This is a genomic window from Mycobacterium sp. (assembly GCF_052145595.1).
In the GTDB taxonomy this organism is placed as follows: Bacteria; Actinomycetota; Actinomycetes; order Mycobacteriales; family Mycobacteriaceae; genus Mycobacterium.
This window is the reverse complement of record NZ_JBKQOI010000170.1, coordinates 1-57,671: the sequence shown is the minus strand read 5'-3', so window position 1 is coordinate 57,671 and position 57,671 is coordinate 1. Positions and strand designations below refer to the sequence as shown.

The 57,671-nt window shown below is 65.5% G+C and carries 44 protein-coding genes, 1 tRNA gene and 1 pseudogene (1 of these 46 running past the window's edge); 23 read left to right on the top strand and 23 right to left on the bottom strand.

Features of this window, described 5'->3' with window-relative positions; translation table 11 throughout:
• Both ACLP4W_RS15880 and ACLP4W_RS15875 read right to left on the bottom strand, forming a co-directional pair.
• Positions 1-850, bottom strand: the 5' portion of a protein-coding gene (locus tag ACLP4W_RS15880) for an amidohydrolase family protein (RefSeq protein ID WP_442387461.1). It extends 182 nt beyond the left edge of the window; only the first 850 of its 1,032 coding nucleotides appear in the window; the start codon lies at positions 848-850; its stop codon lies off the left edge, out of view.
• A gap of 30 nt (positions 851-880) precedes the next feature.
• Positions 881-1,780, bottom strand: a complete 900-nt coding sequence (locus ACLP4W_RS15875; protein ID WP_442387495.1) for a VOC family protein — start codon at positions 1,778-1,780, stop codon at positions 881-883.
• Positions 1,781-1,848: 68 nt separating this feature from the next.
• On the opposite strand from ACLP4W_RS15875, the gene ACLP4W_RS15870 reads away from it, so the two are divergent.
• The 4 genes and pseudogenes from ACLP4W_RS15870 (at position 1,849) to ACLP4W_RS15855 (ending at position 4,962) form a co-directional block, all read left to right on the top strand.
• The gene (locus ACLP4W_RS15870; protein ID WP_442387459.1) at positions 1,849-1,995 is read left to right on the top strand and encodes a hypothetical protein; all 147 of its coding nucleotides are present in this window, start codon (positions 1,849-1,851) and stop codon (positions 1,993-1,995) included.
• 43 nt (positions 1,996-2,038) lie between these two features.
• Positions 2,039-2,337 (top strand): annotated as a pseudogene (locus tag ACLP4W_RS15865) (4-hydroxy-2-oxovalerate aldolase); the annotation flags it as partial.
• Between the two features lie 98 nt (positions 2,338-2,435).
• Complete coding sequence (locus ACLP4W_RS15860; RefSeq protein ID WP_442387457.1) at positions 2,436-2,891, top strand: hypothetical protein; 456 nt, start codon at positions 2,436-2,438, stop codon at positions 2,889-2,891.
• Positions 2,892-3,234: 343 nt separating this feature from the next.
• The gene (locus ACLP4W_RS15855) at positions 3,235-4,962 is read left to right on the top strand and encodes a CocE/NonD family hydrolase (RefSeq protein ID WP_442387455.1); all 1,728 of its coding nucleotides are present in this window, start codon (positions 3,235-3,237) and stop codon (positions 4,960-4,962) included.
• 80 nt (positions 4,963-5,042) lie between these two features.
• On the opposite strand, the gene ACLP4W_RS15850 is transcribed toward ACLP4W_RS15855, so the two are convergent.
• Entirely contained in the window at positions 5,043-5,783 is a 741-nt protein-coding gene (locus ACLP4W_RS15850; RefSeq protein WP_442387453.1) for a 3'(2'),5'-bisphosphate nucleotidase CysQ, read from the bottom strand.
• 144 nt (positions 5,784-5,927) lie between these two features.
• Between ACLP4W_RS15850 and ACLP4W_RS15845 the strand changes: the two genes are divergently transcribed.
• The gene (locus ACLP4W_RS15845) at positions 5,928-6,521 is read left to right on the top strand and encodes a hypothetical protein (RefSeq protein ID WP_442387493.1); all 594 of its coding nucleotides are present in this window, start codon (positions 5,928-5,930) and stop codon (positions 6,519-6,521) included.
• A gap of 9 nt (positions 6,522-6,530) precedes the next feature.
• Here ACLP4W_RS15845 and ACLP4W_RS15840 read toward each other — a convergent pair whose 3' ends face one another.
• Entirely contained in the window at positions 6,531-7,706 is a 1,176-nt protein-coding gene (locus ACLP4W_RS15840) for a thiolase family protein (RefSeq protein ID WP_442387451.1), read from the bottom strand.
• Positions 7,707-7,868: 162 nt separating this feature from the next.
• On the opposite strand from ACLP4W_RS15840, the gene ACLP4W_RS15835 reads away from it, so the two are divergent.
• From ACLP4W_RS15835 to ACLP4W_RS15825, 3 genes are all read left to right on the top strand, one after another.
• Positions 7,869-8,999 (top strand): NDMA-dependent alcohol dehydrogenase, encoded by a 1,131-nt coding sequence (locus ACLP4W_RS15835; RefSeq protein ID WP_442387449.1) that lies wholly within the window; start codon positions 7,869-7,871, stop codon positions 8,997-8,999.
• Between the two features lie 46 nt (positions 9,000-9,045).
• Entirely contained in the window at positions 9,046-9,438 is a 393-nt protein-coding gene (locus ACLP4W_RS15830; RefSeq protein ID WP_442387448.1) for a DoxX family protein, read from the top strand.
• A 79-nt stretch (positions 9,439-9,517) separates the two neighbouring features.
• A complete protein-coding gene (locus ACLP4W_RS15825) occupies positions 9,518-10,345 on the top strand; it encodes a class I SAM-dependent methyltransferase (RefSeq protein WP_442387446.1) in 828 nt (275 codons plus the stop codon).
• 147 nt (positions 10,346-10,492) lie between these two features.
• On the opposite strand, the gene ACLP4W_RS15820 is transcribed toward ACLP4W_RS15825, so the two are convergent.
• The gene (locus ACLP4W_RS15820; RefSeq protein WP_442387445.1) at positions 10,493-11,083 is read right to left on the bottom strand and encodes a hypothetical protein; all 591 of its coding nucleotides are present in this window, start codon (positions 11,081-11,083) and stop codon (positions 10,493-10,495) included.
• An 85-nt stretch (positions 11,084-11,168) separates the two neighbouring features.
• Here ACLP4W_RS15820 and ACLP4W_RS15815 point away from each other — a divergent pair, with 85 nt between their 5' ends.
• The gene (locus ACLP4W_RS15815) at positions 11,169-12,062 is read left to right on the top strand and encodes a DMT family transporter (RefSeq protein ID WP_442387443.1); all 894 of its coding nucleotides are present in this window, start codon (positions 11,169-11,171) and stop codon (positions 12,060-12,062) included.
• Between the two features lie 17 nt (positions 12,063-12,079).
• Here the strand turns inward: ACLP4W_RS15815 and ACLP4W_RS15810 are convergent, their stop codons facing one another.
• Genes ACLP4W_RS15810 through ACLP4W_RS15790 form a run of 5 tightly spaced genes read right to left on the bottom strand, consistent with a single transcriptional unit; the run spans position 12,080 to position 16,156 of the window.
• Entirely contained in the window at positions 12,080-12,706 is a 627-nt protein-coding gene (locus ACLP4W_RS15810; RefSeq protein ID WP_442387441.1) for a TetR/AcrR family transcriptional regulator, read from the bottom strand.
• A 19-nt stretch (positions 12,707-12,725) separates the two neighbouring features.
• Entirely contained in the window at positions 12,726-13,595 is an 870-nt protein-coding gene (locus ACLP4W_RS15805; RefSeq protein WP_442387439.1) for an SDR family oxidoreductase, read from the bottom strand.
• Between the two features lie 33 nt (positions 13,596-13,628).
• A complete protein-coding gene (locus ACLP4W_RS15800) occupies positions 13,629-14,492 on the bottom strand; it encodes a MaoC/PaaZ C-terminal domain-containing protein (protein WP_442387437.1) in 864 nt (287 codons plus the stop codon).
• Between the two features lie 13 nt (positions 14,493-14,505).
• Positions 14,506-14,943 (bottom strand): type II toxin-antitoxin system Rv0910 family toxin, encoded by a 438-nt coding sequence (locus tag ACLP4W_RS15795; protein ID WP_442387435.1) that lies wholly within the window; start codon positions 14,941-14,943, stop codon positions 14,506-14,508.
• Between the two features lie 22 nt (positions 14,944-14,965).
• Positions 14,966-16,156 carry a lipid-transfer protein gene (locus tag ACLP4W_RS15790; protein WP_442387491.1) on the bottom strand — a complete coding sequence of 397 codons (1,191 nt, stop codon included), beginning with the start codon at positions 16,154-16,156 and terminating at the stop codon, positions 14,966-14,968.
• Between the two features lie 459 nt (positions 16,157-16,615).
• Between ACLP4W_RS15790 and ACLP4W_RS15785 the strand changes: the two genes are divergently transcribed.
• Both ACLP4W_RS15785 and ACLP4W_RS15780 read left to right on the top strand, forming a co-directional pair.
• Complete coding sequence (locus ACLP4W_RS15785) at positions 16,616-17,950, top strand: magnesium transporter MgtE N-terminal domain-containing protein (RefSeq protein ID WP_442387433.1); 1,335 nt, start codon at positions 16,616-16,618, stop codon at positions 17,948-17,950.
• Positions 17,947-19,623, top strand: coding sequence for an NRAMP family divalent metal transporter (locus tag ACLP4W_RS15780; protein WP_442387431.1), 1,677 nt, complete (start codon positions 17,947-17,949; stop codon positions 19,621-19,623). Before ACLP4W_RS15785 ends, ACLP4W_RS15780 begins: the two co-directional genes overlap by 4 nt.
• 1 nt (position 19,624) lies before the next feature.
• On the opposite strand, the gene ACLP4W_RS15775 is transcribed toward ACLP4W_RS15780, so the two are convergent.
• On the bottom strand, positions 19,625-20,545 hold the full coding sequence (locus tag ACLP4W_RS15775; RefSeq protein ID WP_442387429.1) for an amidohydrolase family protein: 921 nt from the start codon (positions 20,543-20,545) through the stop codon (positions 19,625-19,627).
• On the bottom strand, positions 20,542-21,270 hold the full coding sequence (locus ACLP4W_RS15770) for an enoyl-CoA hydratase/isomerase family protein (RefSeq protein WP_442387427.1): 729 nt from the start codon (positions 21,268-21,270) through the stop codon (positions 20,542-20,544). The genes ACLP4W_RS15775 and ACLP4W_RS15770 overlap by 4 nt, the downstream gene beginning before the upstream one ends.
• Positions 21,271-21,359: 89 nt before the next feature.
• On the opposite strand from ACLP4W_RS15770, the gene ACLP4W_RS15765 reads away from it, so the two are divergent.
• Both ACLP4W_RS15765 and ACLP4W_RS15760 read left to right on the top strand, forming a co-directional pair.
• Positions 21,360-21,872 carry a winged helix-turn-helix transcriptional regulator gene (locus ACLP4W_RS15765; protein WP_442387425.1) on the top strand — a complete coding sequence of 171 codons (513 nt, stop codon included), beginning with the start codon at positions 21,360-21,362 and terminating at the stop codon, positions 21,870-21,872.
• Between the two features lie 32 nt (positions 21,873-21,904).
• The gene (locus ACLP4W_RS15760) at positions 21,905-22,762 is read left to right on the top strand and encodes an alpha/beta fold hydrolase (protein ID WP_442387423.1); all 858 of its coding nucleotides are present in this window, start codon (positions 21,905-21,907) and stop codon (positions 22,760-22,762) included.
• Here the strand turns inward: ACLP4W_RS15760 and ACLP4W_RS15755 are convergent.
• Both ACLP4W_RS15755 and htpG read right to left on the bottom strand, forming a co-directional pair.
• On the bottom strand, positions 22,728-22,952 hold the full coding sequence (locus ACLP4W_RS15755; RefSeq protein ID WP_442387421.1) for a hypothetical protein: 225 nt from the start codon (positions 22,950-22,952) through the stop codon (positions 22,728-22,730). The two genes, ACLP4W_RS15760 and ACLP4W_RS15755, sit on opposite strands and share 35 nt — an antisense overlap.
• 101 nt (positions 22,953-23,053) lie before the next feature.
• The gene (gene htpG, locus ACLP4W_RS15750) at positions 23,054-24,997 is read right to left on the bottom strand and encodes a molecular chaperone HtpG (protein ID WP_442387419.1); all 1,944 of its coding nucleotides are present in this window, start codon (positions 24,995-24,997) and stop codon (positions 23,054-23,056) included.
• A 164-nt stretch (positions 24,998-25,161) separates the two neighbouring features.
• Between htpG and ACLP4W_RS15745 the strand changes: the two genes are divergently transcribed.
• Entirely contained in the window at positions 25,162-25,782 is a 621-nt protein-coding gene (locus tag ACLP4W_RS15745; RefSeq protein ID WP_442387417.1) for a TIGR03085 family metal-binding protein, read from the top strand.
• A 33-nt stretch (positions 25,783-25,815) separates the two neighbouring features.
• On the opposite strand, the gene ACLP4W_RS15740 is transcribed toward ACLP4W_RS15745, so the two are convergent.
• The 3 genes from ACLP4W_RS15740 to ACLP4W_RS15730 all read right to left on the bottom strand — a co-directional run bounded on the left by ACLP4W_RS15740 (position 25,816) and on the right by ACLP4W_RS15730 (position 29,101).
• Complete coding sequence (locus ACLP4W_RS15740; RefSeq protein WP_442387415.1) at positions 25,816-27,369, bottom strand: class I adenylate-forming enzyme family protein; 1,554 nt, start codon at positions 27,367-27,369, stop codon at positions 25,816-25,818.
• The gene (locus ACLP4W_RS15735; protein WP_442387413.1) at positions 27,366-28,211 is read right to left on the bottom strand and encodes an acyl-CoA thioesterase domain-containing protein; all 846 of its coding nucleotides are present in this window, start codon (positions 28,209-28,211) and stop codon (positions 27,366-27,368) included. The genes ACLP4W_RS15740 and ACLP4W_RS15735 overlap by 4 nt, the downstream gene beginning before the upstream one ends.
• A 176-nt stretch (positions 28,212-28,387) precedes the next feature.
• Positions 28,388-29,101, bottom strand: a complete 714-nt coding sequence (locus ACLP4W_RS15730; RefSeq protein WP_442387411.1) for a VIT1/CCC1 transporter family protein — start codon at positions 29,099-29,101, stop codon at positions 28,388-28,390.
• A 272-nt stretch (positions 29,102-29,373) separates the two neighbouring features.
• On the opposite strand from ACLP4W_RS15730, the gene ACLP4W_RS15725 reads away from it, so the two are divergent.
• Positions 29,374-30,072 (top strand): chitin-binding protein, encoded by a 699-nt coding sequence (locus ACLP4W_RS15725; protein WP_442387410.1) that lies wholly within the window; start codon positions 29,374-29,376, stop codon positions 30,070-30,072.
• A 219-nt stretch (positions 30,073-30,291) separates the two neighbouring features.
• Positions 30,292-31,266 carry an alpha/beta hydrolase gene (locus ACLP4W_RS15720; RefSeq protein ID WP_442387408.1) on the top strand — a complete coding sequence of 325 codons (975 nt, stop codon included), beginning with the start codon at positions 30,292-30,294 and terminating at the stop codon, positions 31,264-31,266.
• 24 nt (positions 31,267-31,290) lie between these two features.
• Here ACLP4W_RS15720 and ACLP4W_RS15715 read toward each other — a convergent pair whose 3' ends face one another.
• Complete coding sequence (locus ACLP4W_RS15715) at positions 31,291-31,926, bottom strand: class I SAM-dependent methyltransferase (RefSeq protein ID WP_442387406.1); 636 nt, start codon at positions 31,924-31,926, stop codon at positions 31,291-31,293.
• 651 nt (positions 31,927-32,577) lie between these two features.
• Here ACLP4W_RS15715 and ACLP4W_RS15710 point away from each other — a divergent pair.
• The 4 genes from ACLP4W_RS15710 (at position 32,578) to ACLP4W_RS15695 (ending at position 49,443) form a co-directional block, all read left to right on the top strand.
• Complete coding sequence (locus ACLP4W_RS15710; protein WP_442387404.1) at positions 32,578-32,844, top strand: YdeI/OmpD-associated family protein; 267 nt, start codon at positions 32,578-32,580, stop codon at positions 32,842-32,844.
• Positions 32,845-32,967: 123 nt separating this feature from the next.
• Complete coding sequence (gene glgP, locus ACLP4W_RS15705) at positions 32,968-35,484, top strand: alpha-glucan family phosphorylase (RefSeq protein ID WP_442387402.1); 2,517 nt, start codon at positions 32,968-32,970, stop codon at positions 35,482-35,484.
• A 117-nt stretch (positions 35,485-35,601) separates the two neighbouring features.
• Positions 35,602-36,111: a DUF2505 domain-containing protein gene (locus ACLP4W_RS15700; RefSeq protein WP_442387400.1), complete on the top strand. Its 510-nt coding sequence runs from the start codon at positions 35,602-35,604 to the stop codon at positions 36,109-36,111.
• Between the two features lie 153 nt (positions 36,112-36,264).
• A complete protein-coding gene (locus ACLP4W_RS15695) occupies positions 36,265-49,443 on the top strand; it encodes a BTAD domain-containing putative transcriptional regulator (protein ID WP_442387489.1) in 13,179 nt (4,392 codons plus the stop codon).
• Here ACLP4W_RS15695 and ACLP4W_RS15690 read toward each other — a convergent pair.
• Both ACLP4W_RS15690 and ACLP4W_RS15685 read right to left on the bottom strand, forming a co-directional pair.
• Positions 49,427-52,453: a DUF4349 domain-containing protein gene (locus ACLP4W_RS15690; RefSeq protein WP_442387398.1), complete on the bottom strand. Its 3,027-nt coding sequence runs from the start codon at positions 52,451-52,453 to the stop codon at positions 49,427-49,429. The two genes, ACLP4W_RS15695 and ACLP4W_RS15690, sit on opposite strands and share 17 nt — an antisense overlap.
• Entirely contained in the window at positions 52,450-53,085 is a 636-nt protein-coding gene (locus ACLP4W_RS15685; protein ID WP_442387396.1) for a MerR family transcriptional regulator, read from the bottom strand. Before ACLP4W_RS15685 ends, ACLP4W_RS15690 begins: the two co-directional genes overlap by 4 nt.
• Before the next feature lie 61 nt (positions 53,086-53,146).
• Between ACLP4W_RS15685 and ACLP4W_RS15680 the strand changes: the two genes are divergently transcribed.
• From ACLP4W_RS15680 to ACLP4W_RS15670, 3 genes are all read left to right on the top strand, one after another.
• Positions 53,147-53,638 carry a hypothetical protein gene (locus ACLP4W_RS15680; protein ID WP_442387394.1) on the top strand — a complete coding sequence of 164 codons (492 nt, stop codon included), beginning with the start codon at positions 53,147-53,149 and terminating at the stop codon, positions 53,636-53,638.
• Between the two features lie 262 nt (positions 53,639-53,900).
• The gene (locus tag ACLP4W_RS15675) at positions 53,901-55,118 is read left to right on the top strand and encodes an N-acetylmuramoyl-L-alanine amidase (protein WP_442387392.1); all 1,218 of its coding nucleotides are present in this window, start codon (positions 53,901-53,903) and stop codon (positions 55,116-55,118) included.
• Positions 55,119-55,248: 130 nt separating this feature from the next.
• Positions 55,249-55,319, top strand: a tRNA-Cys gene (locus ACLP4W_RS15670).
• Positions 55,320-55,347: 28 nt separating this feature from the next.
• Here the strand turns inward: ACLP4W_RS15670 and ACLP4W_RS15665 are convergent.
• The 3 genes from ACLP4W_RS15665 to ACLP4W_RS15655 form a co-directional block, all read right to left on the bottom strand.
• Positions 55,348-56,493, bottom strand: a complete 1,146-nt coding sequence (locus tag ACLP4W_RS15665; RefSeq protein ID WP_442387390.1) for a zinc-binding dehydrogenase — start codon at positions 56,491-56,493, stop codon at positions 55,348-55,350.
• 58 nt (positions 56,494-56,551) lie between these two features.
• The gene (locus ACLP4W_RS15660; protein ID WP_442387388.1) at positions 56,552-56,950 is read right to left on the bottom strand and encodes a YchJ family protein; all 399 of its coding nucleotides are present in this window, start codon (positions 56,948-56,950) and stop codon (positions 56,552-56,554) included.
• Positions 56,951-56,953: 3 nt separating this feature from the next.
• Positions 56,954-57,671: glycoside hydrolase family 6 protein (locus ACLP4W_RS15655; protein WP_442387386.1), on the bottom strand; the 718-nt coding region annotated here is incomplete at its 5' end.

Genomic DNA, 57,671 nt, shown 5'->3' with positions numbered 1-57,671 from the left:
CGAGGCCGGCGGCAAACAGCTTGCCGGCCGCGACGGGTGCAAAGGGCCAGTCCGAGCCGAAGGTGACGTGTCCCGGCTTGGCGAAAGCGAGCAGGCTCGGCAGCGCCGCGGCGCTCGAGGACAACGCGGTGTCGAAGTAGAAGCCCGCGAAGTCATCCAGGATGTCCGTCGGGCTGCGTCCGATGTCGCCCATGATGGCGACCGCCATCCGGTGCGAGGCGTAGGGCACGAACCCGCCCGCGTGGCTGAGGATGAACTTGATGTTCGGGTACTTGCGGCAAATGCCGTTGCGGACGAGAAGATACGCCGCTCGCGTGGTATCGAGGAGGAAGTCGGCGGCGAACGGTGCAACGCCGTCTACCGCGGGGCCCGGCAGCTCGGCGGGGTGGATGAACACCACCGCCGCACGCGCGTCCAGCGCGGCGAACAGGTCGTCCTGTCCGTCCTGGCCGAGGTAGGTCCCCGCGCTGTTGGCAAGCAGCACAACCCCGTCAGCGCCCAGTTCGTCGAGTGATCTGGCGACCTCGTCGGTGGATTCGCGGAAGTGTGGCATGGGGATGGTCGCAAAGAAGCCGAACCGGTCGGGTTGAGCCGCAACGAGTCCGGCCAGGTAATCGTTGATGTCGCGGGCGAGCGAGGTGGCGTCGCTGGTGCTCGGCAGGAACGCGGTGCCCGGCGTGGATACCGACAGTATCGCGGTCGCGACATTCAGTTCGGCCATGGTCTGCAATGACCCCTCCGGGCTCCACTGCGGCCAGTCACGACCGCCGGCCTCGTCGATCTTGGCTTTTCGCAATAGGTCTCGGTAAAAGGACGGGATCGCGTGGTGGTGGGTGTCGATCCGCAACATCGTTACTGGCTCCTTTTGGGTTTTGCGCGATCAAGAATCTGGAATACCCGCGCCGGCCAGTGCCGGAACTACATCCTCGTGGTGTAACAGCGACGCGGCGCCGATCTTGAACCGGGTCAGCTTGTCGGTGATCGTCTGCCCCTCGGGTGTGTGGCCGCAGATGCTGATGCCCTGGTGGGTGACGGGTTCCCAGGTGGCCTCGTCGACCACGATCGGATTCCAGCCGAGCTCCCATTCGAATCCAGACGGCGTGACGGCGTAAAAGGACAGCTCCTTGTCGTTGGTGTGCTGCCCTACACCCAGCGCCATCCGGAAGTCGAGTCTCTTGACCCGTTGGTAGGCGCTGGTCATGTCGGCGAGCTCGGCGACTTGGATGTTGACGTGCTGCACCCGCGTGCGGATCGGGTTCGTCGGCAGGCGGTTGACCGCAGCGATCGCCAAGGTGTGGTGACGCTCGGTGACCCGCAGGAAGCGGATCTTCAACTTGACGCCGCTGATCGTCTCGTCGATGTAGTCGGACAGTCCGGCGTCGAACACGGTGTTGTAGTAGCCGCGCACCTGATGGGGCTTCGTGGTGGTGACGGACACGTGGCCCATACCCGCTGTGCCGGTGACGAATCCACCGCCCGTCACCATCTGCAACGACGCGGCGCCAGTCCGTGCGCGTGTGTAGACCTCCTGGGCCAGCCCGTTGGGTCCGGGGAATCGGACGAGCCGTTCCACGCCGCGCAGAGCCGCCTCGTCATCGGTGCCTTCGGTCACGGGCACACCATGATGCTTGACCCGCGCGACGACGGTGTCAAACGTCTCGTGGTCGTCCAGCTGCCAGCCGAGCGCGGTGCCGTCCTCTGCGGGGCCGCGTTGCAGCAGAAACCGACACTCGTTGTCGTCCCGCGCGCGCGAGCCATGTTCGTCGCCGTGCGCGCCCAGGCGTTCGACATGCTCGGCACCGCCATCCGCGAGCTCACGCCGGCCTGACCGATGCACAGATCCACCAGTTGGCCACCTACGCGCTCGCCGGCGCCGACGGCGCGTTCCTCGCCAAGGAGATCGGCGGTGACCCCGTCGACCTCCCGGCCCTGTTCGAGATGCACGTCGCCGCGGTGTACGACACCGCCGCGCGCACGGTCGCCGAGTCCAGATGACCTCCGCTCAGCGGTGGCCGGTGGCCATCATCGACTCTGGCAGGCCACTTGCGTCCACGTCGTTGACTCGGGCGGAGCCATGACGACGTGGCGCGCCAAACGCTCTCGCCCACAACGGAAATCGGCATCCACGCCCACCACAACCTGTCATTGGGCGTGGCCAGTTCGATCACCGCGGTCGAGCACGGCGCACACCGCGTCGACGCCTCGCTGGCAGGCATGGGCGTCGGTGCCGGCAACGTGCCGCTGGAGGTGTTCATCGCCGCAGCCACCCGGCTGGGCTGGGATCACGGCTGTGACCTGCACCGACTGCAGGACGCCGCGGACGATCTCGTCCGACCCCGAGGACATGCTCGTCGACATCGCGCTCGACCTCACCGGGTCGCACTGAAGACGTCGCTCATCTGTTGTCACGCGCCCCCAGGTGCAACGATCAGCAAATGGACATGGCAATGATGGGCCTCATGGGTACGGTCGTGGGTGCGTCGGCCGTGGGCATCGCGGGCGTGGCGAGGTCGGCCGCCGATACCTTGCTTCCCCGGATGGTGGACGGCAGCAACACCAAACACCAGATCAAGATCCAACTGCATTCACAGCGCTGTGACGCTATCCAACAGTGGCGGACCGGCCTGGCGGATGCGCGGGACGCCTACCGGCAGTGGGCGTGCGGAGCGCGCGATGCTGATCCGCCTAACGTCGTCGGCGACGAGTGGTTCGAGGGCTTGCGGCCGCACCTGCCGACCACCGGCGAAGCGGCAAAGTTCCGCACCGCTCATGAAGTCCAATGCGATAATCCGACTCTCATGCTGCTCTCGCTCGAGATCGGACGGGTCGAGAGGGAGTGGACAGAAGAGGCGAGGGGACGCCAGCGACGGCTACGAAACCGGCACAGGTGACTGTTTACCAATGACTGCGGCTCCCGGCGTCCGTCAACCGCGAGGCCGCTCTGGTAGTCAAGATCGCGGGGACAAAAGTTACGTATTTACTGGCACGGCAGGGGTTTTCGACAGAGAATGCGCCGGCTGAACCCGGTGGGGCAACGCCCGCATGCGCCATGGCCGAGGCCGCAAGATTCCGCTTAACAGTGCGTTCGTCACTCCGCAATCGGAGACGCGGTGACGTTGGACCCTAGGACCCCGTTCGTTCCCGCGCGATCATGTACGGTTGACAAACTTCCGGAGGGAGTGGTGACGATGTCCGCTACCGCGATCAGCGCGGCGACAGAGTCGGCCGGCCGGCATGGGTGAGGACGGAGCCGAAGGTCGCATCGTCATCGAACGGGACGTCGAGATCGCGATGGACGACGGCTTGGCTCTTCGCGCCGATGTGTTTCGGCCCGACGGTCCCCGGCGGGTGCCGGTCTTGATGACGCTGGGCCCGTACGGCAAGGGCGTTCGCTATCAGGACGGCTATAAAGCCCAATGGGAGTGGCTGGTCGACGCGCACCCGGACATTCTCGAGGGATCCTCGCGCAGCTACCTGACGTGGGAAACAGTCGACCCAGAGATCTGGGTGCCGTGGGGTTACGCAGTGGTGCGGGTCGATGCTCGCGGTGCGGGACGGTCCCCGGGCTACCTCGACCTGTTTTCGCCGCGCGAGGCCGCCGACTATGTGCGCGCGATCGAGTGGGCGGGAACCCAGTCGTGGAGCAACGGCAAGGTGGGACTGTGCGGCATCTCCTACTACGCCATCAACCAATGGCTCGTCGCCTCGCGGCAGCCGCCACACCTGGCGGCGATGATCCCGTGGGAGGGCGCCGCCGACGCCTACCGGGATATGGCCCGACACGGCGGCATCCGAAGCAACGTCTTCTTCCAGGCGTGGTATCCGCTGCAGGTGCTCACGGTTCAGCACGGAAACCCAAACACCCCAATCGATCCCTGGCTCGGGGTGCGGGCAAGTGGCCCCGAGGAGCTCAATGACCAGGAGTTGGCCACCAACCGATTGGACCTTTACACGCGATGGACTGAGAGCCTTGACGGTCCGACCTACCGAGAGCGCAGCGCCGACTGGCAGCGCGTCACGGTTCCGTTCCTAAGCGCCGCCAACTGGGGTGGGTTCGGGTTGCATTCCCGCGGCAACTTCGAGGCCTTCACCCAGGCAGCGTCGGAGCAGAAATGGCTTGAAGTCCACCCGGGCCGCCACGAGGAGTGGTTCTACCTGCCGTACGGCATGGCGCTGCAGCGACGCTTCTTCGACCACTTCCTCAAGGGGGCCGACAACGGATGGCAGCACGAACCGACCGTACAGCTAAACATCCGCCGCGCGTTCAGCAACGACTTCGAGCTGCGCCAGGAAAACGAGTGGCCGCTGGCCCGCACCCGCTGGACCGAGCTGTATCTCGACGCGGCTGCAGACGGCCTCAACTGGGCCGCACCGGTCACGCCCGCGACCACGTCGTTTCAGGCGATGGGGCAGCCGGCGACCGTGTACGCCCTGCCGCTGGTTGAGCAAACCGAAATCACCGGACCGCTTGCCGCGACCGTCTTTATCTCCTCCTCGACCAGCGACGCCGACCTCTTCCTGACGCTGCGCGCGTTCGGGCCCGACGGAAAAGAAGTCGACTTCCAAGGCGCACTCGACCCGCGTACACCCCTGGCGCAGGGATGGCTGCGAGCCTCCCACCGTAAACTCGACCCGGCCAGGTCCACGCCATATCGGCCCTACCACACCCACGACGAGATGCAGCCGCTGCAGCCCGGCGAGATCTACGCCCTGCAGATCGAGATGTGGCCCACTTGCATTGTCCTTCCCGCAGGATTTCGCCTCGCACTGACGATCGGCGGCTGTGACTTCGCCCGAGAAGCACCCACACCGGGGCCGCCCGTCTTTCAGGGATCCGGCCTGTTCCTACACACCGACCCCGAAGACCGCCCGCCCGACATCTTCAACGGCACGACCACCATCCACACCGGACCAGAAACACCCAGCCACCTACTGTTGCCGATCATTCCCACTGGTCCGTGACGAAGGCCGAGCGTCGAGTTGTTGCCGCAATCCCGGGGGCTTGATTAGCCCAACAACTCGACGTTCGCGCCTATTGGGCGTCAGCCGGTGACGGCCAGCACCGCTTGGGCAAGTTCAGGACGGCAGACCACCAGGTCCGGCAGTTTCGGGTCCGGCTGGTTATACGCCAACGCGGACCCGTCGATGCGGGAGGTGTGCAAACCGGCGGCCCGGGCCACCGCGACGGGGGCAGCCGAGTCCCACTCGAACTGGCCGCCGGCGTGTACGTAAACGTCGGACAAGCCCTGGACGATCGACGCCACCTTGGCCCCGGCAGAACCCATTTCCACCAGGACGCCGTCCAACGCGTCACGGACGGTCAGCGCGACGGCGGGCGGGCGGGTGCGTGACACCACGATGCGCGGCTTATCCGGCGCCGCGGGAGGCGCATCGACCCGGGGGGTCGCCAACGTAATGCCCTGCGCCGGCAGCGCCACCGCTCCGGCCACGAGCTCACCGGCACGCCAGAGCGCGACGTGCACCGCCCAGTCGTCGCGCCCGAGCTCGGAGAATTCACGCGTCCCGTCGAGCGGATCGACGATCCACACCCGCTCCGAGCGCAATCGCACCGGGTCGTCGGCGCCCTCCTCGGACAGCACCGCGTCGTCCGGCCGCTGTTTGGCGAGCGCTTCCATCAGAAAGTCGTGGGATCGTTTGTCCCCCGCCGCTTTCCGCTCGCTCGCATCGGCATCGGCGAATTCTTCGCGCACCGAAAGCAGCAGTCGCCCCGCCTCGGAAGCCAACCGCGCGGCCAGTTGGTGGTCGTTCGTCGGTGATTCCACGGGCCTCCACAATCCAAGATATGTTGGTAGTACTGACCGACTTTGACCAACTTACCCTGCCCTTGTGGCGGTGCCCACCCCGGCGTGACATTTCGCCCCGGGGCTGCGAACCTGTAGGAAGTGAGCGGCAACGTCAACGTTCCTTTGGCGGACCGGTTGCGGCGCATTCCGCGGGGGCGCCTGACTGTGACCGTCGTACTGGCTGTTCTGCTGGTCGGCGTGCTGATCGTCGCGGGCGTGAAGCTGACCTACGACCGCAAGAGCGCCGCGCCGCCCACGAAGCCATCCGCGCCGCCGAGCAGCTTCGCCATCCCGGGCTGCTACAACCCGTCGGTCCCTCCGGTCGCGCGTCCAAAGAAGCTCAACGTTTTGGGATGCGCCAGCGTAGCCGTTGCGCTGCAAGACATGTCGTGGAGCTCATGGGGACCACAGGGCGCCGATGGGACCGGCACGGCCGTTTTCAAGATGTGCGACCCGAACTGTGCGACCGGCTACCAGCTCACCGATCCGGTCGTCGTGCATGCGTGGAATGCGCAGCCGCCGCGCCCCGATGCCATCTGCCCGGCCGGCATCAAGATCTTTGCCGACATGGTCTTGGCCTTTCCCCGCGGGGTCCCACCGCCGACCGCGCAACAAATGGACACCCAGTTCAACGGAATGCCGGGCGTGCACTACGTCAACTACTCGGGCGCCAACGCCCGCGACACCGAATTCATCGGGTACACGTTCTGCAATTAGGCAGGCTTCTCAGACCTCGACTACGACGGCGCCGCCCTGGCCACCGCCCGCACACATTGCCGCGACGCCGATGCCGCCGCCGCGGCGGGCCAGCTCATAGGTCAACGTGGTGACCATCCGTGCACCCGAGGCCGCGATGGGATGGCCGAGGCTGCAGCCGCTACCGGAGAAATTCACCTTCTCCTCGTCGAGGCCGTACTCCCTGCAGGCAGCGATCGGTACGGAGGCGAAAGCCTCGTTGATCTCCCACAGCGCCACGTCGTTGGCCGACAGGCCGGCCCGCTGCAGCACCTTGTCGATCGACCTGAGGGCGCCCAGGCCGCAGTCCCGGGGCGGCACGCCGGCGGCGGCCCACGCCCGGACCGTTCCCATGATGTTCAGATTCTCGGCGTTGGCGTAATCCCGGTCCACGAGCGCGACCGCGGCGGCGGCGTCGTTGGTGCCGCTGCTGTTGCCCGCGGTGATCGAGAAGCCTTCGATCTCGGGGTGCAGCACCTTGAGCCCGGCCAGTTTCTCGACCGTGGTGTCGCGACGGGGATGCTCATCGACCGAGAACTCGATCACCGAACCGTCGAACTGCGTGATCTTGAGCGGGATGATCTCGTCGAGGAACTTGCCCGCGTCGATGGCCGCGATGGCGCGCTCATGTGACCGGGCCGCCCAGGCGTCCATCTCCTCGCGGGTGATACCGACCGCCTGCGCGGTGTTCCAGCCCACCGTGATCGACATGTCCTTGGCGGGCGCGTCCGGCGTCTCGACGTGGGTCGGCGGCATCCAGCGTTCCTCGAACTTCAGCTCGGGGCCGGGAATCCGCCAGTTGGTCAGCGGTGTCATCGACAACGACTGCACCCCGCCGGCGATGAGCACGCGCTCCATCCCGGAGCCGATCTGGGCGGCGGCGTTGCCGATGGCGGTCAGGCTACCCGCGCAGTGCCGGTTCACCGACTGGCCGGGAATGTCCTCCATGCCGGTCGCGGTGGCCGCATAACGCGCCAAATCCCCTCCGCCGTAGTGCGATTCGGCAAAGATGATGTCATCGATAGCGGACGGATCGACGCCGGACCTGCGCACCACCTCCGGGAGCACCGCGGTGATCAGTGTCTCGGGCGGCGTGTTGACGAGCGTCCCCTTGAAGGAGCGGCCGATCGCCGTCCGAACTGCTCCGACAATTACGGGTGTAGCCATGTTCTCAACCTCGAACGGTCTGGCTGCGGTCGGCAGCACGGGTGGGTCTGCGGTCAGACGCCGCGACGCGAATCGTATCAAATACCGTATGGGCAATAGTAATGGGCTAAGTTCACCGATGGCGGTCCGCAGGTGGATCAGGGACAGGACGGAGGCCATGCATTGAAAACCAAAGGTGCCTTGGTCTGGGAACTGAACCAACCGTGGACGATCGATGAGATCGAGATCGGCGACCCTCGCCGCGGCGAGGTCACCGTTCAGTTGGAGACGGCCGGTTTGTGCCACTCCGACCACCATTTGCTGACCGGCGACTTTCCCATCCCGAGCTTTCCCGTGCTGGGCGGCCATGAGGGCGCCGGGATCGTCACCGAGATCGGCGCGGGTGTCGAGAACTTGGCCGTGGGCGATCACGTGGTCATGTCGTTCATCCCGTCCTGCGGGACATGCACGCCGTGCCAGGTCGGATTGCGCAATCTGTGCGATCTCGGCATGGGCCTGCTGTCGGGCCAATCGGTGTCCGACGGGTCGTATCGGGTGACGTCCGGCGGCCACGATGTCGTGCCGATGTCGCTGCTGGGCACCTTCGCGCCGTACGTGGTCGTGCACCACACTTCGGTGGTCAAGGTCGACCCCGCGATCCCCTTCGACGTGGCATGCCTGGTGGGCTGCGGGGTGACCACCGGCTACGGCTCCGCGGTGCGCAGTGCGGCGGTAGAACCCGGTGACGACGTCGCCGTGGTCGGCATCGGTGGCGTCGGCGTCGCCGCGATACAGGGCGCCCGAATCGCCGGCGCCCGGCGCGTGTTCGCAATCGATCCTTTCGAATGGAAACGCGAGCAGGCGTTGAAGTTCGGTGCGACCAAAGCTTTCGCGGATGTCGCCAGTGCCGCCGCCGCCATCGCCGAAGCCACCTGGGGCGTGATGTGCCGCAAAGTGATTGTCACGGTCGGTCACTGCGATGGCAGCGACGTCGAGGCGTGGATGGGGCTGACCGCAAAGGGAGGCACGTGCGTCGTCACGGCCATGGGCAACGTAATGGCCACCGACGTCACGCTAAACCTGGCGGGGTTGACGCTGTTGCAAAAGAGCCTGCAGGGAAGTCTGTTCGGCGGCGGTAACCCGCAGCACGACATTCCCGCAATTCTCGAGCTGTACAAGCTGGGGCAGCTCAACCTGGATGACATGGTGACGCGGGAATACACGCTCGAGCAAATCAACGACGGCTACCGCGACATGCTCGAAGGACGCAACATCCGCGGCATCATCCGTTACACCGACGCCGACCGCGCATGACCCGCCCAAGGTGTGCTTCAACCGCCAGGCGCGACACAATGGACCGATGACAACCACACCAGTCGCTGAGAGTAACGCCGCCCGGCTAGCTGCACATCGAGTCGCGGCGATGCTGCTCAGCGTGGGCACCCTGCACTTCGTGGCGCCCAAACCGTTCGACGACATCGTCCCCGCCGAGCTGCCCGGAGGCGCGCGGCTCTACACGTACGGATCGGGCGTGGCCGAGCTGGCAATCGGGGCAATGCTGCTGCCGCGACGCACGCGGCGATCGGCTGCGCTGGCGGCGGCCGCGCTTTTCATCGGGGTGTTCCCGGCGAATGTCAACATGTGCCGGTTGTGGTGGAGCAAGCCCTGGCCGATGCGCATCGCTGCGCTGGCCCGGTTGCCGCTGCAGATTCCAATGATCACCACCGCCCTCAAGATCAGGCGCAACAGTTAAGGGGCCGACGTTTAATTCCCACGGTGGCAACGGCATTGGGCATCGGTGATCGCCGACAACGGCTGATAGCCTGACGCTTATGCCCGAGGCGGCGAAGATTCCCATCGATCTCACCGGGTCACCGGAAACCATGCTCGCGACGCTGTACGCACGGGCGTTGGACGCAGAAGCCAACAATCCGGCGGTCGGTGACACCTTTGCCAGGGACCTGGTGAACCGCATCGACTACGACTGGCACAAGACCGGCGTCACGGCGCGCAATGCCACCGCGGGCACCGTTCGCAGCGCCTGTTTCGACAACTGGGCGCGCCAATTCCTCGCTGTACACGACCGCGCGGTGGTGCTCCACCTCGGGTGCGGACTTGACGACCGCGTGTTCCGGCTCGACCCCGGCCCCGAGGTCGAGTGGTATGACGTCGACTACCCCGATGTCATCGCCCTGGTTGAGCAGCTGTATCCGGCCCGTGAGCACTACCACCCCGTCGCGGCGTCCGTCACCGATCCGGCATGGCTGGGCACCATCCCGGCCGACCGTCCGGTGCTGCTCATCGCCGAAGGCCTGACCTACTACCTGACCAAAGACGACGGCATCGCATTGCTGCGCCGGGTGGTCGAGCAGTTCCCCTCGGGCGAACTGCACTTCGACGTGTGCAACTGGCTCAGCATTCAAATCCAGAAGGTGAACCCCGTCGTGCGGCGCTCGGGATCTACGCTGCACTGGGCGATCAACGAGCCCAACGACATTCTCCAGGCCGTTCCCGGTGTTCGGCTGCTGGCCGCGATCTCCGTCTTCGACACGGACGAGTTCAAGCGACTGCGCGGCGGCGCCTACCGGACCTTCGGAACAATCATGCGGGCTGCCCCGACGCTGCGAAACCTCGCCCAATTTCACCGCTACGCCTTCTGAGCCGAGGTGGGGACATTGACGCGCTAGTTACCGGTGATTCCAACCCATACCTGCGACAGCCCCGCGAAGATGCAATACCCGGCAACGATTGTTATCCCGGTTCGTCGCGGTCTCGCGGAGGCCTTCGCGAAGGTCATTGCCTCGTCCTTAAGGCGCATGTTCGCCATCGGTGGATGATAACGCGGGCTTGTCGGTAACGGCCGAATCGCCTTGCGGCGGTTTGCCTTTCCGGGTCCCGCTGCGATGCAGCCAGACGAACTTGTTCTGTCCCGCGGCGCCGGCGAGAAAGGGCCTGACCAGTAGCGGGTAGGCCTCCATCGCCCGTGCCCGCGGAATCACTTCGGGCCTTTCGAGCGCATACTCTTTGCCGTTCCAGTCAAGCGTGCATTTTCCGGCGGCCAGCACGTTTTCACACCAGTCGACGTGGGGGTATGCCACCGCGAGCACGAAGCCATCACCGAGCGGGTAGGCGCTCAGCGGTGTCACGTAGGTTCGGCCACTGCGCCGACCGACGTGGTGCAACGCACTGAGGTTGAAGTAGAGCATGCCCAGACGGGTTCCGGCGACGTTACGCAGGAAGGGATTCAACCGCTTGGTGAGCCGGCGCGTGTGATCGCTGATCCGTCTGACTTGCATCAGCATCCCCCAGCCCAGCAAGAGCAGATACAGCGCCACGACAGCGGCGGCCACGATGGCGGGTAGCGTCACAAGCACCCGCCACAACATCCGTCTCGTCATGGCGCCTCCTGGTAACTCTGCGGGCGGCCTTTAACCCAACCTATAACGGTCCGAACACTCTCGATTGATTGCGCAGGAGGTCCCCGTGGGCACGACGGACATCGCGGCACTGCTCGCGTTAGGCGCCGCCCTGATGATCGGCTTCGGAGACGTCCTCCAACAGCGATCCGCCCAACAGGTCACGGACAAGCCGGTCGGCACCTTGGCCCTGTTCGGCCGGCTGCTCCGCGATCGCCAATGGTGGGCGGGCAGCCTCGTGGCCGGCGCCGGGTTCGGGCTGCAGGCCGCGGCGCTCGGCTTGGGTTCGGTGGTGCTCGTGCAGGCACTGTTGGTGACCTCGCTGCTGTTCGCGTTGGTCATCAGCGCGAAGGTGAACCACCGCAGAATCACCCGCGTGCAAGGGATCTGGGCCGTGCTGCTCGCTGCTGCCGTCACGGTCGTGGTGACGGTCGGCAACCCGCAGGCCGGAAACCCACGGGGGTCGTTTCAAACGTGGGCCATCGTGGCCGCCGTCATGGGTCCGGCATTGATCCTCTGCGTGATTGGCGCCCGCGTGTCCTCTGGCTCGGTCAGCGCGCTGTTGCTGGGGCTGATGTCCGGGTCGCTGTGGGGCCTGTTCTCGGTGTTGACCAAGGGCGTGGTCGATCAGCTCGACCACGGGTTCTTGGCGTTGCTGCGCATACCCGAGGTGTACGTGTGGGCGGTGCTGGCGATCGCCGCCACGGCCTGGGAGCAGTCAGCGTTTCGGGCCGGACCGCTGACCGCGTCGCTACCCGCGGTGACCGTCGCGGAGCCGATCGTCGGATCGGTGCTCGGCGTCACCGTGCTCGGCGAGACGCTGAACACCAACCGCGTCGGCATGATCACACTCGGTCTGTCGGTCGCGGTAATGATCGCCGCGACGGTGGCGCTGTCCCACAGCCAGGCCGCCGCGGCACCCGCCATCGAGAGGCCGAGGCCGACACCGAAAACCACCTGATGCGATCCGGGCGACGCTCAGCTTGTCGGGCTCTGCGCCCCGTCGGCGGCGCGCCGAAACGATTCGGCCAGTTCGGCGCGCGCACTGACCCACATGCGCCGCACACCATCCTCGCTGGCGGTGAAGCGCAGCATCGCCAGACCGCGCATGGCCGCCAATGCGGTGATGAAGATTCCGGAAAAGCCTTCCGACAGGCCCAAACTCGGGCTGTACCGTGCGGCGATCAGGCGAATGTTGGCATTCAGTTCGCGATCGAAGCGCCGCAGGTGTGTCCGGATGTCGGCGTCCGTGCGGCCCGCGACCAAAAGTTCGGTCGCCGCGGTGAACAACGGTCCGCAGTGGAACTCCCATAGTCGATCGAGCAGCAGCTCGATGTTGTCGCCGTCGTTGCTCAGCATCGGAGCCAGCGACTCCTCGATTTCATCGGTCAATTTCTGCGTCAGGTGGTCCAGCGCCTGGACCAACAGGTCGGCTTTGGACGTGAAGTGATGGGCCTGTGCCCCGCGCGTCACCCCCGCGGCCCGCACGATCTCGTTGGTGGTCAGCCGCGCGTAACCGTCCCTGATCAGGATCTGGATCGTCGCATCGAGTAACGCCGACCGGGTGCCCGCCCGTCGTTCGGCTTGGGTCCGCCGCCGTCTCACTGATGCGCTCGCCATGGCGTTAACGCGGCAAACGCGCGGCGATGTCGTCGATCTCCCAGACCCCGTCGGTTTCGATCGTCTCGACGTCGTGCCAGCCCTGTAGCAACGAGATCGCCCCGCCCTGCACGGCGAACACCCGACCGGTGACACGGCACTTTTCGCTCGCCAGATACGCCACCAGCGGTGAAATGTTGGCCGGGCTGAACAGATCCAGCTCCCCCGCTTCGGGTTCGGCCATCAGGTCGCCCATTCCGGGAGTGGCCAGCGTCAGCCGGGTGCGTGCGATCGGCGCGATCGCGTTGACACGCACGCCGTAGCGTTCGAGCTCGTTGGCGGCGACCAGGGTCAGAGCCGCGATGCCAGCCTTGGCCGCGCCGTAGTTGGCCTGACCGGCGTTGGGTAGCGTCACGCCTGAGCCCGACGCCGTGTTGACGACCGAGGCGTTGGGCTGGTCACCCGCTTTCGAGCGCGCCTTCCAGTAGCCGGCCGCATGATGCAGCACCGCGAAATGGCCTTTCAGGTGCACGGCCAGCACGGCGTCCCACTGCGACTCCTCCATGCTGGCGATGAACGAATCACGCAGGATGCCAGCGTTGTTCACCACGATGTCCAGGCCGCCGAATTCCTCGATCGCGTGCTCGACGAGGTTTCTGGCCCCATCCCAGGTGGACACGTTGTTCGTGTTCGCTACCGCGGCCCCGCCGCCGGCCCGAATGGCCTCAACGACCTCGCGGGCGGGCCCCTCGTCAGCCCCCTCGCCGCTGTTCGAGCCACCCAGGTCGTTGACCACCACCTTCGCGCCTTCCTTGGCGAATAACAGCGCGTGCTCGCGCCCAATCCCGCGGCCGGCTCCGGTGATCAGCGCGACGCGTCCTTCTAACGCACCCATAATTTCGGATCTCCTTGCTGCGTCTCGGTGGTGTCAGTCGGTAATCTCGGCCAGGCCGTCGGTGATTACCAGGTCCTCGCCCCGCGCCGTCTCGAACGCGTAGGTGGTCAATCCGTTGGTAGTGCTCGACTTCCAGATCCGCGTCTCGAGGTGATCGCCCGGGAAAACCATTTGCGAGAAACGCACGGCGAAGCGGCGCAGACGCGAAACGTCCGAGCCGGCGATTTCGGTGAGCACCGCCCATGAGGCGAACGCCATGGTGCACAAGCCGTGCGCGATGATGCCCGGCAAGCCAGCACTTTTGGCCACCTCTTCATCCAAATGAATCGGCATGGGATCACCGGAGGCGTCCGCGTAGCGGAACGTCTGGTCGAGGTCGACATGCTGAATGACCTTGGCCAGCGGCGCATCACCGTGCAGGTCATCTGGGAACCTGTGCCCGGGGCTGAGCTCGCCGACCTTCTTGCCGACATCGAATCCGCGCACGAAAGCTGTCACAAACTGCTCGTTGACGAGCTGGTTGTTCTCGTCGCGGCACTCCAGCTTGATCGTGGCCCGAGTACCCTTCTCCAGGCCTTCGTAGCCGGTCATCTTTCCGCGAGACAGCAGTTTGTCGCCGGGACGTATGGGGCGGTGGAACCGAAAGTCCTGCTCTCCGTGCACAACTCGCGGGATGAGCTCAACGGGCATCACGTCGACGGCAGGGAGGAGCATCGCCTCGAAGACCGGCACGATGGCAAACACCGGCGAGGCTACGTCACCACGCCTGTGCGCCTCGATCGGGTCGTTTGTGGCGGCGGCGTACTCCGCGAGCCGTTCCCGGGCCACCTCGAACGGCTCTTCGTCGGTCCACTTGTTCAGACCGGTGTCGTCGAAGGCGAGATCTTCGGACATCAAACCGGCCGCTTCGCTAGACCGATGCCAACGCGTCGAGCTGGGTCAACGTCTTGTCGAGCTGTTTGGCACCGTCCTTCTCCACAGCCTTACCCAGCGCCCCCTTGATCAGGGAACCGCTGAAATCGCCGCTGACGCTGAACCGCGACCCGCCACCGTCTGACGGCTCGATGCAGAACTGGAACAGCGCCTTGACCCCGGCCATCCCGGTGCCACTCAGCACCAGGGTGTGTGGCGCCTGTAACGATTCGATGGTCCATTCGATCTTGTTCGCCATGCCCAGCATCACGATCTTGGCGGTCAGTTTGATGCCCTCGGTGAGCGTGGCCGGCGGTTCTTCCATCCAGCGCTCGTGGATGCTGAACCACGTGTCCCAGTTCTTCAGGTCAGATACCTTCTGCCACAACGCTTCCTGGCTGGCCGTGAGCTCGCGGCTTGCCTCGATGTGTCCCATGACAAATCCTCCTTGAGTTGGTTTATCGCTCGGCGCGCTGATAGGCGGTGACGACGGCAGCTCCGCCCAGGCCGATGTTGTGCTGCAGCGCAGCGGTGACGTTGTCGACCTGGCGTCGATCTGCACTCCCGCGCAACTGCCAGGTCAGCTCGGCGCATTGGGCAAGCCCGGTCGCTCCGAGCGGATGGCCTTTGGAGATCAGCCCTCCCGACGGGTTGACCACCCATCGCCCGCCGTAAGTTGTGTCGTTGTTGTCGATGAGTTTTGCGGCCTCACCCTCGGCGCACAATCCAAGTGCCTCATACAGCAGCAGCTCATTGGCCGAGAAGCAGTCATGCAACTCGATGACCTGGAAGTCCTCGGGCCCCAGTCCGGCCTGTTCGTACACGCGTTGGGCCGCAGCGACGTTCATGTGATACCCGATCAACGCCCGGCAGGTGCCGTCGAAGGTGTTGTCGTAGTCGGTGGTCATGGCCTGACCCACGATCTCGACTGCCTGGCCCGCCTGACCGTGCTTGTCGACGAACCCTTCGGAGGCAAGGATTGCCGCACCCGAACCATCGGAGGTCGGCGAGCACTGCAACTTGGTCAACGGGTCATAGACCATTCGCGCGGCCAGGATGTCATCGAGGGTGTAGGACTCCTGAAACTGCGCATACGGGTTGTTCACCGAGTGCTTGTGGTTCTTGTAACCGATTTTGGCGAAGTGCTCCGCGGTGCTGCCGTAGTTCTTCATGTGCTCGCGGCCAGCTGCACCGAACATCCACGGCGCGGGCGGGAACAGCACCTCGGAGATTTCGGCCATCGCCAAGATGTGCTTTTCCATCGGCTGCGCTCGGTCGTCGTAGGAGGCTTCCAACGAACCCGGCTTCATCTTCTCGAAGCCCAAAGCCAGCGTGCAGTCAGCCAGCCCGCCCCGGATCACCTGGGCGGCAAGGTATAGCGCGGTCGAACCCGTCGAGCAGTTGTTGTTCACGTTGATCACTGGCACGCCGGTCATGCCGAGTTCGTAGACGGCGCGCTGTCCGGAGGTCGACTCGCCGTAGACGTACCCGACGTAAGCCTGCTCGACCGCCCGATACTCGATGCCGGCGTCGGCGAGCGCCCTGCCGCCGGATTCACGCGCCATATCGGGGTAGTCCCAATCGTCGCGGCGCCCGGGCTTTTCGAACTTCGTCATCCCAACACCTATGACAAAGACCCGGTTCGGCATCACAGTCCTTTCGGCGAAGGCCAGCGGGGTGTCGGCGGTTTCCGCACGCAGAAACATACCGCGCTGCCTGTTTTTAATCAAGCCTTCAAGCAGGTGCCGAAGAGCAGAGAAGTACACCACAAACACACTGCTAATTACTGATAGCGGATATGGGCCCGATGAAGAAAGCTACCGGCGGAACGTATGCAGAAACATTGATCGATGTAGGTAACTGAGAAACCGAGGAGCGCGACGAAATCCTCGCGTCTGGAGTTGTCCCCTAATGGCCGCCCGCCGTTTACCCCTTGGCTGTAGCTACTCGCGCCCATGGCGGCGTACGCTCTGGCGGCCGAGCCGGTCAAGCCACGATCCTTGCGCCATCACCGACCTGTATGTAAGCCGTACCCCCACCTGGCGTCCAACACATGGTCTCGTGCAGTCTGCTAGGGGGTTGTGTCGCACAGTGTTGAGGAGAAACAAGTGACCACATCAGAGCAGGCGCCGGAGCCGCGCGGCGGGTTGCCGGTAATCCATCTCTCAGAGCTGCTGCGCGCGCCGGTGCTAGCCCGCTCCGGCGAGACTGTGGGCCGGGTCGAGGACGTGATCGTGCGGTTGCAGGACGCCGATGACTATCCGCCGGTCACCGGGATCGTGGCCGGGGTCGGCGGTCGGCGGGTGTTCATCGGGAGCAAATCCATTCACGAGTACGCCCCAGACCGGGTTACGTTGGCCAAGAACAAGGTTGACCTTCGCGGCTTCGAACGCCGCGACGGTGAGGTGTTGTTGCGCGCCGACGTATTGGGCCACCGGTTGATCGATGTGGCCGCCGTGGAGCTGGTGCGCGCCTACGATGTTCAGCTCGAAGATACCGGGGCCGGGTGGGTGGCCGTGCGGCTGGATACCCGTCGCCCAGCACGGTTGTTCGGGCTGATCAGGCCCTCCGGCGGGCGCGGACCCCGCGATTGGAAGGCATTCGAACCGCTGATCGGTCACGCTCGCTCCGATGCCGTGCGACGCCTGTCGGACCGGTTTGGCGAGTTCAAAGCCGCCGAGATCGCCGATCTTCTCGAGGAAGCGGACAAGGCCGAGGGCGGCGAAATCCTCGACCGGGTGCGCAACGACCCGGAGTTGGAAGCGGACGTCTTCGAAGAACTCGACCCCGAGAAGGCCAGCCGGCTGCTCGATGGCATGCCCGATGACGAGGTCGCCGCCCTGCTGGGCCGGATGCGCGCCGACGATGCCGCCGACGCGATCGCAGACCTGCGCCAATCGCGGCGCCGGCGCGTGCTGGACCTGATGCCCGCCCCGCAGCGCACCAAGGTGATCACCCTGATGGGGTTCAACCCCGAAAGTGCCGGCGGCCTGATGAACGTCGACTTCGTCTCCTGTGCCGCCACCGCGACCGCGGGCTCGGCGCTGGCGCTGATCGCGGCCGCCGGCACCGTCCAGCCGGAGGCGCTTATCAAGATGCATGTCCTCGATGAGGGCAAACACCTCGCCGGGGTGGTGTCGGTCATCACCCTGTTGCAGGCCCAACCCAGTGAAAGTGTTGGGCAACTTATGGATTCCGACCCGGTATGCGTCAGCGCCGACGCGGACCTGACCGACATCGCGCTGTTGATGGCCGACTTCAACCTCTATTCCATTCCGGTGGTCGACGAGCAGGATCGCGTCCTCGGGGTGGTCACCGTCGACGACATCCTGGAGGCCACCATCCCCGAGGACTGGCGTCGCCGCGAACCCGCCCCGCGTCCGGTCCGTGAATTCACCCAACCCGAGGGCAACGCGCCCGTGCCCGGAGGTGAGGCACCGTGACCTCACACGCGGATAAGAGCACCCGCGCAGGGGCGCCGGCCGACACCGCCGATCACGACGCGCCGCAGCACAGCGCGGTGCTCGACACCGCGCACCTGGGTGATATCGAGGGCGCGTTCGGGCGCATCAGCGTCGGCGACACGGACCATCCCCGCACGTGGAAGACCCGGCTGCTGACCCTGCTGGCCATCGTCGGTCCCGGCATCATCGTGATGGTCGGCGATAACGATGCCGGCGGGGTGGCCACCTACGCCCAGGCCGGCCAGAACTACGGCTACTCGCTGCTGTGGGTCCTGCTGCTGTTGGTCCCGGTGCTCATCGTCAACCAGGAAATGGTGGTTCGGCTGGGCGCGGTCACCGGGGTGGGACACGCCCGGTTGATCAACGAACGCTTTGGCCGCGGCTGGGGCTGGTTTTCCGTCGGCGACCTGTTCCTGCTCAACTTCCTGACGATCGTCACCGAATTCATCGGCATCAGCCTGGCCGCCGACTACATCGGCGTCTCCAAATACGTTGCGGTGCCGATCTCGGCGGTCGCGCTGGTCGCGATCATGGCAACCGGCAGCTTCCGCCGCTGGGAGCGCGCGATGTTCGTCTTCATCGCCATAACGTTGCTGCAGATCCCGATGCTGTTGATGTCGCACCCGCAATGGAGGCATGCGGCGAAGTCGTTCGTGGTGCCAAGCATCGCGGGTGGCATCAGCTCGGACGCGGTGCTGCTGATCATCGCGATCGTCGGCACCACCGTGGCGCCCTGGCAGCTGTTTTTTCAGCAGTCCAACGTCGTCGACAAACGCATCACCCCCCGGTTTATGGCCTACGAACGCGCCGACACCGTCCTGGGAGCTTTCGTCGTGATCGTCGGCGCCGCGGCGCTGCTGATGACCGGCGACTGGGCGGCGCGCTCCACCGATAGCGTGGGCAACTTTTCCGACGCCGGCGCCATCGCACACCTGCTCGGCCAACACAGCGACGTGCTCGGCTCGTTTTTTGCCATCGTGCTGATGGACGCCTCGATCATTGGTGCCGCCGCGGTGACGCTGGCCACCAGTTACGCCTTCGGCGACGTGTTCGGCCTCAAACATTCGCTTCATCGCGGGTTCGCCGATGCCAAACAGTTCTATCTGTCCTACACGGCAATGGTGATGCTGGCCGCGGCCATCGTGCTGATTCCCGGCGCCCCGCTCGGCTTGATCACCACCGCCGTGCAGGCCCTTGCCGGTCTTCTGCTGCCCAGCGCCAGCGTGTTTCTCCTGCTGCTGTGCAACGACCGGCAAGTGTTGGGGCCCTGGGTCAATAAGACCTGGCTCAACTGGGTTGCCGCCCTGATCGTCGGCACCCTGCTGCTGTTGTCGGGGATCCTGATGGCCACCACCTTGTTCCCTCACATCAACGTCGTCTCGGTCGCCGGTTACCTGGCTTTGGCTTTGGTCATACTCGGCGTGGCCTCGGCGCCGGTGCTGCGCTGGATGGCCCGCCGCCAGCCGGCGCCACCGGCGGCAAAACCCTCGGCACGCCCAGTCGACCGCAACACCTGGCGGATGCCACCCCTGACACTGCTCGAACCGGTCGTCTGGTCACCCGGCACTCGACTCGGCATGATCGCCCTGCGCAGCTATCTGGTGGTCGGCGCACTGCTGCTGGTGGTCAAAGCCGTCCAGCTCAGCCACTGAGCTACTTGTCGTGCTGCAGTAGATGAGCGGCGTTTCGCCACAGCCAGTCCTCCAAGACTTCCCGCTGCAGCGGCAGCGCGCGCATCTCGTCGCATAATTGCGTGTAGGGGCGGTTGATGAGAAAAGCACCGGTGCCATAAATGATCTTGTTGCGAATGGTCGTCTGCCCGAAGCGCACCAAGGGGTCCCATCCGGCGCCGGGCGCCGTGAAGTACTTAGGCCGGTGCGCGGCCAATTCGAGGTAAACGTTGGGGTGTTTCCATGCGATCAGGCATGCCTCGAGCACCCAGGGGTAGCCGCCGTGGCTCATCAGGATGGTGAGCTCGGGAAAGCGACAGGCGACGTCGTCGATGTGGCGGGGATGGCCGAGATCGCTGGGTCGCGTCCGAGTCCAGTTGGCCGAGGTGTGGATGGAAAGGGGAACACCGAGTTCGACGCACTTGGCGTAGAAGGGGAAGTAGGCAGGATCGGTTGCGGGCCGCCCAATCATGAACGGCCGCAGGCTCAGTCCTCGGAATCCGTGTTCACGCACCAGCTGTTCGAACTCGTCGAGCGCTGAGCTGCCGGCCATAATGTCCGCCCCGGCGAAGGGCAGGAACCGGTCGGGATGGCGGGCCGCGAGGGCGGCCACCGAGGCGTTGTGCACGAAAGTGACACCACACGTTGACTTTTCGTCGAATCCCGTGATCAAACTGAGGGTGATGCCAGCCGCATCGAGGGAGTCCAGTATTTGGTCGTCGGTGCGCCGCAATGTATCCGCGTATTCGCTGAACTGCTCGGCGCTGACCGTTGTCTTGGTAAAGATCTCCAGGTACTGCAGCTGTTCGGCGGGGAATCCGGCCCGCAGGTCGTCAATGATCTCGGCACTCGGAACGATCGGTGCCCACATGTCGATGGCGGGCATCGTAGGTTCGGCGGTCACGGGGTGGTCCGGGGGCCCACGGGACCCGCCAAAAACTCGTCGAAGACCGCGTCGTGCTCGACGGCGAAGGCCTGCTCGAATGTCGCACTGGGGCTGCTGATCAGGTAGCGCTTTGTGCACTCGAGCGCGGCCTGCGGCGCCTCAATGATGGTGCGTGCCATTGCCAGAGCGTCGTCGAGCAGCCGTTCGGGTTCGCTGACGCTGTTGACAAGGCCGATGCGCAGTGCCTCGTTGGCGTCGATTCGCCGTCCGGTGAGGCACAGCTCGCGCGCGACGCCGATGCCGACGATCCATTGCAGCGGCGTAAACAACGGCGGCGCACCAAACTTGATCTCAGGATGTCCGAACACTGCATTGGCCGAAGCGATCCGGAGGTCGCACAGCACGCATAGGTCCATGCCGCCGGCCACCGCGGGGCCGTTGACGGCGGCCAGCAGCGGCTTGGGGAAGTGCCACACGGCGAGGTGGTAGCGATGCGAGCTGTCCTTGATGCTTGGCCCAAGATCGGCTTGGGCGAACTCGTCGAGGTCAAAGCCGGCACAAAACGTGGATCCCGCCCCGGTGAGTATGACCGCGCGGACGGCCGGATCCGTCGCCCAGCTGTCAAGCTGTTGGGTGATCTCGTTGCGGAGCTTGATCGATAGCGCGTTGCGCCGCTCCGGCCGGGAGAGGGTTAGTGTCGCGACGCCGTCGTCGGTCACCTGTGTGGCAATGTCCCGACTCATCGCACCTCCAAGCTCGATAGTCAAGAAGTGAATACGAGCAAAGTTACGCCCGCACGGTTCCGCCCTGGCCGGCAAACTAAACTTGCACCATGCCACTTGGCAGCGATTACGCGGATCAAAGCTGCGCGCTGGCCCGGGCGCTCGCGATTCTCGGCGAGCGCTGGACGCTGCTAATCGTCCGGGACGCGTTCCATGGATTGACCCGCTACGACGAGTTCCTGCGCAGTCTTGGACTGGCGACGAACGTCTTAAGCGCACGGCTGCAGAAGTTGGTGGAGCACGGCGTGTTGGAGCGGACCGCGCCGCGCGGCTCCTACCACCTGACCCGGAAGGGCCGCGACCTGTTCCCGGTGGTGTTGACGCTGATGGCCTGGGCTGACCACTACGAACCGGGTCCCGAGGGGCCCGAGGTGTTGACCTTGCACACCGGCTGTGATCACGAGGCAGGAGGCACGCTGCGATGCGAGCACTGCGGAGAGCCCATCACGCTGCGCGACCTGCGCGTGGTACCGGCGCCCGGCGCGATCGGATCGGATGGCGAGCCGACTACCCTGACACCTCCGCAGCTGGCGGCATGGGGAGGGCGCTCCGCCCGGCATTGATTACTTGCACCATGCAAGTATGATCGGTGACCATGTCGATCAGTCCGCAGCTCGGCCGGGAACACCGTGTCGATATCCCGGACGGCGCGATCAGCTACCGCGACCGCGGCGAAGGCCCACCGATCGTGTTCGTGCACGGCGTCGGCGTCAATGGCGACCTGTGGCGGCACGTCGCGTCGCGCCTGGCGGTCAGCCATCGGTGCATCACCCCAGACCTGCCATGGGGCTCCCACTCGATCCCGCTCAAACCCGATGCCGATCTGTCCTTGCCCGGCATGGCGCGGATCACCGCGGACTTCCTTGCAGCCTTGGACCTCGACGACGTCACGATCGTCGCCAACGACACCGGTGGCGCCGTCGCGCAGGCGCTGGTCGGGCGCCACCCCGACCGCATCGCCCGCCTGGTGCTCACCTCATGCGACGCGTTCGAGAAGTTCCCGCCGACGCCACAGAAGTACCTGGAGGTGATGGCGCGCTCGCGGCTGCTCACCTGGATCGTCGCCTACACCGCGCAGTTCAAGCCCATCCAGCGATTGCCGACCGCCTACGGGTTCGTGACGTCACGGGCGATGCCGCCGGACATCATGCGCTCCTTCACCGACCCCGTGCGCCTTAACCCGGAAGTCAGACGCGACTTCCGCCGCATGTTGCGAGCCGTCGACACGAAATACACGTTCGAGGCCGCAGCCCGGCTCACCAGCTTCGACAAACCGGCGCTCGTGCTCTGGGGTGAAAACGACAAGATCTTCCCCCGCGATCACGGACGGCGGCTGGCAAAACTGTTGCCGCAAGGGCGATTCGAGCTGATCGCAGGCAGTCGCACCTTCGTTCCCGAAGATCAGCCCGACCGCCTCGTCACCGCGATTGAGGACTGGCTGGACGGTGGCTGACCGGGGCGCTGAAGCCCTGGGTGTCATCGAAGAACGCCCACTGCCCGTCGTCGTTGACCTCCATCCGCCAACCCAACTCGGAGTCATCCGCAATGGAGTCGATAAACCATGCGTGTGCGGCCTCGGCGCTGGCAAAATTTTTTGCCGCGACAACCACGCCATGTGGGTCGATGACCCGAAATTCAGCCATGAAAAATGATTATCCCTCGCGGCCGGTTTCAATCACCTGTAATGCGACTATTCGCCAATGCGGCCGAAGTGAAGTTTTGTCACCGACCTGGCAAACGCGGCCTAAACGGTGCGAGCCAAACGGTCGGCGAGTAGCTCAGCGAACCTGGCGGGATCTTCGAGTGCGCCGCCTTCGGCAAGAAGCGCCGTGCCGTACAACAACTCCGCGGTCTCAGCGAGCTCACTGAGCGCAGCGTCGCCGTCCGCCTTTGTGTGGGCTTGGCGCAGGCCGGTGACGAGCGGATGGTTCGGGTTGAGCTCGAGAATCCGCTTGCTGATCGGAACGGCCTGCCCGGAAGCCCGGTAGAGGCGCGCGAGCGCCGGTGTCATGCCGAACGCGTCGGTGATCAGGCAGGCCGGCGACTCGGTCAGGCGAGTGGACAGCCGCACCTCTTTGACGTGGTCGCTCAGGGTCTCCTGCAACCAGGTCAGCAGGTCGGCGAAGTCCTTCTGCTGCTCCTCGCGCTCGGCCTCGCTGTTCTCGTCCTCGGAGCCCAGGTCCACCTCGCCCTTGGCCACCGACTGCAGCGGTTTGCCGTCGAACTCGGTGACGGTTCCCACCCAGACCTCGTCGACCGGGTCGGTGAGCAGCAGGACCTCGTAGCCCTTGGCCTTGAACGCCTCGAGGTGCGGTGACTTCAAGATTTGTTGGCGCGTCTCGCCGGTGGCGTAGAAGATCTGCTCCTGGCCGTCCTTCATCCGCTCGACGTACTCGGCGAGGGTGGTGGGTTCCTCGTCGCTGTGTGTCGAGGCGAACGAGGAAATGCGTAGCAGGGTGTCCTGGTTGTCGAAGTCCGACATCAGGCCCTCTTTGACGACCCTGCCGAACTGGGTCCAGAAGGTGCGGTAGTCCTCCGGGCGGTCGGACTGCAGATCCTGGATCGTGGAGAGGACCTTCTTGGTCAGGCGGCGACGGATGGCTTTGATCTGCCGGTCCTGCTGCAGGATTTCGCGGGAGACGTTGAGCGACATATCCTGTGCGTCGACGACGCCCTTCATGAAGCGCAGGTATTCCGGCATCAGCTGGTCGCAATCGCCCATGATGAACACGCGCTTGACGTACAGCTGGATTCCGACGTGGGCGTCCCGGTTGAACAGGTCGAATGGCGCATGAGACGGGATGAAAAGCAGCGCCTGGTATTCGAAGGTGCCCTCGGCCTTCATCGCGATGACCTCGAGCGGGTCGTCCCAGGCGTGCGCGATGTGCTTGTAGAACTCCTTGTACTCGTCGTCGGAGACCTCGTCTTTGGGCCGGGCCCACAGCGCCTTCATCGAGTTGATGGTCTCGGTTTCGGTGGTGACGCTTTCTTCCCCACCTTCCTCAGCGGCCGGGGTACGTCGCTCGATTTCCATCCGGATGGGCCAGGCGATGAAGTCGGAGTACTTCTTGACCAGGTTCCTGATCTTCCACTCCGAGGTGTAGTCGTGCAGCTCGTCCTCGGCGTCTTCGGGCTTGAGGTGCAGGGTGACCGACGTCCCCTGGGGAGCGTCCTCAACTGACTCGATGGTGTAGGTGCCCTCGCCGCTCGATTCCCACCTGGTGGCTTCGCTCTCGCCGGCCTTGCGTGTGAGCAGCTCGACCTTGTCGGCAACCATGAAGGACGAGTAGAAACCGATGCCGAACTGACCGATCAATGCCTCCGAGGCGGCTTCGTTCTTGGCGTTCTTGGCCTCGCGCAACTGCTGACGCAGCTCGGCGGTGCCCGACTTGGCCAGGGTTCCGATCAGGTCCACGACCTCCGTGCGTGTCATGCCGATGCCGTTGTCACGAACGGTCAGGGTGCGTGCGGCCTGGTCCACATCGATCTCGATGTGCAGGTCGGAAGTGTCGACATCGAGGTCCTTGTCCCGGAACGCTTCAAGCCGCAGCTTGTCCAGCGCATCGGAGCCGTTCGAGATCAACTCCCGCAGAAACGAATCCTTGTTCGAGTAGACCGAGTGAACCATCAAATCCAGCAGTTGCCGGGCCTCAGCCTGAAACTCCAACTGCTCGACACGTGCGCTCATGAGATTTCCCTCAGCGTTCCTTTGTGGACATGACGCCCACAAACTTACCCAGCTGGGATCCCCCAGCCTCGAGCGCGCGTGTCTGTACGGCGACACGCCGTTGTGGACGTACGTCTGCGCACGCTCGCGCAGACTAGCGAACGCGGGAGCTCTACGCTGAACCGGTGTCCATTGCTCAACGCGAACGTGCCGCCCTCGTCGACACCCTGCGCGGCGTCGGGCCGGATGCGCCCACCCTGTGCGAAGGCTGGAAGACACGCGACCTGGCCGCTCACCTGATGATCCGGGAGTACCGCCTTGATGCGGCGCCGGGCATTGTGATCCCGTTCCTTGCCGCCCACACCGCCAAGGTGCAGAACGAGGCGGCCGAACGGATGGGATGGGACGAGCTGGTGGACAAGGTCGCGTCCGGTCCGCCGCTCTACTCGCCGCTCAAACTGCTCGACCCGGTGGCCAATGTCGCCGAGATGTTCATCCACCACGAGGATGTGCGCCGAGCGCAGCCGGGCTGGGAGCCGCGTGTGCTCGAACCCTCGCTGGCCGCCATGCTGCGCCGCACGCTTCCGCTGATGGGTCGCATGACGCTGGCGAGGGTCCCCGGCCGGGTGGCGTTGCGTACCCGGGAGGGCAAGACGGTGCTGACCGCGGGGCGCGGCCCGGCGGTCACGGTGACCGGTGCGCCCGAGGAACTGCTGCTGTTCTCCGTCGGGCGGCAGGCACGAGTCGAGTTCGACGGCGATGCGCCGGCGGTACAGGCGGTCCGGGACGCGCCCAAGGGCTTGTAGCCGGGGCCCTTACCGCCCTGCACATCTCAAGGGTCAGCCGAAGGCCTCGCGAAGGTCTTTCTTGATCACCTTTCCGTATTGATTGCGCGGCAGTGCATCGACGATCACCAGGCGCTCGGGATGTTTGTAACGGCTCAGCCCTCGCGAGCGGCAGTGCTGCACCAAGGATTCCAACGACACACCACCGACTGATGTGGGCACCACCACGGCGCATACGCGCTCGCCGGTACGCGGGTCGGGCACGCCGATGACCGCGACATCGGCGACCGCCGGATGGGTGGCGAGCACATTTTCGACCTCGAGGGCCGAAACATTCTCCGCGTTGCGGATGATCGCGTCCTTGATGCGACCGGTGACTCGGACGTTGCCGTTTACGTCGATCAGCCCGAGATCGCCGGTGCGCAACCAGCCGTCCTTGTCGAAGGCGTCGACGTCGAGTGCGGGGTCCGCGTAGCCGAGGAAGCATTGGGGTCCCTTGACCCGCAGCTCACCTTCCTGCCCGACGGGGAGTTCGATTTCTCGGTTGTCGACCACCCGGACGCTGACGCCGGGTACCGGTGCGCCGACGGTATGGTCGAGCACCTCGGGCGCGGCGTTGAGGAATGGTGACGTCGCCACCGGGAACTCGGTAAGCCCCCACGCGTTGGCGATGCCTGCTACGCCGAAGGTTTCGCGGACCTGACGTCCCAGTTCGGCGGTGATGGGCGCGCCTCCGGCCAGGCAGCCCCGCAGTGAACCGAACAGCGGCTGCTGCTCGCCGTGGGCTCGTTGGGCCTCAAGGAATGCCACGAAGAACGGTGTCGCTACGCCGAGAAATGTCGGGTTATGGGCCGCGATGGAGAGCGGCGTCGTGGCTGGATCGAACGCCTCGAACAGCGCTAGTCGCATGCCGGTCAGCAGTGCGGCGGCCAGCATTACGGCCCCGCCGATGTGTGCGATCGGAAAGGCGATCGGATTCACGTCGCTGCTGGTGATGCCGATCATGCCCACCAGGCCTGCCGCGGGGGCGATCACCGACGCGTCGTTATGGCGGATTCCTTTGGGAGCTGCGGTGGTTCCCGACGAGTAGTAGATCCATCGGGTGTCTCCCGCGGGTGCCGGTGGTGCCCTGAGGGCGTCGGTGCTTGCCCGGGGCAGCCGAAGCTCGTCGACACCCGGGGGTGTCGCCAGGTCGACGGTGATGACCTCGAAGCCGCTATCCTCGGACAACGTCCGGGCAAGTCCACCGTGGTCGAATCCACGCCAAACTTTTGGAACCACAAAGAATTCGGTTGCCAGCTGCATGGTGATGAAGCCGACCTCGTGTTCGCGCAGCAGTGGGATTATTGGGTTTTGCACGGCACCGAGTCGCGCCAGAGCCGCCATGACAACCACGGCCTCGAGCGTGGTGGGCAGCTGCCAAGACACGACGGTTCTCTTGCCGATCCCACGTTGGGCGAAAGCGGCAGCCGTCGCGCACGCGGCATCGCGAAACTGACGTGCGGTAAGGGCGCGGCCATGCTCATCGGCGAGAAGCGGCCGGTTCGGGTGACGCTCGGCCGCGTCGGCGATCAACGCCCAGTAGGTGATGTCCGTTCCGGTCGTCATCCGGCCGGCGGCATCGCGGAGGGCGGACGAAATCCGGAGTGCGCAATCGAGACAGACACCGCGCTGCCGACCGGACCCTTGTGGTCTACGACGACCGCGGAACCGTTGGCCACCCCGTCGTCGCTGTAGTGGGTCAGCGCGGCCAGCCCGATATGGGGCCCTTCGGGCAGCCGGCTCAGGGTCAGCGTGTAGTCGACGTTGATGAACTGCAACGCCCGGGTGCCCCAGTTGGCGATTGCGGCCGTGACGTCAGCACACATCGCCGTGCGGGTGAATGCGCTGAGAGGTTCGTCGCCGATCAACGAACGCGTTTCGTGCAACCACGTGTATTTCGGTCCAGACGTGTCCCAATCGGGATCGGGATTCTGAATCCCGCCGCCCCAGCCGTAGGTCCGCAGGAACAGCGACGGGTTAGTGCCGTCGAGCTCGACGGGTAGCGGCGGCATCTGCACTGGTTGTGACCATACTTGGCCGTCGGGTTGCACGCCGCGCCGCAGAAACAGTGCGCTAGCCCGGGCCACGGGGGCGCCACGCTGGATGAGCACCGCCTCGACGAGCCGCAATCGCCGGCGGTCGTGTTGCACCTTGGTGTGGACCTCTACCGGTTCCAGCGCCGTCGGTGCGGGCAGGTCAACGGTCAGCCGCGCAGGTTGCAACTCTGGGTCGTCGGCTGCGTTTTCGAGCGCCCAGCCCAACAGGCCGCCGACCACGTGGCCGCTCATTGACGGTCCCCACCCGCCGCGCGCGACTCCGGTCGGCACATAACGGCTTTCGTCGCGCAGGAAGTACGGCATCGATGCCGCTGAGTCAATGTCGTCCGGCACGGTATTCGGTTCTGTCAATGGCTCTCCACGCGATGGAACTTTCGTCGGACTTGCTTCCCTCAGGACAGCAACAGTAGATGTTACAGTTCCCGTTCCAGTCCCGCGCTACGCGGCCCATATTTACGCTAAACCGCCACTTGTACAACGGAATTGATCGCCGACGGTGGGTGCGTGTCAGAGATGGACACTGGCCGTCAGGCGATCGCGGCGCCCACCAAATGGCCTATCGCGTACGTGATCGCCAGCGCGAGACCACCGCCTATGAGGTTGCGGATCACAGCCCGCCCCTGCGGTGCTCCACCCAATCCCGCCGAAACTGCCCCGGTCATCACCAAAGCCAGGAGTACCGCCACGACGGTGGCCGGGATCCTCCATGCCGCCGGCGGCGCCAATATCACGATCAACGGCAACAAGGCACCCAACGTGAACGACAGCGCCGAGGATAGCGCCGCCTGCCACGGGTTGGTCAGCTCCTCGGGATCGATACCAAGCTCGACCTCGGCGTGCGCGGCGAAAGGATTGTGGTCGGTGAGTTCCTCGGCCACGGTACGCGCGGTCGCCGCCGACAGGCCCTTCGCTTCGTACAGTTCGGCAAGCTCGTCCAATTCGGCGACCGGATCGTCGCGCAACTCTTGAAGTTCCTTGGTCAGCAGCGCCTGCTCGGTGTCACGCTGGGTGCTGACAGAGACATACTCCCCCAGCGCCATCGACACGGCACCAGCGGTCAGCCCGGCGATTCCAGCGGTCAATATCGGACCGCGTTCCACCGTCGCCGCCGCAACGCCAACGACGATGCCCGCCGTGGAGACGATTCCGTCGTTGGCACCCAGAACTCCCGCGCGCAGCCAATTCAGCTTCGACGCCACCGAACCCACGTGAGGTTCGGCGGGATGGGAGGTAGTCGACACGGCCGCAACGATATACATCAAAACCGGAGCTGACCAGCAAACATAGCCTTGCCAAAGCTAGACGTTACTAGAATTCGTCACCTTATTGAGGCACGCCAATATGCGGCCGGCTTGTCCGGCGGCGACACACGGTCGCCACGGCCTCTGGCCCTGGATCCGCGCAAAAGATTTACAGGAGTGCGTCACAGCCCATTCATACACAGGCTATCTAGCGTCGGTCGTGTGTCGGGGACCTACAGTCCGCGAAATCCACGAGGAGACAGGTGGGGGACATGAAACTGAAGCAGCTGATTGCGGGGGGAGCAATCGCCAGTGCTCTCGGCGCTGCGGCGCTGGGTATGGGCGCCGGTATGGCAAACGCCGCTCCCGGATCGCCTCCGTCGGCTCCGTCCGGCGGCCATGGTGCGCCTCCGTCGGCACCGTCCGCCGGCCATGGTGCGCCTGCAGTGGGCGCTCCTGGCGGTGACCACGGCGGGCCGGCCCCCCGAGACTTCCACCCCCCGACTGGGCCCAACGACCGGGGCGGACCGGGCGCACCCGGTGGCCCTGGCGGACCCCCGCCCGGACACCCGGGCGGACCCGGCGGCCCAGGCGGACCCGTCCCCGGTGGCCCCGGTGACCACGGCCCGGGCGGACCCGGTGGCCCCGGTGACCACGGCCCCGGCGGGCCCGGCGGGCCCGGTGACCACGGCCCCGGCGGCCCCGGCGGGCCCGGTGACCACGGCGGACCCGGCCCATGGCGCGGCGATCCTCAACGCGGCTACTTCCACGGGGCCCCGTGGGGTGACGGACCGGCGCCTTGGGGATGGGGCGCACCGCCGCGGCCGGCGTGGGACCGACCGCTCCCGCCGCCCGGTGGGCCGTGGGTGGGTGGCCCAATCAACTATTGGGGCTACAACGAAACGCCCCTGTGGGATCCTGGGTTCAACCAGTGGGGCTTCAGGTTCTTCGGGGTCTGGATCCCGCTGTAAAAGACCAATTCACACGACGGCCGCTTCGCCTATTGACGAGGCGGCCGTCGTGCTTTTGGTTCGGCGTTTGCACCACCCCGAGCAACGCGCTCACCGGAATTTCCTGATAATCTGCGCTCCGACCACTGACTTCGCGTAGAGACGGCGCCCAACGCCGACCCGCATACTGTGCAAATCCTGGTAGTTGCCTTGTGGTCGGCTGTACGTAATAATCGCCCGGTGATCCAACTGAAGAGCTGCGTTCGCGTGCTGATCGTTTCGTTGTTGGCCGTCCTGCCTTCCCCGGCGATCCCGGTCGCCGTTGCAGATCCCGCACCGGGCGCGCGGATCACCGGCATCGAGCCGGTCAACGACCGCTGGGTGAAGATTTCGGTGTACTCACCGTCGATGGACAAAGTGATCGTCAACGATGTCTTTAAGGCCCCCGGCAACGCGTCAGCGCCGGTTCTGTATCTGCTGAATGGCATTGACGGCGGGGTGGACAACAAGGGATGGTTCGGCCTCACCAACATTCCGGGCTTCTTCGCGGGCAAGAACGTCAACGTCGTGTCGCCGATCGGCGGTCAGTACAGCTACTACACCGACTGGGTCGCCGACGATCCAGCGCTCGGCCGCAACAAATGGCAGACCTACTTGACGCAGGAGCTCCCGCCGGTGATCAACCAGGAATTGAAGGCCAACGGCCGCAACGCGGTCGGGGGCCTGTCGATGAGTGGCGGCTCGGCTCTTGACTTGGCGATCCAGGCGCCGGGCCTGTACCGCGCCAGTGGTTCCTACAGCGGATGCCCTTCGACGTCGGATCCAAACCGGGCCAATCAGATTGCACTGTCGCTGGTCCCGAGTGGCGCCAATGCGGCGAACATGTGGGGCCCGGTGGGCGGACCCGACTGGGTGACGCACGACCCGACGAAGAACGTCACCAGGCTGAAGGGCGTCGGGGTGTACGCCGCCGCGTCCACGGGCGCGGTGGGTGCGGTCGACAACTTGCCGGCGGACTTCCCGACCCCGGTGGGTGGCCAGCTCGTCGAGGGCATAACGCTGGGCTGCACACGGGAGTTCGCCGACGCCGCAAAGGCCGCCGGCGTCCCCATCACGTTCGTGGTCCGGCCCGAGGGCGCACACACGTGGGGCCTGTTCGAGTCGGAGATGCAGGAGTCGTGGAATACGGTGATCGGTCCCGCCCTGGGAGCCTGAGAAGCGGCAAGCGGCGATGGGCTCCTAACCCTTGGTGCCGACAGTTATCAGGTCGGAGACGATCCAGGTCCAGGCCGGTCGGCGGATGCGATGCTGGTCGCTGACGGTGAACCCTGCGGTTTCGAACAATTCCCGCATCTCGGCCGGCGACGCGTTGTGCTGAGGTTTCCACCTTTCGGCCGAGGGTGCCCGCAGCAGCTGTCGCCGCGTGCTCAGGGCCGCGACGGCCACCAGTCCGCCGGATCCCAGCACGCGATGAAACTCCCGTAGGGCCGCCGGCTGGTCGAAGAAGTGAAACGCCGAGGTCGTCACGACGGCGTCGAGCGCTCCGTCGTCAAAGGGCAGTTGCTCGGCCGGACCGCGCAACCACTGCACCCGGTTAGATCTGGCACGAGCCTGGTTGAGCATGCCGTCGGACATGTCGACGCCATACATCGCGTCCGGGTGTAGTTCGCGCTCGATCCGATCGCTGAGAATGCCCGTGCCGCAGGCGATGTCAGCGATCCTGCGGGATCGGTGGTCGCGCAGCTGGGCGATCACCTCGTCGTGTGGCGGGCGGTAAACCCACTGCTGCAGAAACGGCAGATCGTAGGCCGGGGCCAGGAAACTCCACATCCGGGTGACCGCGTCGTTGAGCCCCCGGCGTTGCGCCGCCGTCACGTGTGGTCTTCTGCGCGTCGCATGCCCTGGTCTCCCCGTCGGAACCGAGTTTTACTTAGCCAGTGTAATGACTGCAGCGGGGACAGCAAAACGCCTTCCATATCCAGCCGGGGGCACAAGTATCGTCGGCCCGGCTGATCGCCGGCGCGGCGACACCAGTCGCAGGCAGCGCCCCCAACACAAGAGCGAGCGCGCCGATCGCGCAACGCGAAGCGAAACGCCTCGTCGCAGAGCTCACTTTGTCGTGGCCACGATGGCCTATGGCTGCGACTGCCTCCGTCATGTCGGTCCTCCTCCAGCCCGCCACCAGTCCAGTGCCGCTGAATACTGATTTAATCGCTGCACGACCCTGTCGACCAGCATCTATTTGATCTCGATTTCGAAGTCGGGCCAGTTGGATGGGGCCATTTGGACTCGGCGTACCAATGAACGAACCGCTCGATCCGCCTGTACCCGGCTGCCGCGGGCTAATCCCCTGACCACGATGTCGCCGCCGTGGGCGCGACGGCAGGGTCGAGGTATCGACGTGTGCACCGGGTGCTGCGGTTCCAGTTTCTTTGGGCCGGAGGTGATTTCGTTGATGACGACACGGCTGGAGAGGAAGACCGAACGAGGTGTCTCCTCGGGACAGGTAGGGGTTAACCTGGCCTGGTGAGCAGCGCGCGAGTGCCCGGTGGGGTGGTGCACAAGCTGCCCGCAGACCTGCGCGAGGCGCTGATCGCCAACTCGACGGCACTCGCTGCCTGGAAGGACATCACGCCCCTGGCGCGCAACGAGTTCATCTGCTGGGTCGAGGATGCCAAGCAACAGATGACTCGAGAGCGCCGCATTCGCCGGACCCAGGAGGAGCTCGAAGAAGGCCAGCGCCGACCGTGCTGCTGGCCGGGGTGTAAGCACCGCGAGCGCACTGGCAGGTAAGCGCCTCCACGCACCGGAAAATAGCAGCTGCATCGTGCAGCCTACGGTCACCGGAGTTTTGTCTTGGATTAATGCGTCCGAGGTATGTTCGCAGGCGCTGTCCAACCAATAAGTAGGTGGCTCATGGCAGATCATCGGACGGAAATCAGTCTCCCGGACTCGCTTAATGGCCTGGACGACCTCGCACTCGACATGCGGCTCATCTCGTCGCACCGTGCCGACCGGGTGTGGCATCGCGTCAATCCGGAGCTCTGGGAGGCTTCGCGCAATCCGTGGGCGGTGCTCAAATCGATCGGCCAGCCCGAGCTCGACGAGCTGGGCAACGACGAGGCGTTCAGCGCCCAGGTGCACACGCTGATCGAAGACCGCCACAAGCGCAACAGCGAGCCGTTCTGGTTTCCTCAATCGGAGGCGGCGAAAACGCTGAGTCTGACCGCGTACTTCAGCATGGAGTTCGGTCTCTCCGAAGCGTTGCCGATTTACGCCGGCGGGCTGGGCGTGCTGGCGGGCGATCACATGAAGTCGTCCACCGATCTGGGCGCCCCGGTGGTCGGAGTCGGCTTGCTGTATCAGCAGGGGTACTTCCGTCAGACCCTCGACTCGCAGGGAAATCAGCGCGAGCTCTACCCGTTCAGCGATCCCAGCGAGATTCCGGTGCAGCGGTTGCGCGGCAACGACGGCGCGTGGATCCGCATCCCGCTCGATTTTCCGGGCCGGACCGTGTTCTTGCGCGCCTGGGCCGTCAACGTCGGCCGGCTGTCGTTGTACTTGCTCGACAGCAACGATCCGGCCAACGACCCATCAGACCGTGGCATCACCGCGCAGCTCTACGAAGCCGATCCCGAAGTCCGCTGGCAGCAGGAGATGGCGCTCGGGTTCGGCGGTTGGCGGTTGCTGCGCGAGCTGGGGCTCGATCCCGACGTGTGTCACCTCAATGAGGGCCACGCGGCGTTTGCCGTGTTGGAACGAGCCCGTTGGATCGTGCGGGAGCACGACGTTCCACTCGACGTTGCGCTGACCGTCGCACGCGCGGGCACCGTGTTCACCACGCACACGCCCGTCGCCGCGGCCTTCGACCGGTTTGATCCCAGCTACGTCGTGAGTTACCTTTCGCCGTTCGCGGCCGAGATGCACGTCGGGATCGGCAAGATCCTCAGCTTGGGCCGCATGCATCCGGACGATGATTCCGAACCGTTCAACATGGCGTACCTCGCGATTCGCGGAGCATCCCGCATCAACGGCGTGAGCCGGCTGCACGGCGAGGTGAGCCGCGAACTCTTCGCGGATCTCTTTCCGCGCCGCCCGATCGACGAGGTTCCGGTCGGCCACGTCACTAACGGGATCCACGTTCCCTCGTGGGACTCGCCGGCGGCCGATGAGGTGTGGACAGAAGCCGAGCTGCGCCAGCAGTGGATGGGCGTTCCGACGCCGATCATCGAATGGATGGAGAAGGTCCCGGCGGCCGAGTTGTGGCGGATGCGCAACCACAACCGCGAGCGCTTCGTATCGTGGGCCCGCCAACGGCTGGCCCGCCAATTCACCATCGCCGGCGCCGGCGCCGATCGTATCGATGAAGCCCAGCGCATTTTCGATCCGAAAGCCCTGACACTGGGCTTCGCCCGGCGTTTCACCGAGTACAAACGCACCGCGCTGCTGCTGCACGATCCCGATCGCTTCGCGCGCATCCTCACCAATCCCGAACGGCCCGTTCAGATTGCCGTCGCCGGCAAGGCGCATCCGGCCGACACATTCGGCAAGGAGATGATCCAGCGCTGGTATGAGTTCTCGCAACGCCCGGAAATTCGCTCGCATGTCGCGTTCATATCCGACTACGACCTGCTGCTGGCCGAACAGCTCGTCAATGGGGTTGACGTCTGGATCAACACACCGCGGCGGCCATGGGAAGCCAGCGGGACCAGCGGAATGAAAGTGCTGGTCAACGGTGGCCTGAACCTGTCGGAGCTCGACGGCTGGTGGGCCGAGGCGTACACCCCGCGCGTGGGTTGGGCGATCGGCGACGGACGGGAACACGGTAGCGACCCACAGTGGGATGCGCAGGAGGCGGAAAACCTCTATGCGCTGCTGGAGAACGAGATCATCCCGATGTTCTACGCGCGCAACGAAACCGGGATCCCGGAAGACTGGATGCAGCGGGTGCGCGAGAGCATGGCGACGCTGACACCCCAGTTCTCCTCGGAACGCATGGTCCGGCAGTACGTGGAAGAGCTGTACGCCCCTGCGGCGGTCGCCTACCGCACGCGCCTTGCCGACCGCTGCCAGGTCGGCAGCGACGTGCAACGGTGGCGCGAGATGATCGCGAACTACTGGAGCGACGTATCGTTCGGCGCGCTTCACGTCGAGTCGACCGAAGGCGGGCACGACTTCCGGGTCCTCGTTTCGCTCGGCGCGATCGGCCCGCAGGCCGTGCAGGTGCAGCTGTACGCCGCCGCCTGGGAGAACGGTCCGACCGAACGGATCGTGATGGAACGCGGCGACGAAGTCGTCCGCGGGACGTTCAGCTACTGCGTCCACGTCGACGGGCAGCGACCGCCCGAGGTATACACCCCGCGCGTCATGCCGCATCACAAGGACGCATCGGTTCCGCTCGAAGCCGAAAAGATCTGCTGGTACACCCGCTAGCTTCGCCGGCGGGCGTGCCAGAACTTCGCAAGAAGGCCTTCACGGTCATAGGGGTTCTCGACTGCGCTGCAGCGATGCGACCCGCAATGACCCTCACTTTGGTAAGAATGATCTGCTATGCCGCGTTCATTCGACATCTTGACCGAATCGCCCGCCAGCGTTGAAGAAATTCAGGCGGCGTTCGGCAGCGAGGACTATTGGCTGGCCCGCCTCGCGGCCAGCGACGCCATCACAACGTTGGATTCGCTGACCGTCCGCGCCGACGGCACGGTGGCAATGCGCGCCACCCAGCACGTGGGTCGCCAGCTGCTGCCCGGGCTGGTTGCCAAACTCATTCCCGGCGAGCTGAGATTCCTGCACAGCGAGACGTGGAAACCGGTCGGTGACGGCCAGGTACGCGGGCACGTCAACGTCTCGGCTTCCGGTGGTTTGGGATCAGGCCATGGGAAAGCGGTGCTGGCGCCCGCGGACGTTGGCTCACAAATGCGCTTCGCCGTGAGGGTGGAGGTCAAAATCCCATTGGTGGGCGGCCAACTCGAGAAGACCATCGGAGTCGGTTTGGTTCAGAACATCCCTGAGCTGCAGCGCTTCACCACTACGTGGATCGCCGAACACGCACGACATTGAGCCTGCGAGCGCCAGCCTGGTTGTCATGGTCGAAGCGAGGCCGCACAGAGAGTCGCGAACGCCCACGAATTGCACGCGCGGCGGCTTTACTCGATCTTGACCAGGTATTGAATTGCCCCACCGAGGATGGCTGACGTGAGTACGCTTCCATCGGTGGAGCTGCGGGTTTTGGGCCCTCTCCAGGTCCGGCAGGACGGCGCGACCGTCACCATCCCGGGCGCCAAACCGCGCGCCATCCTCACGATGCTTGGGCTGCACAACGGGTCGGTTGTGTCGGCCGACACGCTGATCGCGCTGCTATGGGGCGATGATCCGCCACGCACCGCCGCCAAGGCCCTACAGACCCACATCTCCTCGCTGCGCCGCGCCCTTGGCGACGGCGTCGTGGTGACCGAGGGAACGGGCTGGACTCTGCAAGGGCCCTGGGTAGATGCCTCGCGTTACAAATTGGCGGCCAAGATGGGCCGTGACGCCGCTGCGGCCGGCGACACCAGCCAAGCGGTGGCCCGTTTCGAGGAGGCGCTTGCCCTCTGGCGCGGAATCCCCGAACTGCCCGATGGCCGACGGGGAACATCCGAAAAGACGCGGTGGATCGAGGGCCATGCCGCCCTGGTGGAGGACCGGGCTGACGCGCTGCTGGCGACGGGCCGGGCCGCGGAGATCATCGGCGAGCTCGAGGCCGCGGTGGCCGATGCGCCGCTGCGCGAAAGACGATGGGGCCAGCTGATGCTCGCGCTTTACCGCGCCGGCAGGCAGGGTGAAGCCCTTGGCGCTTATCAACGGGCGCGGGCGCTGCTCGCCGATGAACTGGGGGTCGATCCCGGACCGGACCTTCGCCGACTCGAGGCCGCGATCGTCGCACAGGACGCTGCGCTGGAAACCCCTGCGGTACAACATGTTCCGGCTTTGACCCGCGCCGTGACCTTCCTGCTGACCGACATCGAGGGGTCGACGGCTGCCTGGGAGGCAGACGCCGACGCCATGGCGGTGGCGCTCGCACGACACGACGAACTCGTTGAACAGGTCGTCACGTCGCGCGGAGGACGGCTGATCAAGACGCGCGGCGAGGGCGATGCCACGTTCTCGGTCTTCGAGCGGCCGTCGGCGGCTGCCGCCGCCGCCATAGAGCTGCAAGAAGCGATCTCCGGCGAGCCGTGGGTGCTGCGGGAACCTATGCGGATCCGGGTGGCATTGCACACCGGGGAGGTCGAGTTCCGCGACGGCGACTACTTCGGGCGGGCAGTCAACCGCGCCGCCCGATTGCGGTCGCTGGCCGCGGGTGGCCAGATCCTGTGCTCGGGTGCGACCGCCGAGCTCGTCATTGACTCACTGCCCGATGACGTTGTGCTCGCCGACTTGGGCACGCGAGAGCTGCGCAACCTCGCTCGCCCGGAGCGCGTTTTCGAGCTGCGGCTGGAAACCGCCGACGACCGTCCTCAGCCAGTCTCAACCGACGCGCCGTTGGAGCGCCCGATCCTGCCCGCAGTGCTAGCCGGCCCCGGGCCGTTCGTCGGGCGCGGGCGCGAGCTCGAGCAACTTTTTTCCGCTTGGCAGACCGCGCTGACCGGTGCCACGAACGCGGTGCTGATCGCCGGTGAACCGGGTGTCGGCAAGACGCGTCTGGCCGGCGAATGGTCCCGACAGGCCTACGACCAGGGCGCGCTCGTGATTTACGGCCGTTGCGACGAGGACCTCGGTGCGCCGTACCAGCCGTTCGCGGAAGCCCTGCGTGCGCTGGTGCCATGCCTGGGTACCAACAGGCTTCGGGGGCTGCGTGGCGTTGAGGCACTGCTCACATTGGTTCCGGGCCTGATCGACGTCCTGCCCGATCTGGCCCCACCCACCCGCGCCGACCCCGACACCGAACGCTACGCACTCTTCGATGCCGTCGTCGCGTTGTTGGGAGTCGCCTCCACGAGCGCGCCCGTCGTGCTGATACTCGACGACCTGCACTGGGCAGCCAAGCCCACGCTGCTGCTATTGCGGCACCTGCTGCGCTTTGGCGAACAGGCCCGCGTCCAGATCATCGGCACGTACCGCAGCACCGACCTCGACCGCTCCCACCCACTAGCCGCGATGCTCGCCGACCTGCACCGCAGCGCCGGTTCTGGCACCGCCAGCCGCATTCAGCTCAGCGGCCTAGACGAGAACGATGTGACCGCCTACGTCGCCGAGGCCGGCTACGACGACGAAGAGCTGGCTCGGGCACTGGCATCAGTCACGGGTGGCAATCCATTCTTCTTGATCGAGGCCCTGCGCCATGTGGACGAAAGTGGCGGCCGGTGGGACCAGAGCACCTTGCCGCAGGGGGTTCGCGAGGCTGTGAGTCGCCGTCTTTCGCGGCTTGAGCCGGAGACGAACAAGGCCCTTGCCGCGGCCGCGGTGGTCGGCAGCCGGTTCGCTCTGGAACTGGTCGAGCGCGTGGTCGGGGACGACCTCGTCGACGCGTTCGACGAGGCGTGCAAGGCCGGCATCGTCATCGAAGAGGCAGGCGGTCGCTACCGGTTCAACCACGCCATCGTCCGACAGTCGCTGCTTGCCGAGCTGGCGTCGGTGCGGCGCATGCGGCTGCACCAGCGCATCGCCGCGACCCTGGAGAACGAACCCGGCGCCGACGACGAGCTGCTCGCTGAGCTGGCCCACCACTACTTCGAATGCGCGTGGGCGGGAAACGCGGCCAAGGCCGTCGAGTATTGCCGGCGCGCGGCGGACCAGGCGATGGCCCGCCTCGCCTACGAAGGCGCCGCCGATCTCTACGATCGGGCCCTGCACGCGCTAGAGGAGTTTGATGAGGAGCTGCCCGACCGCGACGACCAGGCGGCCGAACTACTAGTAGCGCGCTGCGAGGCTCTGCTGGCCGCGGGTGACGTGGCTTCGGCGACGGGCGCCGTATCGCAATTACAAGGAACGACAGTCGATTCAGCCCGCCTCGCGGCTTGGGCGACGTGCTTCGATGGCCAGCTTTCGATGCTGATCCATCCCGAGCGATTGGACGACGTCGAAGCCGCGTTGGGCACAGCTGCCGAAAAGCTGGCCGAATTAGACGATGCCGCAGGGGAAGCCAAGGCGCACACGGTCCGTGCCGGCTGCCTCGCCCGCCTTGGACGAATCGGCGACTGCGAAATCGCCCTGGACGACGCTCTCACCGCGGCGCGGCGCGCGCGCGAACACCGCCGGGTCAACGCGGTTCTGGCGAACGCGCCACTCGCGGCGCTGTGGGGACCCAACCCGGTTCCGCGCGCGGGCGGTCGGTGTCTTGACGTGGTGCGCCTGCTCCGAATCACGACAGACTCGCCAGCGGTCGAGGCGACGTCGACGCGGTGCCAGGCCGTTTTGGAGGCCTTCCGCGGCCGCGGTGCCGCAGCCCGACGGATGATCGACTCGGCCCGGCGCACGGTCACCGAGCTCGGCCTGCGCCATGCCCTTCTTGAGGTCGAGCAGTTTGCCGGCATTGTCGAGCTGGTTGTCGACGATCCTGCCGCGGCCGAGGGGCATCTGCGTCAGGCCTACAACGGTTTTCGCCGCATGGGCCTCGACGCCGACACAGCCGAGACAGCCGCGCTGCTGGGCCGCACATGTCTTGCGCTCGGCCGAGATGCCGAGGCTGACGAATTGTGCACGGAGAGTGAACGACTCGCCGGACACGCGCTGAAGGCGTCGATCGCCTGGCGCACTCTTCGGGCGCAGCTGCTTTCGCGCGGCAATGCTCACGACGAGGCTCGGCTGGTCGCCGAGGCTGCTGTGAGCCGGGCCGAGCGCACCGACGCATTGGTCGATCACGGCGACGCATGTCTGGCGCTGGCAAGGGTTTTGGGCGCCGGCGGCGACGTCGCGGGGGCGCGAGCCGCCGCCGAGCGGGCGGTCGGGCTGTACGAACGGAAGGGGGCTGCGGCGCTCGCCGAGAACGCGCGCCGCATTCTTGGCGCCGCCGACCTTCCTCAACCACCCCAACCCGAAGCCGCGCCCGTCGAACTGACCAACGCTTGCGTGCAAGCGGGCAGCCGGTTGATTGATGCCGTGAATCGCGAGGCCTGGGACGAGGTAAAGCAGCTGTTAGCCCCATACGTGTCCGTCGAGAGTCGCCGGAAGATCGTCGGCTTCCCACGGATCGACGTCCCATCGAGCGAGTGGCCCCAGGATATGAGGCGTTATCTGGAGACGGGTATGGTGCGCTACCGCCACACGGCTCTTGCCGTGCGTGGCGAGCGTCTTGCCCTCACCCGGCTCGAGATAGGCACTGCAGATCTGAGTTCGGGGGCGCCGCAGGACGAGATGCTCCATGTAGCCGGCATTGACGAGGAAGGTCGAATAGCGCTGCAGGTGTGGTTCGACGTCGAAGACACCGACGCCGCCCTCGCCGAACTCGACGCCGCGCACGCCCGGTTCGAGGAGCCACGCCATCGAGCGCCGCTCGAAAATGCCGCGACTCGCGCCGATGATCGGTTCAACGAGCTCTTTGCCGAAAGGCGTTGGGACGAGATCGGCGCGCTGTTAGCCGACGACGTTAGGGTCGATGACCGACGGCGAGGACGCCGCCGAGATGGCAACGATCGCGCCACCGAGCTCGCTGAGTTACGGACGATCGCCGCCCTCGGAACTAAGACCATGACGTCAGACGTCCTCGCGATCCGCGGGGAATGTCTAGCCCTCGTTCGCACCCGCTACTCGGGGACAGACCAGGGGCCCGAGGCGTTCCACACCGTGATACTCCGCATTGTCGAGATCGACGCCAACGAGCGGATCGCGGGATACGTCGCTTTCGACGCCGACGACTTCGAGGCCGCCATCGCCGAGCTCGACGCCCGGTACGTCGCCGGCGAAGCAGCCGCCCACGCGCACACATGGTCGGTCATCACGCGGGCCTACTCCGCGCTCAACCGGCACGAGATGCCCTCGACGACGCCAGATTGGGCCAACGTCGACCACCGGCATGGGATGTCTTTTGCGCCTGGTGAACTGCCCGCGTTACTCGCCTCGTGGTACCTCGCGCCCCATGTGAGCGGCTCGATCGAGGTTGTACATCGGCTGGACAACCTCGGAGCTGTGGTCACCTCCGCGTCGCATGAGACCTCGCAAGAGGGCGTGAACGCCGAATGGCGGGTGATCAGCGTTCTCACGATCGACGGTGACCAAATCGACCGCTTAGAAGTCTTCGACGAGGCAGACATCGACGCCGCGATCGCGAGGTTCGGACAGCTAACCCGGCCGGCACGGCGGCTGGAGAACGCGGCCTGCCGAACGTACGAGCGCATGCAAGCGTGCTTCGCGGCCCGCGACTGGGTCGCCTTGGCGGACACACTGGTTGACGACGTCTACAACGAAGATCGCCGTCGAGTGGTGAATGCAGGCGTGCAACGGGGCCGAGATGCCGCGATCGATAATGTCCGGCGGGCTGCCGACCTCGGGGTCACGCACGCGACGTCAAACGTCGTTGCCACCCGTGGAGAGCAGCTCGTCCTCACTCATGCGCGATTCTCGCAGGGCGACGAGACACCCGGGGCATTCGGCGTCGATGTCCTTCAGCTCGTCGAGGTCGACGCCGACGAGCGGATCGCGGCGCTTATCATGTTCGACGCCGAGGACTTCGAGGCCGCAATCGCGGAGCTCGATGCCCAATACCTTGCCGGCGAGGCGGCACCGTACGCCCGCACATGGTCGGCCATCGCGCGAGCCTACGCCACGATCACCGGGGGTGAACTCGCGGCGACGACGCCGGACTGGGTGAACATCGACCACCGTCGCGCGGCAGCTTTCGCGCCCGGTGATGCGAACGCATTCATCCGCGCGGCATGGGACCTCACGCCGGACTTCAAGACCTACGTCGAGGCTGTGCATCGCCTGAACAACCTCGGAGCCGTCGTCACTCATGCGGCGCGTTGGACCTCGCAGGAGGGCTTCGACGCCGAGTGGCGCGCGGCCAACATTTTTACGGTCGACGGCGACAGGATCAGCCGCTGCGAGCTATTCGACGAGGCAGACGTCGATGCGGTGATCGCGAGGTTCGATCAGCTGAGCCGCCCGGCGACACGGCTGGAAAACGCAGCAAGCCAGGCGGTCGAGCGCTACTCGGCGCACTTCGCGGCCCGCGACTGGGATGCGCTCGCGAAGGTACTGGCCGACGACATCTCTATCGACGATCGCCGGCGGGTCGTAAACGCAGGAATCCGACACGGTCGAGATGCCGAGATCGCAAACCTGCGGGCGACAGCCGACGCCGGGTTCATGTACATAACGCCCGTCGTCATCGCAGCCCGTGGGGAGCGCCTCATCCTCGCGCACGCCTCGGGCCGCGATCGCGGGTCCGAGGAGTTCCTGTCGGATGCGCTAGGCGTCCTCGAAATTAACTCTCACAATCAGATCGCGGCGATCGTCGTGTTCGACCTCGACGATTTCGAGTCGGCAATCACCGAGCTCGACGCGCGCTACCTCGCCGGCGAAGCGGCCGCCCACGCGCACACGTGGTCGGTGATCACGCGCGGCCATGCCGTGGTCAACCGGCGCGAGCTGCCCCCAACCACGCCGGACTGCGTAAGCATCGACCACCGACGGGGGGCAGCCTTCGCGCCCGGCGAACTGATCGCGTACTTCCGTGCCGGGTTTGACCTCGACCAAGACATCCGAACCTACGTCGAGGAAGTGCATCGCCTGAGCGACGTTGGGGCGGTCTGCACCCATGCGGGGCATGGCATTTCGCGCGACGGCTTCGCCGCCGAGTGGCGAGGGATCGACCTCTTGACGGTCGAAGGCGACATGGTCAACCGCTGCGAGGTCTTCGACGAGGCAGACCTCGACGTCGCGCTCGCCCGCTTCGAGGAACTGGACCAGCAGGCACGGCGGCTCAAAAACGCAGCAAGCCAAGTTTCCGAGCGTTTTTTAGCGCACTTTGCGGCAGGCGACTGGGACGCGATGGCCGAACTACTGGCCGACAACTATTCCGTCGACGACCGCCGTCGGGTGGTGGGCGCGGGAGTCCGACATGGTCGAGACGCCCAGATCGTGGACATGCGGGCGATCGCCGAAGTGTGGATCACGAATGTGACGTCGACCGTCATAGCGATCCGCGGGGAGCGCCTTGTCCTCATGCGTATCCGACATTGGGACAGCGATCAACGACCCGAGGCGTTCCACACCGATGCGCTAGTCGTCGGCGAGATCAACGACCACGAGCGGATCGTCGCGGCCATCTCGTTCGACCCCGACGACATCGACGCTGCCTTCGAGGAACTCGACGCCCGCTACCTCGCCGGCGAAGCGGCCGCGCACGCGCATACGTGGTCGGTCATAGCGGGGGCCTACGCCGCCATCAACCGTTACGAGCTCCCCTCGACGACAGCGGACTGGGTGAACATCGACCATCGGCCGCTACAAGGTAGCGAGACGAGCGATCTCACCGCATACATCCGCGCCACCTGGGACGTGAAGCTGCACAGCCGGGTTTACATCGAGGCGGTGCACTGCCTCAGCGACGCAGGGGCAGTGGTCACCTATGCCGCGCATGGCACATCGCAAGAAGGTTTCAACGCCGAGTGGCGGGCGATCAACATTTCCATGGTCGATGGCGACCTCATCGACCGAAGCGAGCTATTCGACGACACGGACCTCGACGCCGCGCTCGCAAGATTCGAGGAGCTGCATCCACAGACGCGGCGGCCGGAAAACGCGGCAACCCTAGTGACTGAGCGCTTCTTGGCTCACTTCGCGGCAGGCGACTGGGACGCCATGCCGGAGATGATGGCCGACAACTTTTCCAGTGACGATCGCCGTCGGGTCGTGGGCGCGGGAGTCCGATACGGTCGAAACGCCCAGATTATGGACATGCGGACAATCGCCGACCTGGGGATCACGAACTGGGCGACGACCCACATAGCGACCCGCGGGGGGCGCCTGGCCCTGAGCCGTACCCGCATGTCGCTCCGGGGCCAGAGGCCTGAGGCATTTTACGGCGAGATGCTCGATGTCCTCGAGATCAACGCTGACGCGCAGGTCGTGGCATACGTCCTGTTCGACCTCGACGATATCGACGCCGCCTTCGAGGAACTCGACGCCCGATACCTCGCCGGCGAAGCCGCCGCTCACGCGCACATATGGTCGGTCATCACGCGGACCTACGCCGCAATGAACCGGCACGAACTCCCGGCGACGACGCCGGACTGGGTGAACATCGACCACCGTCGGGGAATAGCGTTCGCGCCCGGTGACGCGACCGCATACCTCCGTGCGTCGCAAGACCCCCAAGGCAGCGTTTACATCGAGACTGTGCATCGGCTGAGCAACCTCGGAGCGGTTTTCACGTGGGCCGGGCATGGGACCTCGCAAGGGGGCTTCGAAGCCGAGTGGCGGGGGATCAACGTTGTGACAGTCGAAGGCGATCTGATCAACCGCGGCGAGATATTCGACGAGGCAGACATCGACGCCGCGATCGCGAGGTTCGAAGAGCTGCACCCGCAGGCGCGGCGGCTGGAAAACGCGGCAAGCCATGTGGCCGAGCACTTCCTGGCGTACTTCGCGGCAGGCGACTGGGACGCCATGGCGGAGATATTGGCCGACAATTCCTTCCGGGACGATCGCCGTCCGGTGGTGGGCGCGGGAGTCCGACATGGTCGAGACGGCCAGATCGCAGACATGCGGGCGATCGCCGACCTGGGCACCAGGTACCTGACACCGACCGTCTTGGCGACCCGTGGGGAGCGCCTTGTCCTGGGGCATCTCCGCTTGTCGCTCCGCGATCAAGGGCCCGAGGGATTTCGCACAGATGTGCTCGTCATCGGGGAGATCAACGCCGACGGGCAGATCGTCGCGGCTGTCTCGTTCGACCTGGACGACACCGACGCCGCCTTTGAGGAGCTTGATACCCGGTACCTCGCAGGTGAAGCGGCACCCTACGCGCGCGTGTGGCAACTCGGGATGCAAACGATCGGGGAGCTCAACCGTCACGAGCCGGGGCCCATGATTGGGCGATTTGTTTATGCCGATCATCGGCGAATCCCGTTCGCATCGGGCGAAGAGTTTGGGCGGGGGGTCGAGGAGCTGTGGGCACTTGTGCCCGACGCTCGCTATCGGACAAAGGCTGTGCACGCTCTCGATGCCCACGGGACCGTCACCACCCTCGTCATAGAGGGCACCGACACGCACGGAAGCGAATTGCAGTGGGGCCGCATCATTCTGTTCGCTTCCGAAGAACCACGGGTGGAGGTCTACGAAGAGGAAGACCTCGATGCCGCGCTCGCGCGGTTTGAGGAATTGCGCCCGCAGTCGCGGCGGCTGGAGAATGCGGCAACCCAAGTGGATCAACGGTTCTGGACCCACTTCGCGGTCCGCGACTGGGACGCCATGGAGGAGCTGCTCGCCGACGATATTTCCACAGAAGATCGTCGTCGAGTCGTGAATGCCGGCGTCCGGCACGGTCGAGATGACCACATCGCGGAAATGCGAGCCGTCGCCGAAGTGGGGGCCGAGAGAATCGCGTCGATCGTCATGGCGACCCGCGGAACGCGCCTCGCCCTCATTCGTATCTGCGGTTCGACCCGCGGCATGGGGGCCGGCGAAATCAGCGCCGAGGTGCTCAACATTGTTGAGATCGACGCCGACAACAGGATCATTGAGCGCGTCGGGTTCGACGTCGACGACATCGACGCTGCCTTCGAGGAGCTCGATGCCCGGTACCTCGCCGGCGAAGCCGCTGCCCACGCGCACACATGGTCGGCCATCGCGAACGCCAACGCAGCGTTCAACCGGCACGAGATGCCTCCGACGACGCCGGACTGGGTCAACATCGACCACCGGCCTGTGACGGCTTTCGCGCCCGGCGACATGACGGCATACATCCGTGCCACGTGGGACGTCGCGCCGGACGTGAGAAACCGCATCGTAGCCGTGCATCGTTTGAGCGACCTCGGAACGGTCTTCACTCAGATGCCACGTGCGACCTCGCAAGAAGGCTTTGAAGCCGAGTGGCGGGAGATCGTGGTTGCGACGGTCGAAGGCGACTCGCTCAGCCGCTGCGAGATTTTCGACGAGGCAGAATTCGACGCCGCGCTCGCCCGCTTTGACGAACTGCACCCGCAGGCTCGGCGGCTGGAAAACGCGGCAACCCAAGTGGCCGAACGACTTCGGGCGAACTTCGCCGCCCGCGACTGGACCGCAAGGGCGGAACTACTGGCCGACGACTGCTCCGTCGACGATCGCCGTCGGGTCGTGAACGCCGGAAACCAACACGGCCGAGACGCCGACATCGCGAACATGCGTGCCATCGCCGCCCTCGGAGTCGTAAACATTGCGTTGACAGTCATTGCTACCCGCGGAGAGCGCCTCGCCCTCAGTCGTGCCCGCATGTCGGGCCGAGACCAGCGGCCTGAGGCTTTCTACACCGAGACGCTCACCATCCTCGAGATCGACACGAACAACCGGGCCGCGGCGCAGGTCGTGTTCGACCCCGACGACATCGACGCTGCGTTGGCGGAGCTCGATGCTCGCTACCTCGCCGGCGAAGCGGCCCCCCACGCGCACACCTGGTCGCTCGTCACGCGGGCCTACGCCGCGTTCAACCGTCGCGAACTCCCCTCGACGACACCAGATTCGGTTTACATCGATCATCGACCACTCCAAACCCTCGGGGCGGTTGATCTGGTCACAGCGACTCGTTCCATTTGGGACATTGCGCCGGACCTCAGCCTCTGCATCGAGGCGGTGCATCGGCTGGGCGAACTCGGGGCCGTCGTCACCCAAACCCTGAAGGGGACCTCGCAAGAGGGCTTCGACGCTGAGTGGCGGACGATCGACATTTTCGCATTCGAAGGCGACCTGCTGAGCCGCTGCGAAGTCTACGACGAGGCAGACCTCGACGCCGTGCTCGCACGGTTTGAGGAATTGCGACCGCAGGCGCGGCGGCTCGAAAACAAGGCAAGCCAAGTGGCCGAGCGCTTTAACGCCAGCTTCGCGGACCGCGACTGGGACACAATCGCGGAAATGTTGACCGACGACACCTCCACGGACGATCGCCGTCCGCTTATGGGCGTCGGGATGCGGTGCGGCAGGGATACCGTCATCGCCGACTGGCGGGCGACCGCCGATGTCGGGGTAAAGAACATACCGTCCGCCGTCATCGCGACCCGTGGCGAGCGCCTCGTCCTGAGTCGTTACCGTTTCTCGGGGCGCGACCAACGGCCCGAGGCGTTCCGCACCGACGTTCTCGGGGTCCTCGAGATCGACAGCCACCAGCGGATCATGGGCTGCGTCATGCTCGACCTTGACGACATCGACGCCGCCTTCGAAGAGCTCGACGCCCGCTACCTCGCCGGCGAAGCGGCCTCCCACGCGCACGCGTGGTCGGTTATCGCAGGGAGCTGCGCCGCGTTCAACCGGCACGAACTCCCTGCGGCGGACTGGGTCACCATCGACCACCGGCCGCTCGCCCCGATCGACGCGAGTGATCTGCCCGCCGCCATGCGCGCCATTTGGGACCTCACGCCGGACCTCACCACCCACATCGAGGCGGTGCATCGGCTTAGCAATTTCGGAGCGATCGTCACAATTACGGCGAATGGGACCTCGCCAGAAGGCTTCGACGCCGAGTGGCGAATGATCGACCTCTTCACGGTCGAAGGCGACCGGTTCAACCGCTGCGAAATGTTCGACGAGGCAGACCTCGACGCCGCGCTCGCACGATTTGAGGAACTGCGCCCACCGGCGCGTCGACTGGAAAACGCGGCAAGCCGACTAATCGAGCGCTTCCTAGCCTACTTTGCGGCGCGCAACTGGGCTGCAATCGCTGAGATGTCGGCCGACGAAATATCCACCGACGATCGCCGTTCGGTTGTCAGCAGCGGGATTCTGCGCGGACGCGATATCGACCTCGCGAACATACGGGCGACCGCCGACGTCGGGGTGACTGATCTAACGTCGACGGTCATTGCAACCCGTGGCGAGCGCCTTGCCCTCGCCCGAATCCGCTTGTCGGGCCGAGATCAGCGACCCGAGGCGTTCCACACTGACCTGCTCAACATCGTCGAGATCGACACAGACAGCCGGTTCGCGGCACGTATCCTGTTCGATCTCGACGACATCGACGCCGCCTTCGAGGAGCTCGACGCTCGCTACCTCGCGGGTGAGGCGGCCGCCCACTCGCGCACATGGTCGGTGATCACCGGGATCTACGCTGCGTTCAATCGGCACGAGCTCTCCCCAACGACGCCCGATTGGGTGAACACCGACCACAGGCGAGGGATAGCTTTTGCGCCCGGTGACATGACGGCGTACGTCCGTGCCGGGAGGGACCTCACGCCCGACAACCGGCTCTACATCGAGACCGTGCATCGGCTGAGCAATCTCGGCGCCGTCGTGACCCACGTGATGAAAGCAACCTCACGAGACGGCTTCGACGCCGAGTGGCGGGAGATCGGCATTGTGACGGTCGAAGACGACCTCATCAGCCGCTGCGAAATCTTCGACGAGGCAGACCTCGACGCCGCAATCACGAGGTTCGACGAGCTCGATCGGCAGGCGTGGCTTGAGAACGCCGCGACCCGGGCCTGGGGACGTGTCACCGATGCATACAATCGACGCGACCTTGACGGTTTCCTTGCCCTCGGAAGTGCGGGCGTTCGCTTTGAGGACCGGCGAAAAGGCATGCGTGACGTACACCATGGTCCAGTACGGCGGAAGGCTGTACAGGCGATATTCGAGCTTGCGCCGAGCGGTTGGCAGATGACGGTGGAGCCCATCGCAATCAGGGGACCTCGCCTCTCGCTGACCCGCGCGTGTTACCGCGACACCGATGATGCCGATCGACCGATCGCCGCGGAGCTCTTGCACGTCACGGAAGTCGGCGATGACGACCTGATGCGCGTCACCGTCAGCTTCGATCCCGACGACCTGAACGACGCGTTCGCTGAGCTCACGGCTCAATGGATCGCATCTGGAGAGGTCGCGCATCCCGAGGTCATCGAGGTGGTAGGCCAGCTGACCGAGGCCACCAACCGTCATGACTGGGATGCGTTCGCCACACTCAGCGCCGGTGCCACGTATGTCAACCACCGGCAGCTGTCCAGTCCAGGCGTCCAAACGATCGCCGACCACATGTCGTCGATCCTGACGATGGCGTCGCTCGTACCCGACTTTTGGGTCGAACAAGCCGAGGTTCTCACGCAGTCGGCGATGGGCGTTGTCAGCCACGTGGTCTTGAGAGGCACGTCGACCGATGGCGTCGCGATCGAGATTCCACTTGTCATGCTCATCCTGCTCGACGGCGGCCGCGTGACACGTTTTGAGGCCTTCGACGCAGACCAGCGCGATTCGGCCCTGGCCCGATTCGAGGAACTCAATCGGTCCGGCTAGCTTCGTCTGAGTCTGGTGCCGAGCTCGCGCCAGCGCTTGATGCTCGCCGGAAAGGCTTGCGGCGCAGCACCAAGACGATAACCAACGCCAGCACGGCCAGCACCGGTATCCACGGGATCAGGAATCCGACCGTCACCACGACGCCATGGACAGCGGAGAGCAACGACTGCCACCCGTGTTGGAGCGCACCAAGGAAACCACCGTGGGTCACCGTCGGTTTGGCCGAGAGGCTGACGTTGATCGTCGCATAGGAGATCTGGTCGCCAAGTGCGGCGCGCTGCGCCCTGAGCGAGTCCAACTCGGCCTGCCGCTGGGTCAGCGATGACTCCGCCGCAAGCAGGTCGGCAACGTTACCCGCCCGGCCCATCAGTTGCAGCAGTCGATTGACCGAGGTTTGTAACGCCTCGATGCGGGCATCGAGGTCGACGCGCTGCGAAGTGACGTCGCTGTGCCCGATCGACATCGACTCGACGGTCCCGAGTTTCTTGGCGTCGGCCAGGACCCCGTCGAGCTTGTCCGCAGGGATCCGCACCACGAGATCCACTGTCGGCGACGATGATCCGGATCGCTCCGATCGCGAGTCCACTCGCCCGCCCGCATCGGTGACCGCTGAGACGAGCTGGTCGGCCGCCTGGGTGGGCTCGGCGACGATCATCTGCACGGATCCCGTGGTGACGATGTCGCGTTTGAAGGTGCTGTCCTGAGGGGCCTGTGGCGGCGGGGGTGCCTCCGGCGCTGCGATCGTGTTCTCCGGAACACCGCCCCTCGTCTCGCTAGCTGTGCCGGTATCCCCCGATGCTGGGACCTTGCCGGCCACTATGCCGTCGCGCATCGGAGGCGAGACCCCATTCCGGCTGAGCGACCAGGTCCAGCCGCCGCCGATGAGCAACGCGGTGGCCACCGCCACGGCAATCACATTGCGCAGCTTGACCGTTCGTGCTTTGGATGCTCGCGGTGGCGCCTTGACGGATGGCGCGGGTTCGCTCGGCATCGCGGCAGCGGCGTCAGCCGGAGCCGACGCCATCGGCTCGGCCATGAGGGCCCGGGCCATACGAGCAACGCTTCGGGACACCGGCGCGGCTCTAAGCAGAAGGTCAGCATCGTATCGCTGCCGCCCCGCGTCCCATCCGGCCGGCGCCTCCACGGGTTGCATCACGCGGTGCTGCAGCCCACCCTCGGCAACGACCCGACTGTCGACGGCGACGAATGCGGTGAACCTACACAACACACCAAACCGCAACGACGTGTCGACGATTCGCTTCTCCAGGGCCTCCGTGTTAGCCGAGGCGTAACGGTCCTCGAGGTCACGCAAGTGGGACCGCGCCCACTGAGCGGTCACTGCCGGGGCCTCGCGGCGCTGTCCGGAGACGGTTGACGACCAGTCCCCGCCTTCGCGCGTCGTGCCGTGCAGGACGAGCGAGCCGGCCGCGCTTCCCCGATAGCGGCCGGTCACCACCAGCGGCACCCCCGGGAACAGGTCGGGTATCCGAGCCGGGCTCACGGTGTCCTCGATGGTCGCCAGTCCCTCGGCGCGCAGGGCCAGCGAGTAGGCGAGCGGCCTGCCGATGCGACGGTGAATGGCATCCATCGCCTCATCGAGGCGGTCCTCGCTTTCCACCAGCTCGCAGCGCCCCCCGCCGACACTGGCCACGCGGCCCAGGAATCCGGCGTTGACGGCCTGATCGATGCCAACCGTGTGCACCCGCACCCGCTGCAGGTCGCCGGACAATTCGCGCAGTAACTGGTCCTCGTTACCGACCTGCCCGTCGGTGACAAGGATGACGATGGCATCGCGGGCGTCGCGGATGTCGCCGTTGCGCGACCCGCCAACTAACGCGAGAGCCTGCCGCAACGGCGCAACCATCTCGGTGCCGCCGCGTGCGTCAACGCGGGCGAGGTGCTCGACGGCGCGGTACCGATTGCGGTCGCTGGCCTCGACCAACCCATCGGGTAGGCCGGCGGGGCGGTCGATCCGATCGTCAAATGTCAAGACCGCGAACCGATCACCGCCGGTGAGCGTGTCGACGATCCGCGCCGCGGCGCGCCGAGCGGCCACCATCTTCCACCCGGCCATGCTCCCGGAGCGATCCAGCACCAGCACCAGCTCCCGAGGGCGCGGCGGCGCACTCGACGCCGGCGGCAGAACGGTGAGCTGATAAGTCCCTTCGTCGCCCTTCGCATCGGGAACCAGGACGAGCGAGTCGGTGAGGCCTTCGGCGCCGTAACGCAGCCGCAGAACGAAATCCCGGTTGGCCCGCTCGCCGGGTTGCACCCGTATCCGACCGTCCTCGGTGGACACCGCGTGCAGGCTCGAGCGCACCTCCGACAGGGTGAGACTGGCGGGGTCAATGCCGACCTCTACGGCCAGCAGAACCGGGTGCGGGAAACCGGGCAGCAGCACGGGCGGGGTGATGCGCGACGCGTCGGGAACCGCCTCGGTGTCGTCGGCGTAGCCGTCGCCGACGGCGATATCCGCAAGGGCGCCGCCCGGGATGTACCGCGGCGCAACAACAAGCGGGAAGCGGAATGTCGCCTCGCCATCCGCGTAGGTCAAGGGGCTGACAAGAGTAAGTGCGATGCTGACCCGTTCACCGGGCAAGATGTTCCCCACCCGCATGGTGAAAACGTCCGGGCGCTCCTCCTCGGCGATGGATGCTCGCCGGCCCGACGCGATGGCCTCGTCGTACGCCTCGCGGGCAGCCTCCCTTTCCCGTAGCTCGGCTTCGACGACCCGCCCGTCGGCGGTCATCTGCATTCGCGTCACCGCACCCCGATCCGGCAGTGGGAACACGTAGGTGGCTTCCAGAGGTACGTCGAAGGCATTGACAAACTCCTGCGTCAGCTCCACAGAGCTGGTGAGCCCGGTGATCTGCGCCCGCACGTCGATGCATTCGAGCGGCAGATTGCCGCGCTCGGTGCTCAGAGCACCCAGCCCAGCCTCGTCGGCGGTCTCGTCCGTGGCCTCGCGAGTCGTTTCCGCGTCGGTCATCGACGTGATGCGGACGGTCATGATGGGCTCCGTTCATCAAGGGTTAGCAGGCCGCGCTCGGCCAGCAGTTCGAGCAACGGCCGAGCGGCCGCCTGGATCGCGTCGATGTCGTTTTCGTCTGGTCGGCCACTGTGACCAGGTCCGGCGGGCAGCAGTAACAGCGCTCCGCCGGGCAGACTCACCGCGGCCAGCTTGGTGACAGTGTCACCGCCGCTGCCATTCGTCAGCGGTTGCGCGGCAGCGGGCGGCTCGGCCCAGAACCGCCGTCGGCGACCGGGGCGCTCCGCTGGTGGTGGCTCCTGGGGCCGCGCCGGCTCCGCCGCGAGGAGTTCGTCGGGAACGGCGGCGACTTCGCGCAGCGTTTGGTCTGCCGCTCCCGCCAGTTCGGCCTGGATCTCGGCAAGCGAGCGGCCCTCGGCCTGGCGCCGTTTGACAGCGACGATCTGCCGCAGGTGCCGGGGGCCGTACAGCGCCGTGCGCCCTTGCATGGCGGGCCGGTCGACGAGTCCGGTTGTCGTGTACCACCGCACAACCCGCCGATCGGGCAGCTCCCGGACTCGCCCGTTGGGCGCTCCCGGGTACGCGGGACCCGCCAGGCAGGCGGCGACCCGCCGCACCAGCTCGTCCAGCGTCCACGACGCCACTTCGGTCATCCATCGATACTGACACTGTCAGATAACACTGTCAATGTTTCGGAGGCACGGTGGGACAGGCGTGGTGGACACGGCAATCAACGACGCGAACCGGCTCATCCAGCGCGAGTTGGGCATCTACAACTTTCGCGACTGGCGCGGATGGGCCGCCTTTCTATTGGATTACACCTGGGGGTTCCCGGGAACGGCGTTGGGCTACGGCGTTCAGGTCATCAATCACTTCACCCCTAACTCCGACTACGACCCCGCCCTCAGCGAACTCGTGGGTTCGCACGTCTACCGCGGCGGCGTCGGACTGCCGGGCTTTGCCACCACGATGGGCAACGTCACCACCCATCTCGGGACGGGCTACTGGTTGTTCCACCCGAACCAGGACTGGTTCAGCCTGGTCGAGACGGCGGCGTACTACGACAACCCTTGGGAGGTGTGGGCCTACGCCAACGACAACAACTGGCCGCCGCCGGGGGCGAACCCGGCGCTGCTCTGGCCGCCGTGGACGTACCCGGTGCTGCTCTCCCCACTCTGGATGGAACCGGTGGCGCTGTTCTTGTAGGCAATTGGGCCTTTCATATACCTCTGAAGTGGGGCGGGGCCGCACACCAAACGGTGTGCGGGCCTTTTCCTTTGGCGGCCCTCGTGGGGACCGCCGCTCAGCGGTGGGCGGGTCATCTCGGTCCAGGCTGGCCGGCCACAGACACGCGTTGATTGGTGTGTGCTGAACCCTGTTGGCAGCACTGCGAACCCACCGCGTTCAACTGTATTCGGCTGCGGCGGGTCGCGTTACGAATATTGTCACCGCGGGTTACCGTGTTGCCGTGCCTAATTGGTGCGGGTGCTCAGCGTTACCGTACGTTTCGCGCCGTGACGTCCTCAAATACGTTGCGGCCGCGCCAATCATGCTGGGTTTGGGCACCGCCGCATCAGGGCTGGCCCAACCCCCGAGTGCTGGGGCGGATCCGGCCTTGGTTGCGGCGGTCGAAGTGCCCGGGCAGGCACCCGATATCGTCAGTCGCGCCCAGTGGGGGGCCGATGAGTCGATTCGCAGCCGAGCACCGATGTACGACAACGGAATCAAGGCAGGCATCGTGCACCATACGGCCGGCGTAAATGATTATGCACAGCAGGATTCGGCGGCAATTGTGCGGTCGATCTACGCCTACCACACCCGCACCCTGGGCTGGCCGGACATCGCCTACAACGCCCTGGTCGACAAGTACGGTCAGGTATTCGAGGGCCGATTCGGCGGGATGACCAGAGCGGTTCGGGGCACCCACACCGGCGGGTTCAACCGCAACACGTGGGCGGTGTGCATGATCGGCGAGTTCGACACGGTGGGCCCCACGCCGGTTCAGGTGCACACCGTCGGGCGCCTGCTCGGGTGGCGGCTGGCCATGGATGGCATCGACCCGCAGGGCAGCGTCGCGTTGACATCGGAAGGGGGCCCCTATACCCGTCTCCCCCAAGGCGCCGCCGTGAGCCTGCCGTGCATTTTTGCCCACCGCGACGTCAGCGATACTGATTGCCCCGGCAACCTCGGATATGCCTTGATGAACCAGATTCGCGACATTGCCGCGCGGTTCAACAATCGCCCCAGCGCCCAGAATCTGGCGCAGTCGCTACAAGGTACTGCTATCTATGACCGGTGGCAGGCGATGGGCGGCATGAACAGCGCACTGGGCGCACCGACGTCGCCGGAATCGCAAGGGGCGGGAGCCACGCGGTACGTCATCTTCGAGAAAGGAGCGATGTACTGGTCGCCGGCCAGCGGGGCCCAGCCCGTCACTGGCGCCATCTACGCCGCGTGGGGCACCCTCGGCTACGAACTCAGCGCGTTGGGGCTGCCGACCAGCGCCGAAATCCAGGAGCCCGAGTGGGTCGTCCAGAATTTTCAACACGGCACCCTGAGCGTTGATCGTGGGAGCGGGGCAGTCGTTAGCGTGATCGACGGTGTCGCTGCACTGGTGCCGCCGCCGTCAGCAGACGAGCCGCCCGTGCAGCTTGAGCGGTTTTCGCCGGCGCGCAACCGAGTTTGACCGGGCGCGCAGTCTCGAGAAAATCACCTCAGAATATGCGGGCTGTTCCCGCAGCGCCGCTACACCGAAATGATCGCGCCGAGGGAAACACTGGGCTGCAGCGGCCTGCGCTGGCACGGTAGCAGTTCGTGCGGGTGTGGCTGAGTGGCTAGGCAGCGGCCTGCAAAGCCGTATACACGGGTTCGAAGCCCGTCACTCGCTCCGCGGAAGCCGCGCCACTAGACGGCAGTTAGGGGTGGGCGTGCGGAGTGACGAGGAACTTCTCTCCGGTCGCTCGCTTGACGTATACGTTGAACGCGTCGGGATTGAGCATGCCGGCAAGTGAAACCTCCCGGGTATAGCTACTCGCGAACGTCGTGGTGAGCTCCGCGGCCACCCGAGCGCGCAGCCGACCAAACGTCTCGGCCCCTGCGCCCTGAAGAAACGGGGTGAGCAGCCACCCTCCGACCCCCCAAGCCATGCCGAAGTTCCTGCTAAGCACCGTGGGACTGGTGTCGAGTGCGCCGTAAATGTAGACCTGCTTGTGAACGTTCGACCCGTAGCGCGAGTACTCCGCCGCGGTCGAGTTGGCCGCCTCCTCCATGCCATTAAGGATCTGGCTAGCCAGCGTTCCACCACCCGTGGCGTCGAAAGCAAGCGTCGCGGATGTCGCTTTGAGCGCCTGGACGAGGTCTGTCGCGAACGACGGCGATGCCGAGTTGAGGACATAGGTTGCGCCGAGCGACCTCAGCAGCTCCTCTTGATCGGGCTTGCGGACGATATTGACCAGCGGTATCCCGTCTTTCTGGCAGAGCTTGACCAGCATTTGGCCGAGGTTCGACGCCCCGGCGGTGTGCACGAGACCGGAATGTCCCTCGCGGCGCATCGTTTCAGTCATTCCGAGTGCCGTCATCGGATTGACGAAGGACGATGCTCCGTCCCTTGCCGTGGCCCCCTCGGGCAGGACCAGACATGCGGAAGCGTCAACCGCTCGGTATTGCGAGTACATCGCGCCGCCTGCAATCGCCACCGTTTTTCTGATGAGGGCCTGGGCCGTTGAGGATGACCCTGCGGCCACCACGGTGCCAGCGCCCTCATTACCCACCGGAAGCGACTTGTCGAGTCGGGCCGACAGCGCTCCCAGGGTGGCCTCTTTGACCGAGGCGGTGACGACGGGACGCTCAGGCGTGCCCCCGACCGTCGCAGTAGTCATGTCCGCGCTTGCAATGAGAAGGCCTAAGTCTGACGGGTTGATCGGCGAGGCTTCCACACGCACCAACACCTCATCGGCGCCGGGGGCTGGAACTGGAACCTCGTGCAGCGAGAGTTCGAGCGTGCCACCAGACGTCACCAACGAACGCAGCTCTAGGGCGATATCAGGCAAATCTCCGGCCATCGGTGCTCCCTTGTTCCTGTTGTGGGTCGACCTTCAAGCGTGTCAACGCGAAACGCAGCTACAGATCTTCCGTCACAGGGTCCACGTAAAACCATCGGCCGGCGCGGCGCTCGAAGCGACTGCGCTCATGCATGCTGCCGGCGTGGCCCGCCGACTCGAAGTGGGCCGTGAACTCCACCTCCCCAACATCGTCGTCTGGGCCACCCGCGACGGTGTCGATCACCTTCAGACCCGTCCAGGTGATGCCAGGGTCAACGGTCACACCGACCGGCCGCGTTCGCGGGTGCCAGGTGCGGAACAGGTAGTCGGCGTCTCCGCAGGCGTATGCCGAATACCTCGACCGCATCAACGCCTCGGCCGATCGGGCCTGCAGCTCGCCATGGTGAAACGGCCCGCAACAAGCCCGAAAGCTATCGTCACTGCCGCAGGGGCACGACGGCCCGAGGAGTTCGTCCACGTCCTACTGGCCCGCGTTGCGGGCCAGATCGATGGCGTACTGATTCACGAAGGTGCCCGCCGGCGGATCACCCTTGCCGCATGTTCCGTCGGATTCACCGGGACGTTTGATCCACAAGTAGGCGTCGGCGTGTGCGGCCCCGGTAGCCGCGGTAGGCGGAGTGCCCAGCGCTCGGCCGCTGGGGTTGCACCAATTGAGCTCGGAGTCGGGCGCTGGTCCGACGCCGTTGCGCGACGTGTCGATCACGTAGTGCGAACCGTTGGTGAGCGCCGAAATCGCCTCGCCGTAACCGATTTCGTCCCCGCTGGTGAAGAAGTTCGAAGTGTTGAGGCTGAAACCCCGCGCGCGGCTGACATCGACCTTGTTGAGCCTGGCGGCCATGTCCTCGGGGCTATGCCAGCGCAAGTGACCACCGTCGACATACACGGCCGTGGCCGGATTGCGCGTCAGCGTGTCGACGGCGTAGCGAATCAAGTCGTAACGTTCTTGGCGCTGGTCGGCCGACAGGCAGTCGGCCATGGCGAGTGCATCGGGCTCGACGATGATCGCCGTCCGCGAAGCGCCCACGTCGGACGCGATGCCGTCGATCCACGAGCGGTAGTCGTCGGCCGTCGCCAAGCCACCCGCAGCGAAGCTGCCGCAGTCGCGGTGGGGGATTCCATAAAGCGTCAGAACCGGGATGGCGCCAGCAGCCTGCGCGTCGCCGGTGTACTTCGCGACC

Bases quoted from the DNA above. Each gene is read 5' to 3' on its own strand.
- ACLP4W_RS15825 (WP_442387446.1), top strand. From the start codon at position 9,518: ATGCCCGAGGCGGCGAAGATTCCCATCGATCTCACCGGGTCACCGGAA.
- glgP (WP_442387402.1), top strand. From the start codon at position 32,968: ATGGCAGATCATCGGACGGAAATCAGTCTCCCGGACTCGCTTAATGGC.
- ACLP4W_RS15840 (WP_442387451.1), bottom strand. From the start codon at position 7,706: ATGGCTACACCCGTAATTGTCGGAGCAGTTCGGACGGCGATCGGCCGC.
- ACLP4W_RS15760 (WP_442387423.1), top strand. From the start codon at position 21,905: ATGTCGATCAGTCCGCAGCTCGGCCGGGAACACCGTGTCGATATCCCG.
- ACLP4W_RS15765 (WP_442387425.1), top strand. From the start codon at position 21,360: ATGCCACTTGGCAGCGATTACGCGGATCAAAGCTGCGCGCTGGCCCGG.
- ACLP4W_RS15690 (WP_442387398.1), bottom strand. From the start codon at position 52,453: ATGACCGTCCGCATCACGTCGATGACCGACGCGGAAACGACTCGCGAG.
- ACLP4W_RS15740 (WP_442387415.1), bottom strand. From the start codon at position 27,369: ATGACGACCGGAACGGACATCACCTACTGGGCGTTGATCGCCGACGCG.
- ACLP4W_RS15685 (WP_442387396.1), bottom strand. From the start codon at position 53,085: ATGACCGAAGTGGCGTCGTGGACGCTGGACGAGCTGGTGCGGCGGGTC.
- ACLP4W_RS15725 (WP_442387410.1), top strand. From the start codon at position 29,374: ATGAAACTGAAGCAGCTGATTGCGGGGGGAGCAATCGCCAGTGCTCTC.
- ACLP4W_RS15830 (WP_442387448.1), top strand. From the start codon at position 9,046: ATGACAACCACACCAGTCGCTGAGAGTAACGCCGCCCGGCTAGCTGCA.
- htpG (WP_442387419.1), bottom strand. From the start codon at position 24,997: ATGAGCGCACGTGTCGAGCAGTTGGAGTTTCAGGCTGAGGCCCGGCAA.
- ACLP4W_RS15770 (WP_442387427.1), bottom strand. From the start codon at position 21,270: ATGAGTCGGGACATTGCCACACAGGTGACCGACGACGGCGTCGCGACA.
- ACLP4W_RS15755 (WP_442387421.1), bottom strand. From the start codon at position 22,952: ATGGCTGAATTTCGGGTCATCGACCCACATGGCGTGGTTGTCGCGGCA.
- ACLP4W_RS15795 (WP_442387435.1), bottom strand. From the start codon at position 14,943: ATGGGACACATCGAGGCAAGCCGCGAGCTCACGGCCAGCCAGGAAGCG.
- ACLP4W_RS15790 (WP_442387491.1), bottom strand. From the start codon at position 16,156: ATGCCGAACCGGGTCTTTGTCATAGGTGTTGGGATGACGAAGTTCGAA.
- ACLP4W_RS15665 (WP_442387390.1), bottom strand. From the start codon at position 56,493: ATGGCCGGAGATTTGCCTGATATCGCCCTAGAGCTGCGTTCGTTGGTG.
- ACLP4W_RS15820 (WP_442387445.1), bottom strand. From the start codon at position 11,083: ATGACGAGACGGATGTTGTGGCGGGTGCTTGTGACGCTACCCGCCATC.
- ACLP4W_RS15860 (WP_442387457.1), top strand. From the start codon at position 2,436: ATGGACATGGCAATGATGGGCCTCATGGGTACGGTCGTGGGTGCGTCG.
- ACLP4W_RS15805 (WP_442387439.1), bottom strand. From the start codon at position 13,595: ATGGGTGCGTTAGAAGGACGCGTCGCGCTGATCACCGGAGCCGGCCGC.
- ACLP4W_RS15700 (WP_442387400.1), top strand. From the start codon at position 35,602: ATGCCGCGTTCATTCGACATCTTGACCGAATCGCCCGCCAGCGTTGAA.
- ACLP4W_RS15855 (WP_442387455.1), top strand. From the start codon at position 3,235: ATGGGTGAGGACGGAGCCGAAGGTCGCATCGTCATCGAACGGGACGTC.